The organism is Pseudomonas sp. BF-R-01, from assembly GCF_019946615.1.
GTDB lineage: Bacteria > Pseudomonadota > Gammaproteobacteria > Pseudomonadales > Pseudomonadaceae > Aquipseudomonas > Aquipseudomonas migulae.
This window is the reverse complement of the sequence record NZ_JAGYFX010000029.1, coordinates 1-57671: the sequence shown is the minus strand read 5'-3', so window position 1 is coordinate 57671 and position 57671 is coordinate 1. Positions and strand designations below refer to the sequence as shown.

Genomic DNA, 57671 nt, shown 5'->3' with positions numbered 1-57671 from the left:
CAACAAAAAGCTGCTGCACGGTTCAGAAGCGCCGACCAAATGGGCCGATCTTAAAAACGGTAAATACAAAGTATCCATCGGTGACGTGAGCACCGCTGCTCAGGCCGCCAACGGCGTTCTGGCGGCTGCACTTGCCAACGGCGGCGACGAGAAAAACCTCCAGCCTGCCCTGGCGCTGTTCGCTGACATTGCCAAGCAAGGCCGCCTGTCCATGGCCAACCCGACGATTGCCACCATGGAAAAGGGTGAAATCGAGGTCGGCGTGGTCTGGGACTTCAACGGTCTGAGCTACAAGGCCAAGATGGCCAATCCGGATGACTACGTGGTGTTGATCCCCTCCGATGGTTCGGTGATTTCCGGTTACACCACCATCATCAACAAATACGCCAAGAACCCGAACGCCGCCAAACTGGCTCGTGAATACATCTTCAGCGATGCCGGTCAGATCAACCTGGCCAAGGGTAACGCCCGTCCGATCCGTGCCGAGCACCTGACCCTGCCAGCTGAAGTCCAGGCCAAACTGCTGCCGAACGAGCAGTACAAAAAGGTCACGCCGATCAAAGACGCGGATGCGTGGGAAAAAACTTCCAAGGCTCTGCCGCAGAAGTGGAACGAAGAAGTCATCGTCGAGATGAAGTAATGCTTCATTTGTAGGAGCGAGGCTTGCCCGCGAAGAGGGACTTTAATTCAACAGTTATGTTGACTGAAAGTACGCTTTCGCGAGCAAGCTTCGCTCCTACAGGTTTCTACGATATTTCCAGTCTCCCGGAGTCCCGCCCCTATGAAGCACAACGTCATCCTTGTCGTGCTCGACGGCCTCAATTACGAGGTTGCGCGCCACGCCATGGGGCACCTGCAGGCTTACGTCGGCGCAGGACGCGCGGCACTCTACAAACTGGAGTGCGAACTGCCGGCCCTGTCCCGTCCGCTGTATGAATGCATCCTGACCGGCGTCACGCCGATCGATAGCGGTATCGTTCACAACAACGTTTCGCGCCTGTCCAACCAACGCAGCATTTATCACTACGCCAGCGAAGCGGGCCTGAAAACCGCTGCTGCGGCTTATCACTGGGTCAGTGAGTTGTACAACCGTTCGCCGTTCGTGGCCGCCCGGGACCGTCACACCGACGCCCCCGAATTGCCAATCCAGCACGGGCACTTTTACTGGAACGATCACTACCCGGACTCGCACCTGTTCGCCGACGCAGAACACCTGCGCCTGCGTCACGCACCGAATTTTCTCCTGGTGCACCCCATGAACATCGACGACGCCGGGCACAAGCACGGCCTCGACACCGCGCAATACCGCAACAGCGCCCGCTCGGCGGACATTATTCTCGCCGACTACCTGCAAGGCTGGCTCGACGCCGGTTACCAGGTGCTGGTGACCGCCGACCACGGCATGAACAACGACCGCTCCCACAACGGCCTGCTGCCGGAGGAACGCGAAGTGCCACTGTTCGTGCTCGGTGACGCCTTCAGCTTCAACGCCGGCGCCGAACCGAAACAGACAGACATCTGCGGCACCGTCTGCGAACTGCTGGGCGTGGCCCACGACAAACCAGTGTGCCGGGAGCTGCTCAAGTGAATGCCATGACTCGCGGCAAATGGCTGGCGGCCTTGTGCCTCGTGCCCTTCGCACTGTTTTTTATCGTGTTCGAGATCGCCCCGCTCATCTGGGTGATGATCAACAGCCTGCAATCGGAAGAGTTCGGTTGGGGCCTGGCCAACTTCACCAAGATCTTCAATTCGAAGTTCTATTTGCAGGCGATCCAGTACAGCCTCGAGATCAGTTTCTGGTCCAGCGTGTTCGGGATCATCATCGCGGTGCTCGGCGCTTATTCCCTGCGTCGTGTCGACTCGAAGCTGCGTAACTTCGTCAACGCCTTCGCCAACATGACCAGCAACTTTGCCGGCGTGCCTTTGGCCTTCGCGTTCATCATCCTGCTGGGTTTCAACGGCAGCATCACCATCATGCTCAAGCAGGCCGGGATCATTCAGGATTTCAACCTGTACTCGAAAACCGGGCTGATCATTCTCTACACGTATTTCCAGATCCCCCTCGGTGTGCTGCTGCTCTACCCGGCCTTCGACGCCCTGCGCGAAGACTGGCGTGAATCTGCCGCGCTGCTGGGCGCCAACGGCTGGCAGTTCTGGCGACACATCGGTTTGCCGGTGCTGACGCCGGCACTGCTCGGCACCTTCGTGATCCTGCTGGCCAACGCCCTCGGCGCCTACGCCACGGTTTACGCACTGACCACCGGCAACTTCAACGTGCTGCCGATCCGTATTGCGGCGATGGTCTCCGGTGACATTTCCCTGGACCCGAACCTCGCCAGTGCGCTGGCCGTGGTGCTGGTGGCGTTGATGACCCTGGTCACCATCGTGCATCAGCTGCTGTTGAAGAGGAGCTACCATGTCTCGCGCTGAATTGGGCCCCGTCGGTATCTATCACCGCGTCGTGGTTTACCTGCTGTTTGCCATTCTGTTGCTGCCACTGGTTGGCACGCTGATCTACTCGATTGCCAGCAGTTGGTCGGCGACCATTCTGCCCAGCGGCTTCACCGTCAAATGGTATGTGCAGCTGTGGAGCGATCCGCGATTCCTGAGTGCTTTTGGCCAATCGCTGCTGGTCTGCATCGGAGCGCTGATCCTGTCGGTGGTGCTGATCCTGCCACTGCTGTTCGTGGTGCATTACCACTTCCCGAAACTCGATGCGCTGATGAACATCCTGATCCTGCTGCCCTTCGCGGTGCCGCCGGTGGTGTCGTCGGTGGGGCTGTTGCAGCTTTACGGTTCAGGGCCGTTCGCGATGGTCGGCACGCCGTGGATTCTGATCGGATGCTACTTCACCGTGGCGCTGCCGTTCATGTACCGAGCGATCACCAACAACCTGCAAGCGATCAACCTGCGCGACCTGATGGACGCCGCCCAACTGCTCGGTGCCAGCACTTTTCAGGCGGCATTCCTGGTGGTGCTGCCGAACCTGCGCAAAGGTCTGATGGTCGCGTTGCTGCTGTCGTTCTCGTTCCTGTTCGGTGAGTTCGTGTTCGCCAACATCCTCGTCGGCACCCGCTACGAAACCCTGCAGGTCTACCTCAACAACATGCGTAACAGCAGCGGCCACTTCACCAGTGCGCTGGTGATTTCCTACTTCTTCTTCGTACTGGTTCTGACCTGGGCGGCCAATATCTTGAACAAGGACAAAAGCGAATGAGCTATGTCAGCGTCCAACATCTGCAGAAAAACTATGCAGGCACCACCGTATTCAGCGACATCAACTGCGAAATCCAGAAGGGCGAATTCGTCACCCTGCTCGGCCCGTCCGGTTGCGGCAAATCCACGCTGCTACGCTGCATCGCCGGGCTGACCTCGGTAGATGGCGGCAAGATCTTGCTGGATGGTGTGGACATCGTGCCGCTGAGCCCGCAGAAACGCGGGATCGGCATGGTGTTCCAGAGCTACGCCCTGTTCCCCAACATGACCGTGGAGCAAAACGTCGCTTTCGGTTTGCGCATGCAGAAGGTCAACAGCGACGACAGCCAAAAGCGCGTTGCCGAAGTGCTGAAACTGGTGGAGCTCAACGATTTCGCCGCCCGTTATCCGCACCAACTGTCCGGCGGTCAATGCCAGCGCGTCGCCCTCGCCCGCTCATTGGTGACCCGTCCACGCCTGTTGCTGCTGGACGAACCGCTGTCGGCCCTTGATGCGCGGATTCGCAAGCATTTGCGCGAACAGATCCGTCAGATCCAGCGCGAGCTGGGCCTGACCACGATCTTCGTCACACACGATCAGGAAGAAGCGCTGACCATGTCTGACCGGATTTTCCTGATGAATCAGGGAAAGATCGTACAGAGCGGCGACGCCGAAACCCTCTACACCGCGCCGGTGGATGTGTTCGCTGCCGGCTTCATCGGCAACTACAACCTGCTCGACGCCGACAACGCCTCGAAATTGCTGCAACGACCGATTACGCATCGCATCGCGATTCGCCCGGAAGCCATCGAACTGAGCCTGAACGGCGAACTTGACGCACAAGTGCGCAGCCACAGCCTGCTGGGCAACGTGATTCGCTACCGGATCGAGGCCCGGGGCGTGGAATTGGTGGTGGATGTGCTCAACCGCTCGGCGGCCGATCTGCACCCCGATGGTCAGCGTCTGGCGCTTTCCATCGATCCGACGGCCCTGTGTGAGGTAGCCTGATGACTTTGCTGATGTTGAAGAGAGAACTGCACTGATGGCCCTGGCAATTTTTGATTTGGACGAAACCCTGATCCACGGCGACTGCGCCACCCTCTGGAGCGAACAGATGGGCCGGCTGGGCTGGGTCGATCCCGAGTCGTTCATGCGTCAGAACAACGAACTGATGGACGCTTACAGCCACGGCAAGTTGCGCATGGAGGAGTACATGGCCTTCAGCCTCGAACCGATGATCGGGCGCACACCCGAAGAGGTCGACCACTTGGTCGGGCCGTGGGTGGAAGACTTCATCGAACCGATCATCTTCAGCGACGCAACCAAAGCCATCGCCGCCCATCGCAAGGCCGGTGACCGGATACTGGTGATTTCGGCGTCGGGTACACACCTGGTCAGGCCGATTGCCGACCGTTTGGGCATCGACGAGATTCTGGGCATCGAGCTGGAAGTGTTGCATGGGGTCTATAGCGGCAACACCGTCGGTACGCTGACCTACCGCGAAGGCAAGATCACCCGATTGCTGGAATGGCTGGATGCGGAAGAGGAAAACCTGGAGGGCGCGAGTTTCTATTCCGACTCACGTAACGATTTGCCGCTGTTGCTGAAGGTAGATTTCCCACACGTGGTGAACCCTGATCCGGTATTGCTCGAGCACGCCGAAAAAGCCGGCTGGCCGATCCACCTCTGGAAATAACGCAAAACCCTGTAGGAGCGAGGCTTGCCCGCGAAAACGGTGTATCAGTCAACACAAGTGTTGAATGTAATTACGCCTTCGCGGGCAAGCCTCGCTCCTACAGGGCTCGGTGTTGTCAGACGAGGCTTTCGTCGATCACCAACACCAACTTCCCCGCCACCTTGTTCGTCGCCAACTCGGCAAATGCCGCTTCGGCATCCTTGATCGGGAAGGTCTTCGCCAACTGCGGGCTCAATCGCCCTTCGGCAAACAACGGCCAGACATGCTGGCGTAAATCACTGAACAAATCCGCCTTGAACTGATCGTCACGGCTGCGCAAGGTCGAACCCAGCAACTGCACGCGTTTGGCTAGCACCTGCGCCAGATCCAGTTTTGCCTCACGGCCGCCCATCAGGCCAATCAGCACCCAACGGCCATCAAGAGCCATCAGCTTGAGGTTCAGCGCGGCGTAGTTGCCGCCGACCGGGTCGAGAATCACATCGAACGGCCCCAGGTCGCTCAAGCTGTCCAGATCGTCGGTGCGCACCACGCCACCCTGTGCACCCAGCGCTTCGCAATAGGCCAGACGCTCGGCAGAACCGACGCTGACCCAGCACGGGTTGCCAAACGCCTTGCACAGCTGAATGGCAGCTGAACCGATTCCACTTGCTCCGGCGTGAAGAAGAACTTTCTCACCCGGTTTGAGCGCAGCCAATTGAAACAAATTCAGCCAGACGGTCGCATAGACTTCGGGTAGCGCTGCCGCCTCGGCCAGGGACAATCCTTCGGGGACCGGCAGCACATGCCGTCCGTCGACAACCACCTCTTCGGCCATCCCGCCCCCGGCCAGCAAGGCGCAGACCCGATCACCGACCTGCCAGGACGAGCCCGGGCCGACCTCACTGATCACCCCGGAACACTCAAGACCCAGTACCTGACTGGCCCCCGGCGGTGGCGGATAAAGGCCCGCCTTCTGTAACAAATCGGCGCGATTGAGGCCCGCTGCCGCCACGCGAATGCGAACTTGCCCTACATCGCATGTAGGACCGGGCTCTTCAACCCACTCCACTTGACCGTCAACGCCTTGCAATGCTTTCACAGTGCCTCCATAGTGAGTCTGGACTGAGCCCGAAGCTGTAGCGCCGGGCTTTTTGCATTATGCGACCGGCCCTTGTGGTACCGGCGACTTCAAAGACGGCCTAATATGCGTTATCAATTGTCCCCGCGTCGAATCAGCATGAAGCATCTGTTCCCCAGCACCGCCCTCGCCCTATTTATTGGTATCGGCCTGATGCCGATGTCGAGCAATACGTTCGCAGCCAATAGCTGGGACAAGCTTCAGCCAGATCGTGACGAAGTGATCGCCAGTCTGAATGTCGTCGAGTTGCTCAAGCGTCACCACTACAGCAAGCCGCCGCTCGATGACGCGCGCTCCGTGATCATCTACGACAGCTACCTCAAGCTGCTGGACCCGTCGCGCAGCTACTTCATGGCCAGCGACATTGCCGAATTCGACAAGTGGAAAACCCAGTTCGACGACTTCCTCAAAAGCGGCGACCTCAACGCCGGGTTCACCATCTACAAGCGCTACCTGGACCGCGTAAAAGCGCGTCTGGACTTTGCCCTTGCGGAGCTGAACAAGGGCGTCGACAAGATCGACTTCACCGCCAAGGAAACCTTGCTGATCGATCGCAAGGACGCGCCTTGGCTCAAGTCCACCGCAGAGCTCGACGACCTGTGGCGCAAACGCGTCAAGGACGAAGTGCTGCGGATGAAGATTGCTGGCAAAGAGCCCAAGCAGATTCAGGAAACGCTGACCAAGCGTTACAAGAATCAGCTCTCGCGCCTGGACCAGACCCGTCCGGAAGACATCTTCCAGGCGTACATCAACACCTTCGCCATGTCCTACGACCCGCACACCAACTATCTGTCGCCGGATAACGCGGAAAACTTCGACATCAACATGAGCCTGTCCCTCGAAGGCATCGGCGCTGTGTTGCAGAGCGACAACGACCAGGTGAAAGTCGTGCGTCTGGTGCCGGCTGGCCCTGCCGACAAGACCAAGCAGGTCGCACCGGCCGACAAGATCATCGGCGTTGCCCAGGGCAACAAAGAGATGGTCGACGTGGTCGGCTGGCGCCTGGACGAAGTGGTCAAGCTGATCCGTGGTCCGAAAGGTACCGTGGTGCGCCTGGAAGTGATTCCGGCCAGCAATGCGCCGAACGACCAGACCTCCAAGATCGTGCCGATCACCCGCGAAGCGGTGAAGCTTGAAGACCAGGCCGTGAAGAAGTCAGTCCTCAACCTGAAACAGGATGGCAAGGACTACAAGCTCGGCGTCATCGAGATTCCGGCCTTCTACCTCGACTTCAAGGCTTTCCGTGCCGGCGATCCGGACTACAAGAGCACCACTCGCGACGTCAAGAAACTGCTGACCGAGTTGCAGAAAGAGAAAGTCGACGGCGTGGTCATCGACCTGCGCAACAACGGCGGCGGCTCCTTGCAGGAAGCCACCGAGCTGACCAGCCTGTTCATCGACAAAGGTCCGACCGTGCTCGTGCGTAACGCCGATGGCCGGGTCGATGTACTCGAAGATGAAAACCCGGGCGCCTTCTACAAAGGCCCGATGGCGTTGCTGGTCAACCGCCTGTCCGCCTCGGCTTCGGAGATTTTCGCCGGCGCGATGCAGGACTACCACCGCGCACTGATCATTGGCGGCCAGACCTTCGGCAAAGGCACCGTGCAGACCATTCAGCCGCTGAACCATGGCGAACTGAAACTGACCCTGGCCAAGTTCTACCGGGTTTCCGGCCAGAGCACCCAGCATCAGGGCGTACTGCCGGACATCGATTACCCGTCGATCATCGACACCAAGGAAATCGGCGAGAGCGCCCTGCCGGAAGCCATGCCGTGGGACACCATCCGCGCGGCCATCAAGCCTGCGGTCGACCCGTTCAAGCCATACATTTCGCAGCTCAAATCCGAGCATGACGTACGTTCGGCCAAAGACGCGGAGTTCGTGTTCATCCGCGACAAACTGGCCCTGGCGCAGAAGCTGATGTCGGAAAAAACCGTCAGCCTCAATGAAGCCGAGCGTCGTGCCCAACACGCGGATATCGAAGCCAAGCAGCTTGCGATGGAAAACATCCGTCGCAAGGCCAAGGGCGAAGAGCCGCTCAAAGAGCTGAAGAAAGAAGACGAAGATGTCGCTGCGGCCGAGCCGGACAAGGTCAAACCAGAAGACGATGCCTACCTGAGCGAAACGGGTCGGATTCTGCTGGACTACCTGAAACTCAACACCGCGGTTGCCAAACACTAAGTTGTTACAAGCACGATGATGGCAATTTAATGCTGACGCCCCCTTAGCGTCATCAAACAGTCATCATTCTGTCGTGAAATACGGGACTGAGAGCTTTGGCTCTCAGTCCTTTTTTTTTCGCCAGAGACCGCCATGACCACTACCGAACAGCTGAGTGCGTTGAGTTCAATATTGACTCAAAGCGGTTTGCACAGCCTGTTCCAGCCAATCATTTCGCTCTCTGAACGACAGATCATCGGTTATGAAGCCCTCAGCCGTGGCCCCTCCAACAGCCCGCTGCACTCGCCCATCGCCTTGTTTGCCGTCGCCCGCCAGGCCGGTCGTTTGAACGAGCTGGAAATTGCCTGCCGCGAGAGCGCTTGCCGGCGCTTTAATGAGCAGCAACTGCCGGGCAAACTCTTTCTCAACGTGTCGCCGGAATCGCTGCTCGAAGCGGCTCACCAACCGGGTCGGACCCTGCAACTGCTGCAGGATTTCGGCATACCGCCCAGCCAGGTGGTCATCGAACTGACGGAACAGACGCCTACCGACGATTTCCAGCTGCTGCAAAACGCGCTGCATCACTATCGGGCGATGGGCTTTTCCATTGCGCTGGATGATTTGGGTGCCGGTTATTCGAGCCTGCGCCTGTGGTCCGAGCTGCGGCCGGACTATGTGAAGATCGATCGGCACTTCATCGACGGCATCCATCAGGATGCGCTCAAGCGTGAATTTGTCGGCTCCATCATGCAAATCGCCAAAGCCTCGCGGGCGCAGGTGATTGCTGAAGGTATCGAGCTGCCGGAGGAGCTCGCGGTGTTGACCGATATGGGTGTCGATCTGGTCCAGGGTTACTTGCTCTGCCGCCCTCAAGAACACCCGCCAAGGGAAGCGCGAAACCTGATGCCCAAACAGGACAGCTCTGCGGTGGCGCTGAACGACGAAGGCAGTGACCTCAGTGCTCTTTTGATCGATCAGCCAGCGGTCGCGCGGGGTACGCCGACTGCCACGGTGCTGGAAGCCTTCCGCCGCCAGGCCAACCTGAACTCACTGGCGGTGCTCGATGAGCAAGGCCACCCTTGCGGCATCGTCCATCGGCATTCGCTGTCGGACGCCCTGCTCAAACCCTTTGCCACCGACCTCTTTGCCCGCAAGCCCATCAGCCGGTTGATGAACGACGACTTTCTCGCCGTCGAGATGAGCCAGTCGCTGCAACAAGTCAGCCGCCTGATCACCAGCCGCGCCCGGCAGCGCATCGAGGAAGACTTCATCATCACCCTCAACGGCGGCTACCTGGGACTGGGTCGGGTCATCGACGTACTGAAGCTGATTACTGAACTGAAGATCCAGCAAGCCCGTTACGCCAACCCACTGACCCTGCTGCCGGGTAACGTGCCGATCCAGCAATGCCTGACGCGCCTGCTGCAACAACAAAGGGAATCAGTGATCTGCTACGTGGACATCGACAGTTTCAAACCCTTCAACGACATCTACGGCTACGGACGCGGGGACGAAGTCCTGCTGTGCCTGGCGCAATGTCTGAATGATCGCGTCGACCCGTCCCGCGACTTTGTCGGCCATATCGGCGGTGATGATTTTTTGCTGGTGCTCGGGCCGGAAGACTGGCGCAAACGCTTGAACCAGTTGCTCGATGATTTCCAGAGCCAATGCCGGCGCTTCTACCGCAGCGAACACCTGGAAGCCGGCTGCTTCATCGCCCCGAATCGCCAGGGCGTGCGCCAGGAATTTCCGTTGTTATCGCTGTCGATCGGCGTGGTGCATTTGCATCCACAGGCCTGTGGACAACTCGATGCGAGCCAGTTGGCGGAGATGGCGTCGCAGGCTAAACACCACGCGAAGAATGTGCCGGGGTATAGCGTGCATGTGATTGATAGTCTGACGGCGCCCAAGCGAGAGGATGAATTGCTGGTTGGGCAGCGGTGATGGGGCTGACGCCTTCGCGGGCAAGCCTCGCTCCTACGGGATGGGTGTCGTTATTAACGTTCACATCCCGTAGGAGCGAGGCTTGCCCGCGAAGGCGTCGGATCAGCCACTAATTATCCAAAGGACCGCGAGCAGCCAACTCTTTCAATTTGATCTCAGCCAACGGATGTCCGGCCTTGGCAGCCATCGCCCAAAACCGGGCGGCCTCATCCGGATCCGGTGCCTTGCTCGCCGTCCCGGCCAGACTGATCACCCCCACCTGATACGCCGCCTTGCCATCCCCCGCCAACGCCGCCAGGCGCAGCAAGCGGACACCTTCCTCACGAGCCCCAAGGCCCACGCCGCGAAAGGCCAGAATGTGGCCATAGAAGCTTTGAGCGTCGACATCGCCCAGGTTCGCCATGCGTGCAAGCTGGCCTTCAAGCCAACTCCAGCCGCGTGGCTGACGCACAAACCACGACCAGTGAAACAACCGGCGAGCCAGCCAGTAACCGGCCCGCGCCTTGAGCTTGAAAAACACTCAGGCTTCCGCCGATTCGGGGTACTCGTATTCGAACACTCGCACCACTTCCGAGGCATGCCACGAGGCGGCGGCGACACCATCGGACGGCCCGGAGAAACGCCCCAGGCGCTCGACGCATTCGAAGAAACCGGTGCGCGGCAGGCGACTGGCGCCCTGGCTGATTACCAACGAGCTGCGCAGCGGCTGCTCGGCCTTGGCGTCCAGTGCGGCCAGGTGCTCAAGGGCCGCGGTCAAGGTTTGCATGGCCGGCGTCGGCAATTGCAGGCGCTCAAGCAACGCGCGGTAGGTCAGCAAATGACGCTGGCGGCGCGCCTGATCCAGCTCGCCCAGCAATCCGTCCCAATGTTGACGACTGATGCGTACGCTCACGATTCTTCCCTCCACCCTGGCACCGTCAATTCCCAGGCCAGGCTGCGGCGAATTGCAGCGTCGGGTTGACGCTCGCCACTTTCGATCAAGGCCAGATAGGACGGGCTGATGCCTACCGTGCGGGCCAGCGCCTCAATGGCGATGCCCTTCCCTTCGCGCAAACTGCGTAGTTGATCCAGACCCGGAAGAATCTGGTCTGGCGTGGCCGCGCGATGCACAGGGGCCTCGCGCGGCGGTTGTTGATCGATGCCTGCTGCTTTGAGTAGAGCCTGATACTGAGCCCACGGAACAACCGCATACTCGGGCTCGCCTTCGCGTGTGATTATCTGAATATCCATGACTTCCCCGTAGGACAACGACACTTAGCGAGTCGGCGCTTTTCCTTAGAAGTGTAATCCTAACAGCGGCCAAGGTCGCGGGGGTATGAATATAGGGATGATCCTGAATCGACTCAGGTTTTTTTCGGGCCCTGCAGTTGAAGTTGTTCCAGGGTATCGGGCAAGCGCTCGACCACCGCGAGCTTCTCTGGCACCTGGCGATTGCGCCAGGCGCGGAAGGCGTTGAGCTCGTCGTCGAGAACCTTCATCAGCCAGGCGAGCACGGCGATGTCATCGAACATGCCGAACACCGGAATGAAATCCGGAATCGCATCCACCGGGCTCAGGAAATACATCAAGCCTGCCACCACCGAGATCAGCGCTTTAGGGCTGATGGCCCGGTATTCACCGCGCCAGTAAGCCAGGCACAACGCCTGCAACAAGCGCAGGTCGTCTTTGAGCTTGCCCAAACGGTTGCCCTGGCTGGCACCTTTGCTGGCTACCGCGAACAATAACGTCGGCAAACGCCCACGAGCGAGCAGACGTCCGGCCAGTGGCAGGAAACGAGCGAAATTCCAGGGTGCTTTCATCATTCCTCCCGCTGAAATGTTATCCACACAAATTGTGGATAACCTTGTGAACAGAGCTGCATTTCACGGCTGAAAGCCCCGTTTCATAAGGGCTCAACTCAGATCGGGCGTTTTTTACTCACATAAAAAAACCCAAGATTTCATTGACTTGGCGCTCCGCCGCGGCTAGCGCAGGCGCTCTCAATGGCTATGACTCCAGCCTGAAACATCCGTTCGCTTTGTTTACCCTTGCCGGACGCCAGATGCAACAACGCCCCGCATAAGCGAGGCGTTGTTGTCAGGACAAACGCTAATTACTTGGCAGCGTCGTCTTGTTTTGCCGGATCCTTGATCGCCAGCAGTTCCAGGTCGAATACCAGCACCGAGTTGGCTGGAATCGCCGGGCTTGGGCTTTGGGCACCGTAAGCCAGCTCGCTAGGGATGAACAGTTTGTACTTCTCGCCAACGTGCATCAGTTGCAGGCCTTCGACCCAACCCGGAATCACGCCGCTGACCGGCAGATCGATCGGGCTGCCACGCTCCACGGAGCTGTCGAACACGGTGCCGTTGGTCAGGGTGCCGGTGTAGTGAACAGTCACCACGTCGGTCGGCTTAGGCTGTGCGCCATCAGCTTTCTTGACCACTTCGTACTGCAGGCCCGAAGCCGTGGTGGTGACACCGGCTTTCTTGGCGTTGTCTTCGAGGAATTTCTTGCCGGCGGCTGCCGACTCTTCACTCATTTTGGCCATACGTTCTTCAGCACGCTTCTGCAGTGCTGCGAAGGCTTCGACCAACTCGTCATCCTTCAGTTTCTGTTCTTTCTTGCCGATGGCATCTTCAATGCCCTGGGCAACGGCTTTGGAGTCCAGATCATCCATGCCTTCCTGAGCCAGGCTCTTGCCCATGTTCAGGCCAATCCCGTAGGAAGCTTTTTGCGCCGGGGTTTTCAGCTCTACGCTGGTCTGCGAGTCGCAACCCGCAAGTACCAGGCTAACCAGGGCCACCGCCGCCGCCAACCGATGCTGTTTCATGCTATTTCCTTGTTCATGCGCCTAAAGGGCAATCGAGTAAAGCCGCGAGCTTATCAGGCGGCCACGACCAATGGCTACCGGCATGAGAGCAGGAAACTTCTGATAAGTTCAGGTGTTTTAACGCATTTCCGGAATCGGATGATGAAGCTTCTGTCATCTTCGCCCCACAGGGACGACTGCTTCGTCCCACAACAACTGAAGTAATGGCCACTTGCCCCACGATTGCAGCTGAGGCATAAGAGAGCGACAACTCGACAAGGATGTTTAACTTGCGCCTCTTTTATCGCTTTCTGATTCTGATCGTTGCACTGCTGGGCCTCGCCCTCGCCGTGATTCTGTATTACGTCGCCAACCCGAAACTGCCGAACTGGTCGCCAGCACAACAAGTGCATTACCTGGAGCAGTGGAGCGCGGCCGACCGCCAGACCTACTACTTCACGCCCCAGGGCACTCAGGTCAAAGGCTTGCGCTACGAGTGGTTCAACGCGCTCGAGCTGCCCTTTTCGCAACAGCGATTCGCCAGTCCGGAGTACCTTGCGCGCTTCGGTTTCCTGGTCGATCCCGGCCAGAAAGCCACGCCGAACAACCCCGGCAACCTGCCCGTGGGTTTCGCCCGCCATCAAAACCCCGGCAGCCAGGAACAGTTTCTGGACATCACCTGCGCCGCCTGCCACACCGGCGAATTGCGCTTCAACGGTCAGGCCATCCGCATCGATGGCGGTTCGGCGCAACACGTCTTGCCGTCCAGCGTTCCGACACTGCGCGGTGGCAGTTTCGGACAAGCTCTGGTCGCCAGTCTGACGTCGACTTACTACAACCCGTGGAAATTCGAACGTTTCGCTCGCAACGTGCTGGGCCAGGAATACGACGCCCGGCATCAACAGCTGCGCAAAGACTTCAAAACCTCTCTCGATACGTTCTTGAAAGTAGCCTGGAACGACACCCATCGAGGGCTCTACCCGACCGAGGAAGGCCCTGGCCGCACCGACGCGTTCGGGCGCATTGCCAACGCCAGTTTCGGCGACGCGATCTCACCGGCCAACTACCGGGTGGCCAATGCGCCGGTCGACTACCCGCAACTGTGGGACATGTGGACATTCGACTGGGTGCAGTGGAACGGTTCGGCGCAGCAACCGATGGCCCGTAACATCGGTGAGGCGTTGGGCGTAGGCGCCACGCTGAATTTCTTCGACAGCAACGGGCAGCCACTCAAGGGCGACTACCGATATCCGTCCAGCGTGCGGGTGCGCGATTTGCACCTGATCGAAGAAACCCTGCAACGACTCAAACCGCCTGCCTGGCCGGAAGAGCTGCTGGGCGCTGTCGACAAGCCTTTGGCCGCCAAAGGTCGCGCACTGTTCACCGAGAACTGCGCGGGCTGCCACGTTCCGCGGACGATCCAGGAAGACGAGCGCTGGGTGCAGCAGTTGCACATGCTGCCCGTCGACGTCATCGGCACTGATCCGACAGCGGCAAACAACATCGCCAATCACCGTTTCGACCTGACTGCGCTGCAATGGGACCCGACGGAGCTGGCACAGATGGACGTGAAGCTGCACCCGACCCCCGAGGAGCCGCTGGACCTGAGCCAGCTTTCGGTGGCCAAGGGGCTGGCCTACGTCACGGCGTTCGTCGAGGACCGGGCTTACCGGGAGGCCAAGGTCACAGCGGCAGAAAAGCCTCGGCTCGATGGCTTCGGCCTGCCGATCGGCGTTCGTGAAAAAGTCGCCTACAAGGCTCGGCCGCTGTCAGGCGTCTGGGCGACCGCTCCGTTCCTGCACAACGGCTCGGTACCAAGCATTTATCAATTGCTCTCGCCTCAGGACGAACGCGCGGCCACCTTCTATAAAGGCACGTTCGAGTACGACCCGAAACACCTGGGCTATCGCACCGAAGCCTTCACCAATGGCTTCCTGTTCGATACGCGCATTACCGGTAACCACAACAGCGGCCATGAATTCCGCGCGGGTAAACACGGCAACGGGGTGATTGGCCGACTGCTGCAACCCGAGGAACGCTTTGCGTTGATGGAGTACCTGAAAGTGCTGGGCGGCCCGCTGGAGGCGCAATTGCCATGATCATGACCACCTTCAAGAAGGATTTGCCGCTGTTTGCCCGGTTCTGGTTGTGGCTGGGCCGCCTGCTCGGCAAAACCCTGCTGGTTTTGCTGTGCATCGGCTTGCTTGGCTGGGCGCTGGCCACTGCCTGGTTTGCCTGGCAGCACCGTGGACCGGTCTCGGCACTGGAGCAGATTCCGGATGGCGAAGCCGCCATGACCCAGGACGTGATCCAGACCGCCGTGCGGATTGTCGATCAACACCGTGAAAGCACCCGCTATCTGCGTGATGCCCATGCCAAGGCCCATGGCTGTGTAAAGGCTGAGGTGCAGGTGTTGCCGGATCTGGCGACAGAGTTGCGTCAAGGTGTGTTCAGTGAGCCGGGCAAGACCTGGCAAGCGACGATGCGCCTGTCCAACGGCAATGCCTACCCGCAATTCGACAGCATCCGCGATGCGCGGGGCATGGCGATCAAACTGCTCGATGTGCCAGGCAAGCAACTGCTCAGCGATCAACAGCGTCGCGGCGAACAGGACTTCGTGATGTTCAGCCATCCGAACTTCTTTGTCAGCGATGTCGCCGAATATCGTCAGAATGTCGCCGCCCAGGCGGACGGCAAGAAGGTGATGGCGTTCTTTCCGGGCTGGGACCCGCGCACCTGGCAGGTCCGTCATCTGTTTATTGCCTTGGCGACGCTTTCTCCGCCACCACCGAGCCCGACCCAGACGACGTATTTTTCGGTTTCGCCCTACAAATTCGGCGAGGCCAATGCCAAGTTTCGGGTCATGCCCGACCCAACGAACTGCCCGACCTATGCCCTGCCCGCGCAAAACCAGAAGTTGCCGAACTTTCTGCGCAATGCGCTGAACCAGCAACTGTCGACCGATCGGGTGCCTGCCTGCTTTGTCCTGCAGATCCAGCGGCAAGATGCAGGCAAGTACATGCCGATCGAAGACACCAGCGTTGAATGGAAGGAAAGCGACGCGCCTTTCCAGACAGTGGCGCGGATCAACGTGCCCGCCCAGGACTTCGACACGCCAGCGTTGAACCTGCAATGCGACAACCAGTCGTTCAATCCATGGTTTGGTGTTGAGGCCCATCGCCCGATTGGCGGCATCAACCGCTTGCGCAAAGCCGTTTACGAGGCGGTCAGCGATTACCGACACAGCCGAAACGCCGAACAGTAGGCGGGCACAAACGAAAAAAGCGACCCGAAGGTCGCTTTTTTAATGGAAGTCGGCATAAAGCCAAACTCCAGACAGCAAAAAGCCCGCTTAAAGCGGGCTTTTTCCGTGGTGACCTGGCGTTCAGTGTTCCAGGTTACCGAATATGGCGCAGCGGACGGGACTCGAACCCGCGACCCCCGGCGTGACAGGCCGGTATTCTAACCGACTGAACTACCGCTGCGCGTAGCGTTGAAAGTAAATGGTGGGTGATGACGGGATCGAACCGCCGACATTCTGCTTGTAAGGCAGACGCTCTCCCAGCTGAGCTAATCACCCTTTACCTTCGTTGCGGGGCGCATTGTGCCACAGATTTTCATAACGTGTTGATTTAATTGATAAATAATTCAAAAAAATCTGAAAACCGGTGAAACGACGCATCCAGCAGGAACTTCAGGCAGAAAAAAACCCGCGTTAGCGGGCTTTTCCGTGGTGACCTGGCGTTCAGCGTTCCAGGTTACCGAATATGGCGCAGCGGACGGGACTCGAACCCGCGACCCCCGGCGTGACAGGCCGGTATTCTAACCGACTGAACTACCGCTGCGCGTAACACTTGAAGCGAATGGTGGGTGATGACGGGATCGAACCGCCGACATTCTGCTTGTAAGGCAGACGCTCTCCCAGCTGAGCTAATCACCCTTCACTTTCGGTGTGGCGCGCATTCTACGGAGCGACCTCACCTCTGGCAAGCACTTTTTTAAATAATTTTTTCAGGCCTTCCAAAGGCTTAGAGAAGGGTTGGCCTATGGCGCCACGAAGAGAATAATGCCCCACTTTGTATAAAGGAGAGACTCGCCCCATGTGGTTCAAAAACCTGCTTATCTATCGCCTGACCCAAGATCTGCCTTTTGATGCCGAGGCGTTGGAAACTGCACTGGCCACCAAACTGGCGCGTTCATGTGCAAGCCAGGAGTTGACCACCTACGGTTTCGTCGCGCCTTTCGGCAAGGGCGAAGATGCACCACTGGTGCACGTCAGCGGCGACTTCCTGCTGATCTCCGCCCGTAAGGAAGAACGCATCCTGCCGGGCAGCGTCGTGCGTGACGCCGTTAAGGAAAAGGTCGAAGAGATCGAAGCCGAACAAATGCGCAAGGTCTACAAAAAGGAACGCGATCAGATCAAGGATGAAATCATCCAGGCCTTCCTGCCGCGTGCCTTTATCCGTCGTTCGTCGACCTTCGCTGCGATCGCGCCGAAACAGGGCCTGATTCTGGTCAACTCGGCCAGCCCGAAACGTGCCGAAGACCTGCTGTCGACCCTGCGTGAAGTGATCGGCACCCTGCCGGTACGTCCGCTGACCGTGAAAATGTCCCCGACCGCCACCATGACTGAATGGGTCACCACCCAGAAAGCCGCGGATGACTTCTTTGTGCTGGACGAGTGCGAGCTGCGCGACACCCACGAAGACGGCGGCATCGTGCGCTGCAAGCGTCAGGACCTGACCAGCGAAGAAATCCAGTTGCACCTGAGCACCGGCAAAGTGGTCACTCAGCTGTCGCTGGCCTGGCAGGACAAACTGTCCTTCGTCCTTGACGACAAGATGGTGGTCAAGCGCCTGAAGTTCGAAGACCTGCTGCAGGATCAGGCGGAACAGGACGGCGGCGAAGAAGCCCTCGGCCAGTTGGACGCCAGTTTCACCCTGATGATGCTGACGTTCGGCGACTTCCTCCCGGCGCTGGTTGAAGCGTTGGGCGGTGAAGAGACGCCGCAGGGAATCTAAAGCCTGGTGATTTTCCACTGTGGGAGCGGGCTTGCTCGCGAAAGCGGTTTTACATCCAACACATGTGTTGGTTGAAACACCGCTTTCGCGAGCAAGCCCGCTCCCACATTTGTTTTGCAGTGCTACTTAAAATAAGGATCAGGCCATGCGTGCACTGGCTGCATTGAGTCGCTTTGTCGGCAACACCTTCGCTTACTGGGTTCTGATTTTCGCCGTCGTGGCTTTCCTGCAACCGGCATGGTTCCTCGGCCTGAAAGGCGCGATCGTGCCGCTCCTGGGCCTGGTGATGTTCGGTATGGGCCTGACCCTCAAGCTCGAAGACTTCGCCGAAGTCGCTCGCCATCCGTGGCGCGTGGCGCTGGGCGTGGTTGCACATTTCGTGATCATGCCCGGTGTGGCGTGGTTGCTCTGCCAGGTGTTCCATCTGCCGCCGGAAATCGCCGTCGGAGTCATCCTGGTCGGTTGCTGCCCAAGCGGCACCTCATCAAACGTCATGACCTGGCTGGCCCGTGGCGACCTGGCGCTGTCGGTGGCCATCGCCGCCGTCACCACCCTCCTCGCTCCACTGCTGACGCCCGCGCTGATCTGGCTGCTCGCCTCGGCCTGGTTGCCGGTGTCCTTCATGGAATTGTTCTGGTCGATCCTGCAAGTGGTGCTGCTGCCGATCGTGCTCGGCGTGGTCGCTCAGCGCGTGCTCGGTGATCGGGTTCGCCACGCGGTGGACGTATTGCCGCTGGTTTCCGTTGTCAGCATCGTGATCATCGTTACGGCTGTCGTCGCGGCCAGCCAGGCAAAGATCGCCGAGTCCGGCCTGCTGATCATGGCCGTGGTGATGCTGCACAACAGCTTCGGCTATCTGCTGGGGTACTTCACCGGACGGCTGTTCAAGTTGCCACTGGCCCAGCGTAAATCCCTGGCGCTGGAGGTTGGCATGCAGAACTCCGGTTTGGGCGCCGCGCTGGCCAGTGCGCATTTCTCGCCGCTGGCGGCGGTGCCGAGCGCGTTGTTCAGTGTGTGGCACAACATTTCCGGGGCGTTGCTCTCGACGTATTTCCGCCGGATGAGCGAGAAAGAAGATCGGGAAACCGCAGCTCGGCAAGTGACCGAGTAAGCGGAAAACTTGATCCCCGGGTTAATGATGGGCACCATACTGCGCAACGCGAGGACGACCTCGCGGCTCGATCGAGTCATTAATCTGGGGACGACCCCGTCAATCGATGGAGGTCTCTCATGTCCTGGATCATTCTGTTTTTCGCCGGCCTGTTCGAAGTGGGCTGGGCTGTCGGCCTGAAATACACCGACGGTTTCAGCCGTCCTCTCCCTACTGCGTTGACGATTGCCGCGATGGCCATCAGCCTTGGCCTGCTTGGGCTGGCGATGAAGGAATTGCCCCTGGGCACTGCCTATGCGATCTGGACCGGCGTGGGTGCCGTCGGCACGGTCATCGCCGGGATCATCCTGTTTGGTGAATCGATGGCGCTGTTCAGGCTGGCCAGCGTGACCTTGATCATTGCCGGGCTGATCGGACTGAAAGTCAGCGCCTGACGGCTTGCGGCCAATACGACAAAGCCCGCCCCTCTATCGATAGAGGGCGCGGGCTTTTTCAATGGTGAGTCCAACCGATCAGCTTTCGGCCAATGCCATGCGCCCACGCGCGACCGGAGCCTTTTCCACATGCTCAAGCTGGATGCACCGTTCCAGGAACAGGTACATGTAGTCGTAGCTTTTGCACACGGCCTCGCGCAATTGGGCCTGCAGTGACTTGCTCGGGTTCAGCCCCGCCAGCGTGCAGATGATTTCCAGCGCTTCCCACGGATGGGCATCATCGTACTGGGCATGCATCTTCAGCCACTTCATGGCTCGCTTGCGATCCTCTTCGGGGAACGATGCCGCGTAGACGCCATTGGAACAGACCAGCGCCGACCACTCGCCGGTCGCGCCTTCAATGGCGTAGTTGGTGGCGGCAATGGCAACGATCAGCGAGTCCGCCGAACTGGTGTGCCAGCACCAATGACTCAAGGCGTGAAGTTCAGGGGCCACCTTTTGCGCCTGCAGTTCTTCCAGGCTGACACCGTGAGCACGGCTCCAGTGCACCCAGTAATCGGCATGGTTCAATTCCACACGAATGTTGCGCATCAACCATCGTCGCGCCATGTCCTCGCCGGGATGGCGGGCAAAACGGGTCTTGGTGAGGTTCTGTGCCATATACAACGCGAATTGCTCAACCACGGGCCAACCACCAATAAGGTAGTTGCGCATGGTCTTTGCGCTGAGTTTGTTATCTCGCATGCGCCTGTACAATTCGTGTTCGACAACCCGGCGTTTACTCTCGCTGCAGTCCTGGATCAGTTGCTGAGCCCAGGCGGGATAACTTGCAGCTTCCATGAGGGGTCCGGTTCTGTTGAATGTATCGATCACTGTCGGGTTCCTTTTGATTGTGATTGTAAGGATCAGCAAGAGATTTCAACGGAACGTGCCAGGCGCCTTGAACAACAACGGCTGAGGCCTGGCAGGACGACTTTGTAAACTATCGCAGGTAAACAAATGCGGGCGCTCAATCACATACCCTTGAGCGTAATCCACCCCGATTTCCAGCAATGCCTGTTCAATCTGGGGTGTTTCAACAAACTCGGCAATCGTACGCTTACCCATTACATGGCCGATGTGATTGATCACTTCGACCATGGCGCGGTTAATCGGGTCGTCCAGCATATCCTTTACGAAACTCCCGTCGATCTTCAGGAAGTCTACAGGCAAATGTTTCAAGTAGGCGAATGAGGACATACCGGCGCAAAAGTCATCCAACGAAAAGTGGCAACCTAAGCCTTTGAGTTCATTAATAAATCTAATTGCACTTCCAAGATTGGAAATAGCGCTGGTTTCAGTAATTTCAAAACAAATCATTTCAGGCGGTATGGAATAAGTAATGAACTGTTGACGCAGGAAGTCCAGGAACGCCTCATCTCCTATAGTTGTGCCTGACAGATTAATCGCACACATCGCCAACGGCCCTTTGTGTTTCTCCGATATACATTGGGCAATGATCTTGAAAACATTCTGTACAACCCAACGATCAAGCGAAGTCATCAACCCATAACGTTCCGCCGCCGGAATAAAACTGTCGGGCAATATCATGCGCCCGGCTTCGTCATGCAGGCGCAACAGGATTTCGATATGCCCGCCGCCTGTTTCGACATGACCCAAGGCTGCGATTTCCTGGGCATACAGACAAAAGCGGTCCTCTTCCAGCGCCATGTGCAAGCGCTGCACCCAAGCCATTTCGCCAAAGCGCAGGGACAATTCCGAGTCATCGGCGTGATAGACCTGAACCCGGTTGCGGCCCTTTTCCTTGGCCATGTAACAGGCCATATCGGCGGCGCGCAGCGACGTTTCGAGGGTGGTCGGGTGCTGATTGATGTGTACCAGGCCGATGCTCACGGTGGTCACGAACGGCCGGCCTTTCCAGACGAAGTGCAGGTTCTGCACGGTCTGGCGCAGGCCCTCGGCGATTTTCTCCGCGGCTTCCGGTGCGCAACTCTCCAGCAGGATGCCGAATTCGTCGCCGCCCAGGCGGGCCAGGGTATCGCCTTCGCGCAAGCCCGATTGCAGCAACGCGCAGATGTGCCGCAACAACTCGTCCCCCGCCGCGTGGCCGCACGTGTCGTTGACCAGCTTGAACTGGTCCAGATCGAGAAACATCAAGGCATGACGCCCCGGATGTCGCGTCAGGTTGTGCAGCACCTGTTCCAGGCGATATTCGAATTCGCGGCGATTGGCCAGCCCGGTCAGGGCGTCATGGGTCGCCTGCCAGGACAAATTGGCAATGTATTGCCGCTCCTGGGTCATGTCGTGCAACACCAGCACGGTGCCGCTGACCTTGCCGGCATTGCGGATCGGCGCACCGACCAGTGTGACCGAAACCGTGCTGCCATCCAGCCGTTGAATCAATTTGGAATGCTCGCTGCCACCACTGAGCTGACCGCTCAGGATGTGCTCGATCAACGTAAAGCCGTCGGCCTGGGCATTCTCGTCCAGCAGATTGAACAGCGCGGCCAGGGGCAAGCCTGTCGCCTGCTCGGCCTTCCAGTGCGTCAACGCCTCGGCGGCCGGGTTCATGTAGGCAATCGCGCCGTCGACATTGGTGGTGATCACAGCATCGCCAATCGATTGCAGGGTGATCTGCGCGCGCTCCTTCTCCAACTGCAAGGCGTCGGCGAACGCATGGCGCTGCTTGAGCAATTTGTGCGTGCGCATCAGGGCCAGGACAATCAAGCCCAGGGCGGTGGCGAGGTTCGTCAACAGCAGCAGGCGCAGAATCACCCGCGAGCCTTCACCCAGGGCATCGCTGAAGGCCTTCGCCGCCGGCGTCACTTCATCGTTGATCGCAAATATCTGATCTTTCCAGCGCTGGATATCGCCATTGGTGGCCTGACGGGAGGTGATGCGCTGATGCATTTCCCGAGCAACATTATCAAGGCGCAGCAGATACGCATCCCCTACCGTCCAGAGGTCGATGGCTTTCTCAAGGTAAGAGAAGTGGCGGAAATTGAGGTACAGCCAGATCAGGCTGGAGACGTCATCCGGATGGTTGCCCCCCTTGAGGATCGCCTGGCGTGCCGCTTCGATGTTCGGCGGCTGATGGTCCAGCGCCAAACGTAACTCGTGGCCCCCTTGAGGCACGGCGATGGCGTTCTGGTATTTGAGGAATATCGTCTCGTCGCGACTGTCCGCGTAGAGATTCAGGTAATAGATGGCGTCTTTCTGGCCCTTGGACCAGAGGCTTTCGCCGGCAACATAGCCGCGCACCGCCGACAAAACATACAGGCTGAAACCGCCCAACAGCGCCTGAAATAGCACGACAGCGATAAATGGCCAGACAATGCCCAGCAACCGTGGCGTTCCGAGAGTCCGCGTTTGATTCATGAGGTCCCTTGTTTTAGCACTGCCAGATCATCATCCAACGTGATCGCTACAGCTAGACTAGGGTGCGTTCTCGATCCCGGCAAGCGAGAAGCCCTTTCTATGGGCAAGTGCCGGTAAATAACGGTTTTCAGTGAGAGGCGGACACACCTCGCGACACAGTTCCAGGAGAAAAGCCGCCATCACCTAACTATGTACCACTCTCTCCTGTTTGTTTTCGCTTGAAATCGGCCAACGACGCCATCGCACCAGAGCGATGCGCAGATCAACCGATAATCAAGAGAAGCAATTACATGCAATCGAACACTTCAAACCCACCTTCACCCTCCGAGGCTGAGTTACATGCAGGCCAACTGGAGGATTACGAACTTCTGCTCGCGGCCTTGCGCGAAACACCGGTAAACATTCTATGGCCCGTCTTGCCACTAAAACCTTATTCACCACTCACCAAGGTGAGCGCAGATGGATTAAAAGCGTTGTGGCAAGTGCTGCGCGATCGGGATTACATCGATATGTGCACAAAACTTGAAATAAAGCACGGCGATCTGTCCGTTGCGTTCAAGGAGGGCAAGTATGTCTATCAGGCCTGGAAGAACACAGGACATAAAGTCACGTTGGAGTTGACCGAGCACGCCAAATGGCAGCCGCTGAAACTGCGGATTGAGCGGGCAGCAGCATTACTGGGCGGAGTGTTGAATTCAAACCGCACCATTGGCTTAGAAAGAATGTGCGTCTTTTACGGTATTGCATTGACGTCGAGAAACCCGCAAATAGTTCAGGTCACGATAAAGGTCGTTCAGGACAGGATCGCCGCCCATCGTTTGAGACTGGAGGACGAGTTTGAAGCCCTTGATCTGAAGTCCCCTCCCACAGAAAAGGACCTGGAAACGTTCGCGACTATCCAACAAGCATTTCCTGGCACTCCAGTCGATACGCAGTTACTCCATAGCGGCCAGGTCCGCGGCGAAATAGTCGATGCGGTTAATCAATTTCTGCCGGAGAGCGTTACTTCACCGCTGGCGTACCTTGCCAAGGACGTTCTTTCTACTGCAACGATTGAACAAGTGCGCGCGACGCCGAGTGTATACCTCGAAAAAATCCTGCAGAGCGCGGAGGCTCAAAAACTAGGAAACACCTTACTGACGACAATGGATTGGTACGGAGGAAAAACCGGTGAAGAGACTTCGCCTTACATCCGCACCAGACTGATAGCCAATGCGCTGCAGTATTGGCTTTGTGCACAGACCCTGGATTCCAGCGATTTGATCGCCGGGTACAACTGGCGAAGTCGTTCGAACTGGGGAAAGAGCTACCAGGCAATCCGCGAGGCATTTGAATCCCATTTACTCACGTCAAAACTCGCATCGTCGGAAAAAGAGGCAGTGGTCATTTCGCGATTGTTTTTGTCCCGGTTCCCATTTGAGTTTCGTGTCCGGGACATTCCGGCAGATCTTGCTTACCGGAGCACGGCTGTCTGGGTCAACTTCCTCAACGGAGTCAATTTCGTCAAATCCGTCTCCCCCGAATTGCTGGACAGACTGAGCTTCCAGCAGTTGGTCAACTTGCCCATGCACAGGGCCGAAGTGGCAACCACGGAAGAATTGAACCTCCTCAGTCTCACCAGGCTGCTTCCGACCCTGGATTGGGCTGTCACCCAGGGTTTCGTTTCGCAAAAAGACCTCAAGGATTACACGCAAGCCGACATCGAACGAGCCTGCTCCGAACTGGAAAAACACTCGAACGAGGTCAATCAAGCGGTTATCCGAATCAATGAAGAGCCACCCAAACGGCTGGCCATCGCCAAGGCTGAAATACAAACGCTGTTCGGAAGCGAAGCCTTCAATACCGATGGACGCAAACTGGCCAGGCATGACGAGTTGGCTTCGATCGGCTTTCGCGACCCGCCGCCACTCAGGGGTAAGGAATACAAGTACTACTCGTTCACCGATGTCTTGGCGTCCGGCATGTTCGACGATCAGAAAAAATGGTTTGTGACTGAGGCTGACGGCGAGACCTTGAGCAAACAATGGATCAGGATGGACAAGGATCGGTATGTCAAAACCGAAGCGCCATGGCCTGTTCCCGGCATCAACTGGGAAGGCCGCCTTCGGCCAGTCCTGTCACCGTTTACCAAAATCCCCGATGTCCCTGCGCTGTTTGACGATGCGTTCAAGCGGCATCTGGAAACGATCACGACGGCCTACCAGACATTGATCAGAACGCTGTTAACCTCACTCCCCTATGCCGACCGCCTGGCGCTGGAGGTGGGTGAAGTCAAGATTTACAGCCTGCGCAAAGAAACCCGCAAAGTCGCCGCCAAAGACGAAACGCCCGAAATTACGTTGCCGCTCAGAGCGCGCAACGGCGTAATCCTGCAAGCGACTCAAACAAACGAGCCCATCGGGGACGAAGCCGCCGTTTCCGTCAGCACTTTTTACGAACTTCTCCCGAAAGCCGGGGTAATACGTCGCCTCGAAAATTTTGATGCGACGTTGTTGATTCCCCGGATCGGGGCGATGGCAACCACCTCCAATGGGGCCTATGTCGATGTCATCCGCGACAGGCATTTACCCTTCGACTGGGATGCGCATTCGAACGGCACCCTGCCCAAGGCAACGGCCTTCTGCGAGGCCATCATCGATCAGCTGCCACCAGCCTTCAGCGCAAGTTCCGAGATCACGGAGCATCATCAACGCGCCCCATTGACCCTGTCGTCCAGCCGCTCACTGGCGATCAGCCGACACATTGCGACCGAACTCCTGTTCGTTGACCCGCAAGCGTTGCGCACCTTTGCGAAGGGTCAGACCAGGTTTGAACTCGAAGAAGCTCAACGTAGAAAGATATTCAAGATCGCCAAGTTGTTTGTACCGTTCTGGGGCCCTGTCGAAGACGTGATGTCAGGCGATAAGAATCGCATCGCCCTGGGAATAGTCGGCCTGTTTTTCGATGTAATTTCGTTCGTGATCCCCATTGGCAAATTCGCCACGGGTTCGATCAGACTGATCAGTAACGCGGGCCAACTGGCCACACGCGCAACGCTCCCTTCATTTTCAACGCTGACAAAAACGCTGCTGGTATCGACACTGCGAGCGTTGAATCCGCTTGAGATTATTCCCGCGCTGCTCAAAGGCTTGGGCAAATCGGTGCGATACATTTATAAAACCGTCACGTTCGAATTTAACGAACTCGTGGGGAAAATCCGCTACTACGAGTACGTGCGCAGCTTGCCTCAGTTGAGTGATGCCGGACGCTGGAAGCCTGCAACGCTGGGAGATCAGCTAGCCAGCATCAAAGGCATAGATGATGTGCCAATTCACAACATCGGCACCTCTGGCAAGACCGACTTGCGCCTGATCGATCCATTGTCCTCCAAGCCCTATGGCCCGTCGTTGACCACCCGCGCCAGTGACTTCTCTCCCGGGCAATCGCACTACAGCACCCTGGAAAGCCGCAACCAGCAATCGGTTGTGGAGCTAGCCAAGACACGCCACGTACGAGAAGTGCTTGAAGTGGACGGCCGAACCACGCTGTTCATCGATGACGTGCCGTACCGGCTGGAGGGTGACACGCTACGCCGTGCAGACTTGATTGACGCGAGTGATTCGCTGAAGTCGATACCTTGCCGACCGAGACGCGCCCCGGGAGCAGATGTGTGCACGACTCGCTATGTGACGCGAGACCCGGCCCCGACACCCGCGGTTGGCGCCTTCGATGAAACCAAGGGATGGGCCACCTGGTTTGGCGACAGCATTTACACACCAGGCACTGCGGGCGCCCCCCTGACGAAGGTTTCGTTGGCCACTCACACAACACTCGACGCGACGATGGAATTCCGCAAAGGCATTTACGGGCGTGTCAAAGTCAACGTGACCGAAAAAGGTGTGACCGATACCTTCCACTCCGGAGCCGTCATCGTGGACTCCGTAGACGGTTCGAAACGGTATGTTTTCACACGTCTTGATGCGGGGGATTTTTACGTTGCCGAACTGGCAAAAGGGCAAAGCCTGCGTAACGCACTGACTTTCAAGCAAGCGTCAACCTTGCCCGCCGAACTGCGGCGCGAGTTGATGGTGGTGTACACCGGCTCGTTGAATGCCAACAACATGGCGAGGATTTACGGTGTGACTCTCGTTGAGCGCGCCATGAGAGCGATGGACAACATCGCCATACCTATCGGCGGCCATGCCAATCCGCCCGATACACTCAGGCTGATCAAGGTCGATACCAGCCCCGGCGAAGCCGTGCTGTTCGATCACTCGACCCGAATGATCGTCAGGCACTCCACCGATGGCGCAACGACCTGGTCAGCGTCCAGGAATGCTCCGGAAAGTGTCCGTGAAACGACAGCGCAAGTATTCAATACACTGTTTCAGAGAACCGTTATCACCCTGGAATCGTCGGTTCGGGATGGGCCCAAGGCGTTGAGAATCGATGGCGTCATGTTGGAACTACAGCAACGCATCAGCGCCATTCATAACAGTGAATTGGGCAAACTGCGCAATGTTGCATTCGCTGAAATCAAGACAAGACAGGGCATTCGGGAGGTTTATGTCAGCGTTTCCGGCAGGCAGGGTGACACCGCTTACCTGCCATTGTTTGAGAGAAACAGAGGCTCGAAAGAGGTGATCGACGAAGGTACGAGTTACTTCAACATCGATCACGGTGCTAACTTCCCACAGACATCGCTGAACGTCTCCGCTTCTGGCAAGTTGCGAGCGATTCCGCACACGATCGACAACATCGAGACGTATACGCCCGCACTCACCCAACGCCCTACTTCACTGGACACCGAGAGCAAACTCATCAGCGTCATACGCCAGAAATATCCGGACTCTCAGGAGCTTGAGTCCATCACGATAGCCACCACCATGGCCCCCTGCGACTCGTGTTCAATCGTCATGAAGCAATTCGGTTATGACGGCAATCCCGAGGCGTTGAATGTGATCTGGAAGTAGTCGCGCAGCACTGATCAGTGCTGCTGCAAATGCCCGTACAGCTTGGCGTACAAACCACCCTCGGCAATCAATTGCTGATGGTCGCCATCCTCGGCAATTTGCCCGCCATCGAATACCAGCACCCGGTCGGCCTGCTTCACGGCGGACAATCGGTGCGCAATGATCAGCGTGGTGCGGTGGCTCAAGAACCGCGCCAACGCCTGGTGCAGGTTGTATTCGGTGGCGGCATCCAGCGCTGAAGTGGCCTCGTCGAGGATCACCACTTTCGGTTCGGCCAGCACCATCCGTGCAATCGCCAGGCGCTGGCGCTGACCACCTGACAAGCGCACGCCGGAACGCCCGACGATACTGTCCAGGCCATTGGGCAATTCCCGAACCGTGTTGTGCAGCTGCGCAATTTCCAGCGCCTGCCAGCAGGCTTCGTCACTGCGCTCACGGCCCATGGTCAGGTTGGCACGGATGGTGTCGTTGAACAGCGCCGGATGTTGCAGGACCACCGCTACGTTTTCACGCACCGTTTCCAGGCCGATGTCCTGCTGGGTCGAACCGCCGAAGCGAATGGTTCCGGCCAGAGGCGTGTAAAGGCCCAGCAGCAATTGCACCAACGTACTTTTGCCGCCGCCGCTGGCGCCGACAATCGCGACTTTTTCACCGGGAGCGATGGACAGGTTCATCTGGTTCAACACCAGTTCGTCACCGTAACCGAAACTCAATCCCTGGACTTCGATACCCACGGTTTCGCGACCGTTGAACGGGTCGACACCGCCTGGGTATTCAGGCTCATCGGCCCTTGCCAACAACTCATTGATTCGGGACAGCGCACCACCGGCGGCGTAATAGGCGTATTGCAGATTCAGCAGTTGTTCCACCGGACCGATCATGAACCACAAGTAACTGAACACCGCGAGCATCTGGCCGATGGACAGGTCGGAAAACAACACGGTGAGCATCGCCGCGGCGCGGAAAATATCGATACCGAACTGGAACAGCAAACCGCTGGCCCGGTTCGAGGCATCGGTTTTCCACTGGGAGTTCACCGCGTAATCGCGCACTTCCCGCGCACGTTGGCCGAGGCGCCCGAGGAAAAAACCCTGACGGTTGCCGGCGCGCACTTCCTGGATGGCATCGAGGGTTTCGGTCAACGCTTGAGTGAATCGCGAGGTGCTGTCGTTCTCGAGTTTCTTCAGGTGCTTGACCCGCTTGCCCAGCAGCACCGTGGCATAGATAACCAGCGGGTTGAACAGCATGATCAGCAGCGCCAGCTTCCAGTGCATCCAGATCAGGATGCTCGCGGTGCCGATCAGGGTCAGCATGGCCACGAGGAAACGGCTGAGGGTTTCGCCGACGAATTTGTCCACCGTGTCCAGGTCAGTAACCAGGTGCGTGGTCACCGTGCCGCTGCCCAGGCTTTCGTATTCACCCAGCGAGATGCGCTTGAGGCGCTCGATCAGCCGCAGGCGGATGCGGTACACGATGTCTTTGGCCAGTGCCGCGAACAACTTGGCCTGCACCACGTTGAACAACAAGGCACCGCAGCGCAGCAACAAGGTCACCAGCAGCATCAGGCCGATGTACCCCGCCGCTTTCTGCCAGCCTTCGGGCAGTGCGTGGTTCATGACTTTCAGCGCGGCGTCGCCATGGCCCAGCAGCACTTCGTCCACCAGCAAGGGCAAGAGCAAGGGAATCGGCACGCTGCACAACGTCGCCAGCACGGCCACGCCGTTGGCGATCCACAGGGATTTCTTGTGATGCAGGGCCAGGCGGCGGATTTCCGCCCAGCTCAGACGGTCGACACGTGCAGCGGTGGGGGCGTCGTCGGGCAGATCATGCACAGGCAGCGCGCTCCAGCCAGCGGCCGAGCAGCGGTGACAATACGCTGAGAGGCTGATAGCCATTGGTCAACAACGCCAATTGACCATCACGCTCTGCCAGCAAGGTGGGGAAACCGGCGATGCCGAGGTCCTGCACCCAAGTGAAATCGGCCGCAGTCGCGGCATGTTGATCGGCGCGATCGAACGCGGCTGCGAACTCGATGCGCGGCAAACCGGCTTGCTCCGCCAATTCCACCAGCACACTGGCGTGGGTGACATCGCGCCCTTCTGCGTAAAACGCATGCTGGATCAGACCAAGCAGTTTCCACGCGCAATCCGGCGCCAGGCTGCGCGCCGTCACCAACGCCCGACAGGCCGGCTCGGTGTCGTACACAAAGCCGTCGGGCAATGCGCCTTCGATTTTGAACGGTTGACCGGTGGCCTCGGTGACCGCCTGCCAATGTTCAAGAATGTAGCGCCGGGTGGTCGGCTCCAACGCTGAACCACTGCCGGTGCGCAAACCGCCCACAATCAAATGCACGTCCACACCCGCCGCCTGCGCCTGCTCGACCAACGCATTGGCCACCGGCGCAAAGCCCCAGCACCAGGAACACATCGGGTCCATCACATAGAGCAGGCGGCGTGCAGACATGGTTCAAGCCTCGGAAGGGGTTTGCTTGTAGTTGTAGCCGATCGGGTGCGGCATGTTGCGAGCCTTGGCCAGTTCGATCTGCTTCTGCCGATCGATGGCACTGCGCCGGGTCTTCTCGCTCAGCTTATCCCAGCAATGCGGGCAGCTGATGCCGGCCACATAGTGCTCGGACGCGCGGTCTTCAACACTAACCGGTGTACGACAGGCGTGACATTGATCGTAGTCACCTTCACTGAGGTCATGACGAACGGTCACGCGGTTATCGAACACGAAGCAGTCGCCCTGCCATTTGGTTTCTTCCTGCGGCACCTCTTCGAGGTACTTCAGAATGCCACCCTTGAGGTGGTAAACCTCATCGAAACCCTGGCTGAGCATGTAGCTCGAAGCCTTTTCACAACGAATGCCGCCGGTGCAGAACATCGCGACTTTCTTGTGCACGGCCGGGTCGAAGTTGGCTTTGATGTAGTCGGGGAATTCGCGAAAACTGGTGGTTTTCGGATCGATGGCGCCTTCGAAGGTGCCGATCGAGACTTCGTAATCGTTGCGGGTGTCGATCAACAGTACTTCCGGATCGCTGATCAGCGCGTTCCAGTTCTCTGGATCAACGTAGGTGCCGACCTTTTTGTTCGGGTCCACGCCTTCGACGCCGAGGGTGACGATTTCTTTCTTGAGTTTGACTTTGGTGCGATAGAACGGCTGATCATCGCAGTACGACTCTTTGTGGTCGATGTCGTCCATGCGCGGGTCGTTCTTGAGCCAGGCCATCAGCCCGTCGATGCCTTCACGGCTGCCGGACACGGTGCCGTTGATGCCTTCTTCGGCGATCAGCAGCGTGCCTTTGATGCCGTTGTCGACCATGGCCTGCAGCAGCGGCTCGCGCAGGTCGACGTAGTTTTCCAGGGTGACGAACTTATACAGTGCCGCCACGACAATCTGTTGTGTCATGGGTGATTCTCCAGGTGGCTACCCTCGTAAGGGGTGAACCGGATGCGAAAAAAAACGCGCCGGGTAAGCGGCGCGTTGCGGATTCTAGCAAAAATAAACGCTCCTCTGTAGGAGCCGGCTTGCCGGCGATGGCAATCTCGAGGACGCCATCGCCGGCGAGCCGGCTCCTACAAGGGGCGGGACATCAATGCGAGCCGCCAGCACAGGTCGGCGAGGCCGGAGCCGTGTCGATCTGTGCCCATTCCTCAGGCGTGTAGGTATGCAGCGCCAACGCATGGAACTCGCCCATCAGCTCGCCGAGCGTGCCGTAGACTTTCTGGTGACGCTTGACGCGGTTGAGCCCTTCGAACTGCTGGCTGACCACCACGGCCTTGTAATGGGTCTGCAACCCACGACTGTGCATATGGCTTTCATCCAGCACTTGCAGGTGCTCGGGCTGTAACAGGCCCAGCGTCGATTCGATGCGTTGTTGCATGGTCATACCGAACTCCGCTTAAGGCTTTTTCTTGGCAGCAGGTGCAGCGGCGTTAGCCTTAGGGTCCAGCTCGTTGGTCATGTCAGCCAACAGCTTGTTGACCACTGGCACGGCGCTTTCGAGCTTGGCCTGGGTCATCTGGGCCGATTGCTGGGTCAGCTGCGGCATTTTTTCCAGGACTTTCTTGCCCAGTGGCGACTGGTAGAACGCGACCAGGTCTTTCAGCTCGGATTCGCTGAAGTTGGAGGTGTACAGCTTGACCATGTCCGGCTTCAGCTTGTTCCAGCCAATGGCTTGGTCCAGAGCGGCGTTGGCTTTGGCCTGGTAGGTTTCCAGCAAGGCTTTTTTCGATTCAGGGGCTTTGGTCTGTTCAAAGCGCTGAGCGAACATTTGCTGCACTTGCATGTACACCGGAGTGCCCAATTTGTCAGCGTGCGCCAGGGTCAGGAAAGCTTCGGCACTGGCGTTGTGGCTGGCGGTATCGGCAAAAACAGGGCCGCTGGCGCAAACCAGTGCAACCGCGGTACAGATGGCACGAAGACGAGTCATCGAGTTTCCTTTTCTAGCAGGCGAGGTAAAACCCCAAGGGCGTCCATTCTGCGCCTAAAAAAGTGTGTCGCTCAACCCCAAGCCTTGTCGTGCCTGAATTAGAGGGGTTGAATGGTCAAAATACTGACCGATGGAACCACGGCCGGCGATCACGGCCTAAACTGCGCTATCAGACTGACAGGAGTGTGCATGATGAGCCGTATCGAAACCGACAGCCTTGGCCAGGTGGAAGTGCCGGATGAGGCCTACTGGGGCGCTCAGACGCAACGCTCGCTGATTAACTTCGCCATCGGCAACGAGCGCATGCCGCTGGCGGTGCTGCATGGGCTGGCGCTGATCAAGAAAGCCGCGGCGCGGGTCAATGACCGCAACGGCGACCTGCCCGCCGACATCGCCCGGCTGATCGAACAGGCCGCCGACGAAGTGCTCGACGGCAAACACGACGACCAGTTCCCGCTGGTGGTCTGGCAGACCGGCAGCGGCACCCAGAGCAACATGAATGTCAACGAAGTGATCGCCGGGCGTGCCAACGAACTGGCCGGCAACCCGCGCGGCGGCAAGGTGCCGGTGCACCCCAACGATCACGTCAACCGCTCGCAGAGCTCCAACGACTGCTTCCCCACCGCGATGCACATCGCCGCCGCGCAGGCAGTGCAGAACCATTTGCTGCCGGCGATCAGCGAACTGTCGGGCGGTCTGGCCGAGCTGTCCGCGCGGTACATGAAGCTGGTGAAGACCGGCCGCACCCACATGATGGATGCGACGCCGATCACCTTCGGCCAGGAACTCTCAGCGTTCATCGCGCAACTGGATTACGCCGAACGGGCGATCCGCAGCGCCCTGCCCGATGTGTGTGAACTGGCCCAAGGTGGCACCGCCGTCGGCACCGGGCTGAATTCGCCGCACGGTTTTGGCGAAGCGATTGCCTCCGAGCTGGCTGCGCTCTCGGGCCTGCCGTTTGTCACCGCACCGAACAAATTCGCCGCATTGGCAGGGCATGAACCGCTGACCACGCTGTCCGGCGCGCTGAAAACCCTCGCCGTGACCCTGATGAAAATCGCCAACGACCTGCGCTTGCTGGGTTCCGGGCCACGTGCCGGTTTCGCCGAAGTGAAATTGCCGGCCAACGAACCCGGCAGTTCGATCATGCCCGGCAAGGTCAACCCGACTCAGTGCGAAGCCCTGTCGATGCTCGCATGCCAGGTGTTGGGCAACGACGTGGCCATCGGCTTCGCCGCGAGTCAGGGGCATCTGCAACTGAACGTGTTCAAACCGGTGATCATCCACAACCTGCTGCAATCGATCCGTTTGCTGGGCGATGGCTGCAGCAACTTCCAGCAGCATTGCATCGCCGGCCTAGAACCGGATGCCGAGAAAATGGCCGAGCATCTGGAGCGTGGGTTGATGCTGGTGACGGCGCTGAACCCGCATATCGGTTACGACAAGTCGGCGGAAATTGCCAAGAAGGCCTATGCCGAAGGGCTGACGTTGCGGGAGGCGGCGTTGCAGTTGGGGTATCTGACCGATGAACAGTTTGATGCGTGGGTAAGGCCGGAGAATATGCTGGAGGCTGGGGCCAAGGGCTGAGTATTGCGGTGACTGTTAGTCAGTCTTCGCGGGCAAGTCGGATCGCCGCCCGCTCGCTCCTACAAGGTTTGTGTCGATCACTATATCTGTGAACGACACAAAACCTGTAGGAGCGAGGCTTGCCCGCGAAGAACGATAACGCGGTCTAACTGGCCGCCATCCGAACCTTCCGCGCCTTGAGCCCCGCAATCAACGAAGGCCCCAACGCCACCAGCGCCGACCCCAGCACCACCAGCACCGCCCCGCCATACCCCAGGCCATTGATCGTTTCGGCATGCACATACTCCGGCCACAACCAGGCCGCCATGGCCACCGCCGCGAACGTCACCAACGGCGTGATCGCCAGCGTCGCACTCACCCGCGAGGCTTCCCAGTGCGCCAGCGCTTCGGCAAATGCGCCATACGCAATCAGGGTGTTCATGCAGCAGGCCAGCAACAGCCAGCCTTGCAGCGGATTCAGTTGCAGCGCTTCCAGCGGGTGCACCCACGGTGTCAGCAACAACCCGCAGAACAGGTAAATCACCATCATCACCTGCAACGAATTCCACACCGTCAGCAACTGCTTCTGCCCCAGGGCATAGAACGTCCAGACCGTGGACGCCAACAACACCAGCAGCACACCCGCCGTGTAGTCGCTCAGCGAGGTGAACAACTCAACCAGACGCTGGTTGAAAAACAGTCCGAAACCAATCAGCAACACCAGCAGGCCAATCCCCTGCCCCACGCTGAAGCGTTCCTTGAACACAAACAGGCTGGCGATCAGCAACATGATCGGGCCCATCTGCACCACCAATTGCGCCGTGCCAGGGCTGAGCAGATTCAAGCCCATCAAGTACAGGATGTAGTTGCCCACCAGACCGAGCACCGCCATCACCACCAGCCAGCCACCGCGCGGGCCGAGCACTTTGCGGCTCGGCAGGCGTCGGGTCGCTGCCAGATAAATGAACAGGCAGCCGCCGGACACCATCAGGCGAAACCAGGTCACCGTGACCGGGTCCATCACCAGCAGCACTTGCTTGAGTTTGATCGGCAGGATTCCCCACAAAAATGCAGTCAACAAGGCCAGGAACAGACCATAAACCCAGCGCCCCGATGAAATGTGCATGCGTACCTCAAAGCCAGATGGCAAGAGCCGTCATTCTAGGCTCAGCGGTGCCTGGTACACAGGGACAGTTGTCTGCCGGACGCAAATGAAACTGTGCGGGTCGCAGCAATAAATTGGCGATGTGCCGCTGATCGGCTGGCCAGGCGTTGCAAGTGGTTCATGCATAAGCTCATTGGATCCGCCAACAGCAGCCCCCTTCAGGAGACCGCCATGTACGGCATGCGCGCCCAGGACAACGCCCCCGCCGTGCACTTTCGCAGTGACCGGATGTGTCGGGTGAATGGAGAGTTGTATTTCAGCACCCGGGAAAACACCCTGGAGGGGCCGTTTGAAAACCCGGAGGCGGCTGCGCGGGAGATTGCGGCTTACATCGCGCGGATGCAGCTTTTGAGCGCCTGTCGATAGACCGAGGCGCTGCCTTCGCGGGCAAGCCCGCTCCCACAAGGTTTTGTGGCGATCACATAATTTGTGAATACCCCAGAACATTGTGGGAGCGGGCTTGCTCGCGAAGGCGATGTAACATTCGCCACAAACGTTATGCGCTTAACGCACCGCTTCAAACAACCCGGTAGCGCCCATCCCGCCACCCACGCACATGGTGACGATGCCGTACCGCAGATTACGTCGCTGCAACTCCCGTACAAGATGCCCTACCTGACGCGACCCGGTCATGCCGAACGGGTGACCGATGGAAATCGAGCCGCCATTGACGTTGTACTTCTCGTTATCGATCCCCAGCCGGTTGCGGCTGTACAGGCATTGCGAGGCGAACGCTTCGTTGAGTTCCCACAGGTCAATGTCGGCCACCTGCAAACCCTTGGCCTTGAGCAGCTTCGGCACCGAAAATACCGGGCCGATGCCCATTTCATCCGGTTCGCAACCCGCCACGGTGAAACCACGGAAGAACGCCTTCGGCTTCAACCCCAGTTCCAGCGCTTTTTCCAGGCTCATCACCAGGGTCATGGACGCACCGTCGGACAGCTGCGACGAGTTGCCCGCCGTCACCGAACCGTCTTCGGCAAACACCGGCTTCAACCCTGCCAGACTTTCCAGGGTCGTGTCCGGACGGTTGCAGTCATCGCGATCAACGACGCCATCGAGGATCTGCACCTGCCCGGTGGCCTTGTCTTCAACCCGATACTTCACCGCCATTGGCACGATTTCGTCGTCGAACAACCCGGCGGCCTGCGCCTGAGCGGTGCGCTGCTGACTTTGCAGGGCGTACAGATCCTGTTCTTCGCGGCTGACGTTGTAACGACGCGCAACGATTTCGGCGGTCTGGCCCATGGGGAAGTAGATGCCCGGCACCTGTTCTTTCAGCAGCGGGTTGATCAGGTTGTCGGTGTTGACGCTTTTCATGGTCAGGCTGATGGATTCGACGCCACCGGCGACGATGATGTCGCTGCAGCCCGAAGCGATCTGGTTGGCAGCGATGGCAATCGCCTGCAAGCCCGAGGAGCAGAAACGGTTGAGGGTCATGCCGGCGGTGCCGGTGCCCAGGCGCGACAGCACCGCGACGTTGCGACCGATGTTGTAGCCTTGGGCGCCTTCGTTGGAGCCGGCGCCGACGATGCAATCCTCGACGCTGGCCGGGTCGATGCCCGAGCGCGCCAGCAGTGCATTGACGCAGTGGGCCGCCATGTCGTCCGGACGGGTCTGGTTGAACTTGCCGCGAAAGGACTTGGCCAGGCCGGTCCGCACGCTGTCGACGATCACCACTTCACGCATGGCATACCTCATTATTGTTGTCGGTTGAGAGTGGATCGAGCATAAGTCCAGCCGTGACCGGTCGCGACAATCATTCACCCCGCGTATGCGTCACCATCGGTTCAAGTCTTGGGCTTTTTCAGTTTCTTTTCATGCTTGTCGGACTTTTCGAATGCTGCTTCCAGCGCCTGGTTGAGCGTGCGCAAAACCTTGACCCGGGCCCAGCGCTTGTCGTTGGCTTCCACCAGCGTCCAGGGGGAAATTTCGGTGCTGGTACGGTCGACCATGTCGCCGACCGCGGCGCGATAGGCCTCCCACTTATCCCGGTTGCGCCAGTCATCTTCGGTAATTTTGAAGCGCTTGAAGGGGATCTGTTCGCGCTCTTCGAAGCGCTCCAGTTGTGTCTGTTTGTCGATGGCCAGCCAGAACTTGACCACGATCACTCCGGCATCGGCGATCTGCTCTTCGAAGTCGTTGATCTCACCGTAGGCGCGCAGCCAGTCGGCCGGGCTGCAAAAGCCTTCGATACGCTCCACCAGCACCCGGCCATACCAGGAACGGTCGAACACGGTGAATTTGGCCCGTGCCGGAATATGTCGCCAGAATCGCCACAGGTACGGATGCGCCCGCTCTTCTTCGGTGGGCGCAGCAATCGGCACGATGCTGTATTGCCGAGGATCGAGCGCGGCGGCCACCCGGCGGATCGCCCCGCCCTTGCCGGCCGCGTCGTTGCCTTCGAACACGGCGATCAAGGCGTGCCGGCGCATGCGTTTGTCACGCATCAAACCGGAAAAACGCGCCTGCTCGGTGATCAGTTGTTCTTCGTAGTCTTCCTTTTCCAGGTGCTGGTTCAGGTCGAGGCTGTCGAGCAGGTTCACCAGATCGACACTGCTGGCCAATGGCGCGGCGCTGACTTTATCCGGGTGAATCTTCGGCCTTTTCAACGCGCCTTGCAGGCCTTCAAGCAGAATCTTGCCGACCGCCAGGCTCCGATAGCGCGGGTCCATCCCGGCGATCACATGCCACGGCGCATAGTCGCGGCTGGTGCGGCGCAGAATGCGTTCGCCATACTTGACGAACTTGTCGTAAGTCTCCGATTGCTGCCAGTCCAGCGGGCTGATGCGCCAGCTGTGCAGCGGGTCGTCGGCCAGGGCCTTGAGGCGGTCCTTCATTTGCTTCTTGGAAAGGTGGAACCAGAACTTGAAGATCAACGCGCCTTCGTCACACAACATCTTTTCCAGGCGTTCGGCACCGTTGATGCTCTGATCGAACCGGGGTTCCTTGATCACGCCATGAACCCGGGCCTGCAACATCTGGCTGTACCAGTTACCAAAGAAGATGCCCATGCGGCCCTTGGCCGGAAGCATCCGCCAGTAGCGCCAGGCCGGTGGTCGCGCCAGTTCTTCGTCGGTCTGCTGATCGAACGTGCGGACCTCGATCAGGCGCGGGTCCATCCACTCGTTGAGCAGCTTCACGGTCTCGCCCTTGCCGGCACCTTCGATGCCGTTGATCAAAATGATCACCGGAAAGCGTTTTTGCTGCTGAAGTTCGAACTGCGCCTCGAGCAACGCTTCACGCAGCGCCGGCACTTCGGCTTCATAGGTTTCTTTGTCGATGACGTGACCGATTTCAGCAGATTCGAACATGGGGCGGCTCCTTCCAGGATTGAACAAGACTAGCGGATTGACCTCCCCTGCGTGGGAGAAATCCCATTTTCACTGCCTGGCCAGATCCGGACGTTGCCATGGATCAAGCAGCGACTCGGCGATCGGCTAGAATGGTCGCCTTGCCGTTGCCGAGCCTGCCATGAAACCTGTACTGCCCCACGCCCAGCTCGACTGGGACGACCAAGGTCTCCCGCGCTCGCGGGTGTTCGATGATGTGTATTTTTCCAACCTGTCCGGGCTGGACGAAACCCGTTACGTCTTCCTCGAACAGAACGCGTTGCGTGAGCGTTTCGCGGCATTGCCGGTGGACGGGAAACTGGTGATTGGCGAGACAGGTTTTGGTACCGGGTTGAATTTCCTGTGCGCCTGGCAGTTGTTCGAACAGCACGCGGTGGCCGGTGCGCGGTTGCATTTTGTCAGTGTCGAAAAGTACCCGCTGAGCCTGCCCGACCTGCAGCGGGCGCTCGCCTTGTGGCCGGAGCTCAAGCCGTTTGCCGATCAACTGTTGGCGCAATACGTGGCGATCCATCAAGGTTTCCAGCGCCTGATCCTGGACCACGGACGCATCACCCTGACGCTGCTGATCGGCGATGCGCTGGAACAGTTGCCACAGCTGGACGCGCAGATCGATGCCTGGTTTCTCGACGGTTTCGCCCCGGCGAAAAACCCCGACATGTGGACCGCCGAACTGTTTGTCGAGCTGGCCCGACTCGCGGCGCCCGGCTCGACGATCAGCACCTTCACCAGCACCGGTTGGGTACGTCGTCTGTTGAATGCCGCAGGCTTCAAGATGAAACGCACGCCCGGCATCGGCCACAAATGGGAAATCCTGCGCGGGGTGTTTCTCGGTTGGCCGGAGGAAGTCACGAAGCCCGTCATGGTAAAACCGTGGTTTGCGCGTCCGGCCCCCCTGACCGGCGAACGTCGTGCTCTGGTGATCGGCGCCGGCCTCGCCGGTTGCGCGACAGCCGCCAGCCTCGCTGCGCGGGGTTGGCAAGTCAGTCTGCTGGAGCGTCACGGCGCACTGGCGCAGGAAGCCTCGGGCAATCCTCAAGGGGTTTTGTACCTCAAGCTTTCCGCCCATGGCACCGCGTTGTCACAATTGATCGTCAGCGGGTTCGGCCACACCCGCCGCTTGCTTGAGCAGTTGCATCGAGGTCTCGACTGGGACGATTGCGGCGTACTGCAACTGGCCTTCAATGCCAAGGAAGCGGAGCGTCAGGCGCAATTGGCCGCAGCGTTTCCCGAGGACTTGCTGCACACGCTCGATCAAGCGCAGGCCGAAATCCGCGCCGGCATCGCGCTGCAATCGGGTGGCCTGTTCTACCCCGAAGGCGGCTGGGTGCACCCGCCCGCCCTGTGCCAATGGCAAGCGGCGCACCCGAACATACAGATCCTGACCCATCACGATGTGCTGGAGTTGCGCCGAGCACACGGACACTGGCAAGCCCTGGATGGCGAAACCGTGCTGGCCGATGCCCCGGTAGTGATACTGGCCGGCGCCGCCGAGATCAAGCGCTTCACTTACAGCAGCGAGCTGCCGCTCAAACGCATTCGTGGACAAATCACTCGCCTGCCACAGACCTCTGAAAGCGAGGTACTGGGCACCGTCGTCTGCGCCGAAGGTTATGTCGCGCCAGCTCGTTTGGGTGAACACACCCTGGGCGCCAGTTTCGATTTCAACTCCGATGACCTGACCCCAACCGCTGCCGAACATGCAGGCAATCTGCAAATGCTTGAGGAAATTTCGGTAGACCTGGTCGCTCGGCTCGGCGCAAATGCTTTGCAGCCTGAAGCACTTGAAGGCCGGGCGGCGTTTCGCTGCACCAGCCCGGATTACTTGCCGATTGTCGGCCCACTGGCCGACGGTCAGGCGTTCGCCGACGCCTACAGCGCCTTGAGCAAGGATGCCCGGCAAACCCCGGACATCCCTTGCCCATGGCTGGACGGTTTGTATGTCAACAGCGGCCACGGTTCCCGAGGGTTGATCACCGCGCCGTTGTCAGGCGAATTGCTCGCCGCGTGGCTGGATAACGAACCGCTGCCATTACCAAGAGCCGTGGCCGAGGCGTGTCATCCGAACCGCTTCGCCTTGCGCCGATTGATTCGAGGCAAATGAGGCACCTGGTTGCCGGGCATACGAGGTTTTGTACTTAAAGCCTTGGCACGCACCCAGCACCTTTATTACTTATCGATCTAAAACTCCCACGATCCCACCGGGTCAGTTTCTGAGTACCTGCCCTTTGGGCGCGGTATCGATTGACCCTCCCCAACGGAAAAACCGGTAAGGACTTTATGTGCGGATTAGCTGGCGAGTTACGCTTTGATCATCAACCTGCAGACCTTGCAGCCATTGAACGAATCACTCATCACCTGGCGCCTCGCGGCCCTGACGCGTGGGGCTTTCACAGCCAGGGGCCGATTGCCCTTGGCCATCGTCGCCTGAAAATCATGGACCTGTCGGACGGCTCGGCGCAGCCGATGATCGACCATCAACTGGGCCTGTCCCTGGCCTTCAACGGCGCGATCTACAACTTCCCCGAACTGCGTACCGAACTTGAATCCCTCGGTTACGCCTTCTATTCCGGCGGCGACACCGAAGTGCTGCTCAAGGGCTACCACGCCTGGGGCGAAGCGCTGTTGCCCAAGCTCAACGGCATGTTTGCCTTCGCCATCTGGGAGCGTGACGCCAAGCGCCTGTTCATCGCCCGTGACCGTCTCGGCGTGAAGCCGCTGTACCTGTCGCGCACCGGCCAGCGCCTGCGCTTTGCCTCGGCATTGCCCGCGTTGCTCAAGGGCGGCGATATCAACCCGATCCTCGATCCGGTGGCGCTCAATCATTATCTGAACTTCCACGCGGTGGTCCCGGCGCCGCGCACCTTGCTGGCCGGCATCGAAAAGCTGCCGCCCGCCACCTGGATGCGCATCGAAGCGGACGGCACCACCGAGCAGAAAACCTGGTGGACCCTGCCCTACGGCCCACACGAGGATGAGAAAAATCTGACCCTCGAAGACTGGCGCGACCGCGTACTCGACAGCACCCGCGATGCGGTGGCGATTCGTCAACGGGCAGCGGTGGACGTCGGCGTGTTGCTGTCGGGCGGTGTCGATTCGAGCATGCTCGTCGGTCTGTTGCGGGAGGTCGGCGTAGAAAACCTGTCGACCTTCTCCATCGGTTTCCAGGATGCCGGCGGCGAGCGCGGTGACGAGTTCCAGTATTCGGATCTGATCGCCAGGCATTACGGCACCCAACATCATCAACTGCGCATCGACGAAAAAGAGATCATCGAGCAACTGCCCGCCGCCTTCCGCGCGATGAGCGAGCCGATGGTCAGCCATGACTGCATCGCGTTCTATCTGTTGTCCCGCGAAGTGGCCAAGCATTGCAAAGTGGTGCAAAGCGGCCAGGGGGCGGACGAATTGTTCGCCGGTTATCACTGGTATCCGCAGGTCGATGGCGCAGCCGATCCCTACGCGGCGTATCGCGAAGCGTTTTTCGACCGCAGTTACGACGACTACGCTGCCACCGTTCAGCCGAAATGGCTGACCGCGAATGACGCCGCCGGCGACTTCGTGAAGGAACATTTCGCACAGCCCGGTGCCGATGCGGCGGTGGACAAAGCCTTGCGTCTGGACAGCACGGTGATGCTGGTGGATGACCCGGTCAAACGCGTCGACAACATGACCATGGCCTGGGGCCTGGAAGCGCGCACGCCGTTTCTCGACTATCGCCTGGTGGAATTGTCAGCCCGGGTGCCGGGCAAATTCAAACTGCCGGACGGCGGCAAACAAGTGCTGAAAGAAGCGGCGCGACTGGTGATTCCGAGCGAAGTCATCGACCGTAAAAAGGGTTACTTCCCGGTGCCGGGTCTCAAGCATTTGCAGGGCGACACGCTGAACTGGGTGCGCGAATTGCTGCTGGACCCGAGCCAGGATCGTGGCCTGTTCAACCCGGCGATGCTCGACCGTTTGCTGACCGATCCACAAGGCCAGTTGACCCCGTTGCGCGGCTCGAAGCTGTGGCAATTGGCGGCGCTGAACCTGTGGCTCAGTGAACAAGGAATCTGATCGATGAAACCTCACGCCACGGCGTACAGCCAACGCTTGTTGCGCGGTCAGGCGCCCTCCTACGAACGCTTGCAGGCGCGTCTGGCTGAAGACGGCAGTGAACTCGGTACCGCGCCGATTGCCGTGCATTGCGGCTGGGGCCGGTTGTTGATCGGCCATACGTTCCCCGACCCGGCGAGCCTCGCCCAAGAGTTGCTCAATGAGCAACCGGGCGAACGGGATATCGCCCTCTATGTCGCCGCGCCCCAGCAAGTGCTGGGGCTGGAGCCGGCCCAGTTGTTTCTCGATCCATCTGACACCTTGCGCTTGTGGTTCAGCGATTACCGGCAGGCGACCCGTGTGTTCCGCGGCTTTCGCATTCGTCGTGCGCAAGGCGATGCCGACTGGCAGGCGATCAATCAGTTGTATCAGGCGCGTGGCATGTTGCCGATCGACGCCCGTCTGCTGACCCCGCGTCATCTGGGCGGCCCGGTGTACTGGCTGGCCGAGGACGAGGACAGCGGCGCGGTCATCGGCAGTGTCATGGGCCTCAATCATCACAAGGCGTTCAACGATCCGGAAAACGGCAGCAGCCTCTGGTGCCTGGCAGTCGATCCGCACTGTTCGCGGCCCGGCGTCGGTGAAGTGCTGGTACGGCATTTGATCGAACACTTCATGAGCCGTGGCTTGAGTTACCTGGACCTGTCCGTACTGCACGACAATCGCCAGGCGAAAAGTCTTTATGCCAAGCTCGGTTTTCGCAACCTGTCGACCTTTGCGATCAAGCGCAAGAACGGCATTAACCAACCGTTGTTTCTCGGCCCCGGTCCTGAAGCCGAGTTCAACCCCTACGCGCGGATCATTGTCGAGGAAGCCCATCGTCGCGGCATCGATGTGCAGGTCGATGATGCCGAGGCCGGGATGTTTACCCTCAGCCACGGCGGACGGCGGGTACGTTGCCGCGAGTCGCTGAGTGACCTGACCAGCGCCATCAGCATGAGCCTGTGCCAGGACAAAAGCCTGACGCACAAAGTGTTGAAGGCGGCCGGTCTGAATCTGCCGAGCCAGCAACTGGCGGGCAACGCCGATGACAACCTGGCGTTTCTCGACGAACACGAGCGGGTGGTGGTCAAGCCGCTGGATGGCGAACAGGGTCAAGGGGTGGCGGTGGATCTGCGGACCATCGAAGACGTCCAGCAAGCCATCGAATCAGCCCGTCAGTTCGACAGCCGCGTGCTGCTGGAAAGCTTTCACGAAGGCCTCGACCTGCGGATTCTGGTGATCGGGTTTGAGGTGGTGGCGGCGGCGATTCGCCGGCCGGCCGAAGTGGTGGGCGACGGGCAGCATTCCATCGGTGCGCTGATTGACGCCCAGAGTCGGCGTCGGCAGGCGGCCACCAGCGGTGAAAGCAAAATCCCGCTGGACCACGAGACCGAACGCACGTTGCAGGCAGCGGGTTACGACTACAGCAGCATTCTGCCGGCGGGTGAACATTTGTTCGTACGGCGTACGGCGAATCTTCATACCGGCGGTGTGCTTGAAGATGTCACGGCGATCCTGCATCCCACGCTGGCGGAGGCCGCCGTCCGCGCGGCGCGGGCGCTGGATATTCCGATGGTCGGGCTCGACCTGATGGTGCCGGCGGCGGATCAGGCGCAATACGTGTTTATCGAGGCCAATGAACGCGCCGGCCTGGCCAACCATGAGCCGCAGCCGACGGCCGAGCGGTTTGTGGATCTGTTGTTTCCGCATAGTCAGCCGGCGGTCTCTTAGTGATGTGGTGCCTGGGTTGGCGCCTTCGCGGGCAAGCCTCGCTCCTACAGGTTTTGCGTCGTTTGGAATATCGCGCACGACGCTATTCCCTGTAGGAGCGAGGCTTGCCCGCGAAGACGGCCTCACAGACACCGCAAATTACCCTCATCGAAACCATCGATGCGCTCAACTCATCAGGAGTTTCCATGACCCATAAAATCCCGGAACCCGACCTCAACTACCTGCAAAAAGTCCTCCTGGAAATGCTCGCCATTCCGAGCCCGACCGGTTTCACCGACACCATCGTGCGTTACGTCGCCGAGCGGCTTGAAGAGCTGGGCATTCCTTTCGAGATGACTCGCCGCGGCACCATCCGCGCCACGCTTAAAGGTAAGAAAAACAGCCCCGACCGCGCCGTTTCCGCCCACCTCGACACCATCGGCGCCGCCGTTCGCGCAGTGAAAGACAACGGTCGCCTGACTCTGGCGCCAGTCGGCTGCTGGTCCAGTCGTTTTGCCGAAGGCAGCCGCGTCAGCCTGTTTACCGACAACGGCGTTATCCGTGGCAGCGTGTTGCCGTTGATGGCGTCCGGGCATGCGTTCAACACGGCGGTGGACGAGATGCCGATCAGCTGGGATCACATCGAACTGCGCCTCGACGCGTATTGCGCGACCCGCGCCGATTGCGATTCCCTGGGGATCAGCGTCGGCGATTTCGTCGCGTTCGACCCGTTGCCGGAATTCACCGAAAGCGGCCACATCAGCGCCCGTCACCTCGACGACAAGGCCGGCGTTGCCGCGCTGCTGGCGGCACTTAAAGCGATCGTCGACAGTGGCGAAGAACTGATGATCGACTGCCATCCGCTGTTCACCATCACCGAGGAAACCGGCAGCGGTGCAGCGGCGGCGTTACCGTGGGACGTCAGCGAATTCGTCGGCATCGACATCGCACCGGTCGCGCCCGGCCAGCACTCCAGCGAACATGCGGTCAGCGTGGCGATGCAGGATTCCGGCGGGCCTTATGACTATCACTTGTCGCGGCACTTGCTGCGACTGGCCAGCGACAACGAGTTGCCGGTGCGCCGCGACTTGTTTCGCTACTACTTCAGCGATGCACATTCGGCGGTCACCGCCGGCCATGACATTCGTACCGCCCTGCTCGCCTTCGGATGCGACGCGACTCACGGCTACGAACGCACCCACATCGACAGCCTCGCGGCGCTCAGTCGCCTGCTCGGCGCCTACATCCTCAGCCCGCCGGTGTTTGCCAGCGATGCGCAACCGGCCAAGGGTTCGCTGGACCGCTTCAGTCATCAGATTGAACATGACACGCAGATGGAAAGCGATACGCGGGTGCCTTCGGTGGATAGCCTGGTGGGGCAGCGGTCGGATAGCTGATCCGGAATTTTCATTGCCTGGGCTGACGCCTTCGCGGGCAAGCCTCGCTCCTACAGGTTTCGCGTTGATCACATTACTTCGGATCGACGCAAAGTCTGTAGGAGCGAGGCTTGCCCGCGAAGGCGTCAGCCCAAGCAACACATCAGGTCCAGACTAGCCGCCACCCATCATTCGCCGTAGCATCGCGCCATTGTTTAGCCGAGGTGCCTATGCTGATTCCCCACGACCAACTTGAAGTCGACACCCTGACCCGCCTGATCGAGGATTTCGTGACCCGTGACGGCACCGACAACGGCGATGACACGCCGCTGGAAACCCGCGTATTGCGTGTTCGCCAGGCCCTGACCAAAGGTCAGGCGCTGATTGTCTTCGACCCGGAAAGCGAGCAATGCCAGTTGATGCTCAAGCACGACGTGCCCAAGCATCTGTTCGACTGACGCCTTCATCGCCCTTTGGTTTTTGCCAGTTTGACCTGGATGCGTTTGTAGACTTCGGCACGGTGCACATTGACGCTTTGCGGCGCGTCGACGCCGAAGCGCACCGTGTTGCCGTTGACGGCGACAATACGCACCGAAATGTCGTCACCGATGGAAATCATTTCGCCCACAACGCGGCTGAGTACAAGCATGGCATTCGTCCTTCAGGGTTATCGAACCCTGAAGATGCCCGGCACGCGGCGGGCCTTCAATGCGACGAGGGCAAAACAGTCCCGCCCTACAGCGCAAGGCGAACACCTCTTAAGGAAACGTCTTACAAACCGAGGCTTTGCTTCAGGCAGCGGAAAAACGCGGGCCAAACAGGATGACGCTTGCGCCGATCACACACAGCGCCACGCCGATCCAGTCAGAGCCGAGCGGGCGAATCCGTTCGACCACGGCCAGCCAGCCAATCGACGCAATGATGTAGATGCCACCGTAGGCGGCATAAGCCCGCCCCGCGTAGCTCGCCTCGACACGGGTCAGCAGCAGCGCGAACAAGGTCAGGCTGAGCAGCGCCGGCACCACCCACCAGACGCTTTTGCCTTGGCGCAACCACATCCAGAAGGCAAAGCAGCCGGCGATTTCGAACAGCGCGGCGAGAAAAAACCACAGGTAATTGAGCATGCGAACGTCTCGCGAGGATGACCGATGGCGGCCACCCTAACGGCGACGTTGTGCGCGGGCAAGTTCAGCCTGCAGTCTGTTTGGCCTTGGCGCGCATTTTATCGGCCATGAGGGTCATTTCGTCGTAGAGCAGTTGCGGGTTCTTCTGCTTCAGCGCCCAGGCCATACGGCCCTGTTCGTGGGGCAGGATCATGAATTCGCCGGCGGCGACGTGCTGATAGATGTAGTCGGCAATGTCGGCCGCACTAATCGGCGAACTTTCCAGCAACTTGCCAACCTGCGCTTTCATGGCGGGTGTCGGACCACGGAAAGAGTCCAGCAGGTTGGTCTGGAAGAACGACGGGCACACCACATGCACGCCAACTTCCTGGTGCGCCAGTTCGATCAGCAGGCTTTCGGACAACGCCACCACACCGGCCTTGGCCACGTTGTAGTTACTCATCGCCGGGCCTTGCATCAGGGCGGCCATCGACGCGATGTTGATGATCTTGCCTTTGCTTTTTTCCAGCAGCGGCAAGAACGCCTTGCAACCCTTGACCACGCCCATCAGGTTGATCGCGATCTGCCAGTCCCAGTCTTCCAGGGACAGTTCGCTGAAGAACCCGCCCGAGGCAACTCCGGCGTTGTTGACGATGACATCGATGCCGCCGAGCTTGACTTCACAGGCTTGGGCGAACGCAGTCAACTGACTGTAATCGCGCACGTCGCAACGCTGGATAAAGCCATCGCCGCCGGCTTCGCGAACCAGTTTCAGGGTTTCCTGCAGACCGGGTTCGCTGACATCCGACAAAGCCAGTTGCCAGCCTTCACGTGCCCAGCGCAGCGCGATTTCGCGACCCAGGCCCGAGCCCGCGCCAGTGATCATCATGCGATTTTGCATAGCAAACAGCCTTGTTGTTCCGGGGAAGATGCGTCGAGTGTAGCGAAGGACCTTGCGCGACCCACGCTCCATCAGATTGCTGAATGGCGCGAGCAAACCGTGAGCGCGCCTGTATCAACCAGGCCCCTGAAAACGAAATAAGCCTTTCTTCGAAAAACATTAAAAAAACTTGGAATTTTCTTTCAAGTGCACCAGTCGGAATTTACAAGCAGCTCGGGTTTATTGCAGTCCAGCTGACAATTAACACCAGGCAATTTCAGAACACTTCCGACAAGGAAATAGACATGGGCACAATACTAATCATTATTCTGATCCTCCTGCTGGTAGGTGGTCTGCCGGTCTTCCCTCATTCCAGAAGTTGGGGTTATGGCCCGTCGGGTATCATCGGCGTGGTGTTGGTGGTGCTGTTGATTTTGCTGTTACTCGGCAAGATATAAAGATCTGACAGGCAAAAAAAAGAGGCCCTTGAAGGGCCTCTTTTTTATTGCATCAACAGTCAGTCCGGCTTGCCGTCAACGACACCGGCGGTGTTGTCGATCAGGCTCTTGGTCGCCGTTTGCAGGAATGCTTCGAGCTTGAGTTTCAGCTCGGCAGTGCGAGGTGCATTCGGTACGATCTCGGCGTGTGGTGTCGCGCCCAGTTCGTACTGATACATCTTCGGCTCCATTTCCTTTTCTTTCGGCAAGACCAGAATCTGATCCGCCGTGACAATGGCCGTGGTCTGTTCGCTGCCCGACGGTTTGATCACGCCAAAACCGGTGTCGCCTTCCGGCAGGTCGAGCAGGTCACGCCCCCAGCACTGATGACGCACTTCGCCACCGATGCGACCCATGATGGTCGGTACGATGTCGATTTGAGTGCCTACCGTGTGGTCAAGTTTGCCGAATTTGTCCTGGATGCCCGGTGCGATCATCAGCATCGGCACGTTGAAACGGCCCAGGTCCATTTCGGTGATCTGGCGCTCGTTGCCGAAACCGTGGTCACCGACGATAACAAACAGGGTTTCCTTGAAGTAAGGCTCCTTGCGGGCCTTTTCAAAGAACTGACCGAGCGCCCAGTCCGCGTAACGCATGGCGGTCAAATGCTCGTTCAGGCTGCCACGATCGGTCACGCGCTCGACCGGCAATGGCGTCGGCAAGGCGTATGGCGTGTGGTTGGACAGGGTCTGCAGCAAGGCATAGAACGGCTTGCCGTTTTCCCGTGCCTTGAGCTCGACCAGACCACGGTCGAACATGTCCTGGTCGGACACACCCCAGGTTGGATCGGAGAACACCGGGTTGACGAAGTCGTTACGACCAATGAAGTTGGTCATGCCCTGGCTGCTGAAGAAACCCGACTGGTTATCCCAGGCGAAGTCGCCGTTATAGACGTACACGTCGTCATAGTCGCGGGCGCTGAGCAATTGCGGGAGGCCGGACAGTTTGTGGCTGCCTTCCGGGGTCTGCATCAGGTATTCGAAACCCGGCAGGTTCGGGAAGCAGGCCATGGTGGCGAACATACCCTGGTGGGTGTGGGTGCCGTTGGAGAAGAAGCGGTCAAACAGCAGGCCTTCCTTCGACAGCTTGTCGAGGTACGGCGTGATGTTGCCCGGTGCACCGAGGGCACCGACCGAGTGACCGGCCATGCTTTCCATCAGGATCACGACGACGTTCTTGATCGGCAGAGTCTTGTCGGCCGGCGGCGTGTAATCGCGACGCACTGCCGCGGTCTCGGCATCCACCAGTTTGTCGTTCGGCATCACCAGCATGTCACGCACGATTTGCTGAGCTTGCGGCTGCGGCAGCGTGGCTTTCCAGATGTTGTCGCGATCTTCGGACATCCGGCTCTTGGCCGCCGCGACCAGCGACAATGTGCCGTTGAGGCCCAACTGGTTGGCGAAGTTGGAGTCGGTGGTGTAGACGTCACCCCAACGCAGTGGCGGGCCTTGGCGCAGAGTGCCGCGAGCCGCGACCACGCAGACCAGCAGGCACACCACGAACACGACAATGCGCGCGTACCACGGGGCGATCTGGCGCGTTCCGATGCTGCCGCCGCTGAATGGACCGCGAGGACGGGTCGCGCGGTCGGCGCCCTTGAACGCCAGGGTCAGGATCAACGTGCCCACGGCCCAGGCCAGCAGGTAGCGAACCACCGGGAATCCGTACCAGAGCATGCTCATTACGGTTTTCGGGTCTTCCTTCACGTACTGGAAAACCAGGCCGTTGAGGCGCTGGTGGAACTCGCGATAGAAGTCCATTTCCATCAGGCCGAGGAACAGCGCGATGCTCGAAGCGATGGTCAGCCAGAAACGGAAGAACCCGCGGGCCGCCATGGCCCGGGCGCTGAACAGCGCCAGCAACAGCGGAATGCTGAGGTAGACCACCAGGCGCAGGTCGAAGCGCAGGCCGTTGGCGAACGCTTCGAAGAAGGTCGAGGCCGGGGTGTCGAGGATCATCTCGCGGTTGTAGACCAGCAGCGCGACGCGCAGCAGGCTGAACATGACCATCATGACCAGGGCACACAGCAGCGTGTAGGCCAGATGCGATTTGACGGTCGGTTGCAGCAGGCGACTAGAAGCTCGCTGCTGACTCAGGGCGTCCGGGATTGCCATGTCGTTTTAGGACCCATTGGAAGTTGAAGTTTCAAAATTACAGCTGCGCCCTGCCCTCTGTTGGCCAGTTCTCGGCCCCGGGGTTTGCGCGGTGCGCAAATGTTGCACGATCAACCGCGGCATTGCCATTGATTACTGATCTGCACGGCTGGCGCGGGCGAATTGTCTTGGAGGCTTTGTGAAAATTTTGTGTAGTGCATATTCGGAAACACAATAAAGTCTTTCAGAGTCCATAAGTTGGGTGTGGGCATATCCGTTTCTTCGGTCACGGCGGCTTATGGTTTCGCCCTTACGGCGAGTCACTTTGGAAAAGCCCCAAAGTAACCAAAGGGCTCTTGCCCCTTTCGTTCGGTGCCTCGCTGTGGCTCGGCATGCCCTCGCTCCGGTCCTGCTCCGTGGGCCCGCCGCCATCGGCCATCCATGGCCGGGGGCGGCTAACCCGGCATCCATGCCGGGTTGCCCACTACGCAGAACCTCCACTCGGCCTCTCGAGGGGGCGACTACCGCCACAGCCGCCGAGGCGGCCTGAAAGCCGACCTGGCTCCTCAGTCGTGTGCACTCTCCCGCACTGTGGTGGCTGCACTAGTCTTGGATGTTTGCACATTCCCTCTGTAGGAGCCGGCTTGCTGGCGATAGCGGTGGATCAGTCATCTGTTTATTGACTGGACAGACGCCATCGCCAGCAAGCTGGCTCCTACAGGGGAAATGCATAGGTGTCAGGATGAATACGATCAACTGTAGGAGCCGGCTCGCCGGCGATAGCGGTGGGTCAGTCAACCTGTTTATTGACTGGACGGACGCCATCGCCAGCAAGCTGGCTCCTACAGGGGAAATGCATAGTTGTCTGGATGAATACGAGCAACTGTAGGAGCCGGCTCGCCGGCGATAGCAGTGGATCAGTCACCTGTTTATTGATTGAACGGACGCCATCGCCAGCAAGCTGGCTCCTACAGGGGAAATGCATAGGTGTCTGGATGAATACGATCAACTGTAGGAGCCGGCTTGCCGGCGATAGCGGTGGGTCAGTCAACCTGTTTATTGACTGGACGGACGCCATCGCCAGCAAGCCGGCTCCTACAGGGGAAATGCATAGGTGTCTGGATGAATACGAGCAACTGTAGGAGCCGGCTTGGCGGCGATAGCGGTGGGTCAGTCACCTGTTTATTGATTGGACGGACGCCATCGCCAGCAAGCTGGCTCCTACAGGGGAAATGCATAGGTGTCTGGATGAATACGATCAACTGTAGGAGCCGGCTCGCCGGCGATAGCAGTGGATCAGTCACCTGTTTATTGATTGAACGGACGCCATCGCCAGCAAGCTGGCTCCTACAGGGGAAATGCATAGGTGTCTGGATGAATACGATCAACTGTAGGAGCCGGCTTGGCGGCGATAGCGGTGGGTCAGTCACCTGTTTATTGACTGGACGGACGCCATCGCCAGCAAGCCGGCTCCTACAGGGGAAATGCATAGGTGTCTGGATGAATACGATCAACTGTGGGAGCCGGCTTGCCGGCGATAGCGGTGGGTCAGTCACCTGTTTATTGACTGGACGGACGCCATCGCCAGCAAGCTGGCTCCTACAGGGGAAATGCATAGGTGTCTGGATGAATACGAGCAACTGTAGGAGCCGGCTTGGCGGCGATAGCGGTGGGTCAGTCAACCTGTTTATTGAATGGACGGACGCCATCGCCAGCAAGCCGGCTCCAACAGGGAATCGCGTACGCTTTTGATTTCCACCACTCATCAGGTCGAGCGTTAGCTCGCCTTCCGCTTTTGATCTGAGCGCCCCTCGAGAGGCCGAGCGCAGGTTCTGCGCAGTGGGCAACCCGGCATGGATGCCGGGTTAGCCGCCCCCGGCCATGGATGGCCGATGGCGGCGGGCCCACGGAGCAGGACCGGAGCGAGGGCATGCCGAGCCACAGCGAGGCACCGAACGAAAGGGGCAAGAGCGCTTTGGTTACTTTCGCGCTTTTCGAAAGTGACTCGCTGTAAAAGCGAAACCATAAGCCGCCATGACCACAGCAACGGATATGCACACCAATCAAACAAACCCGCAAAAAAAAGCCCCGATCAAATCAGGGCTTTTTATAGAAAGAAACGAAGCGATTACTTCTCGGCACGCTCTTTCAGGGCCTTCAAGGTATTGAACGGCGCATCAACCACAAACTTGTTGGCAATCATCGAAGGCACGCTACCACCCGGCTCAGTGTGAACCTGATAGGTCACTTCAATCTGGTCACCCTTGGGCACGAACTTCCAGAACCCATCAACCTTGGCAACCCGCACAAAACCCTTTTCCTCAGGAATATACTTCGGCACACCCTCAAGCTTACGGGTCAGACTGCCATCGGCGCCTACAGTAGTCGTGATATGCAGCACCGAATCACGCGCAGTCACCGGCCATGGGGTATTGAACTGGGTGTAGGTCCAGCTCTGATCGCCTTCATGCTTGAGCAGCTTCTGCTGCTTGCATTCGTGAATCCACGAGCAGGCGCCCGCCACGTCTTCCTGGAGTGCGCGCAATTTGGCCATGGTGGTTTTCATCAGGGTAACGCCCTGATAAGCCTTGTAGTCAGAGCCGGCCACTTCACTCAAGGACACCTTGATGCCGTCTTCATTCTTGGCCACCTTCCAGTCTTCGGCCTGTGCGGTGGCAGTCGCCAGCAAAACCGTCAAACCACACAGCACAGCCATACGATGCAGCGAACCCATAATCTTATTCCTTATTGTTGAAGTTCCGTTCGTTGACACATCACGCCGCCGTCATCTGCTCCCACCAGCCCAGCAATCTGATCGCTTCGTCACTGCTGCTTCCGCAAACTTCGACGTCGGCTTCAAACGCCGAACACACGGCCGGACGTTCCGGTTGGCCGAAAATACTGCACAGGTTTTCGGCAGAGAGTTGAACGCAACGTTCTCCGGCGGCTTTGCCATTGGGCATACCGGGAATCGGAGAACTGATGGAAGGGGCAATGCAACAGGCGCCACAGCCTTCACGGCATTTCATGACGACGAGCTCCTCGCGACGGGTGATGTGTTAAAGGACGGGGCACAGAGTAACCGCTAAAACAGTTGTTTTAAATTACCTGTCGCCGGGTTTTTACGCTCAAACCAGCGTGACTGACCAGTCTCCGACAAAGCGTCTGGCCTGCGGGTCACGCCGAGGAAGGATTTACTGCTTGAACTCCAATTCCAGCGCCGCGCCCTCGACTTCCCGACGCTCTTCGTTACGCAGTTGCAACTTCATTTCGTTGCTGATCAGTCGTCCGTTGAGCTGGAACGGAGAGCTGCCAGCCTTCTCACCGAACATTTGCGGCAACACGGCGTCGTGCCGGGGCAATGGAACTGTACCGACCGGCTTAAACTCTTCGGCCATTTCCTCAGGCAAGCTCAAATCCAGGTCAGCCGAAGGCAGTTTGGTTTTCACCACTTCACTGGCCGGTTTCGATTTGGAGGCAATGGGTGAACGTTTTTTCTGCGTAGCCGCTTTCTTTTTGACCGGCGTGGCTTTTTTTGCCGGTGCCGGTTTTTTCGATGTCGCGCTGGCGGCCGGTTTTTCCTGAACGGGAGCCGCCAGGACGCCTTCCGAATTGAAGGTTATCAACAGGCAGATCGACAACCAGGCGGCAGGAAAAATCGGTTTCATGGATCCAACGGGGAACGGCGCTATCGGCAGAGGGCCATATGCTCGCTCGTTGGACGCGACATGACAAGCTCGGGCAGGAATTACCCGCCCGCCCGTCATATTCCGCCGGCCATCTCCTGGCAAAGCTGGGTAGCCAGCATGCCCAGGGTCATCAACGCACGCTCGGCTTCGCGATTCCAGGGAATGCCGCAGTTGAGCCGAATGCAGTGATTGAACTGCTCGGTGTTACTGAAAATCAGCCCCGGTGCGATGCTGATGCCTTGCTGCAACGCGCGCACATGAAGTTCTTGTGTATTGACCCGCCCCGGCAGACTCACCCACAGAATGAAGCCGCCGGTCGGCCGGGTCATCTGCGTGCCTTCCGGGAAATACTGCTGCACCGCGAGCTGGAAAGCGCTGAGATTTTTGCGGTACTCCTGACGGATGTAGCGCAAATGCCGGTCGTAACCGCCATTTTCCAGATACGCCGCGATCCCCATCTGCGTAACGCTGCAAGCCGAATGCGTGCTGAAGGTCTGCAAGCGCTGGATTTCCTGCTGGTACTTGCCGGCAATCATCCAGCCAATCCGCACACCCGGAGACAGGGTCTTGGAGAAGCTTGAGCAGTAGATCACCCGATCCAGCCGGTCGTAGGCCTTGAGTGCCTTGGTGCGGCCCTGCTCGAACATCAGTTCGCCGTAGATATCGTCTTCGACCACCTGAATATCGAAATCCGAGGCCAGGCGCAGCAGTTGTTTCTGCCGCTCTTCGGGCATGGTGCCGCCCAGCGGATTGCTCAGGCGCGTGGTCAGCACCAGCGCTTTGATCGACCACTGATTCGCTGCCAGTTGCAAGGCTTCCAGGCTCATGCCGGTGGCCGGATCGCTGGGGATCTCGATGACTTTCAGGCCCAGCAGATCGGCCAGTTGCAGCAACCCGTAGTAGGTTGGCGACTCGGCGGCGATCAAGTCGCCCGGCCGGGTCAGCACGCGCAGGGACATCTGCAAGGCATCGACGCAGCCGTGGGTGATTACCACTTCCGACGGATCGACCACCACGCCGGCATCGCGCATGCGAATCGCCACTTGCCGTCGCAACGGTTCAAAACCGGGGCTGAACATGTAACTGAATGCCCGTGGGCTATGGAATCGGGTGACTTTGGCCAACTGCTGATGCAGCGCCCGCACTGGCAGGTAATCGACGCTCGGCACCGCCGCGCCCAAGGGAAACACGCCCTCGCGACGGGATTCGACCAACACTTGTTGAATGATGCTGCTGCGGGTGACCAGGCCGGGACGTTCGACCCGGGCGATGTCCGGTGTCGGCGCAGTCAGGGCCGGCGTCTGGTGCACGTAGTAACCCGACTGCGGCCGGGCACGGATCAGCCCTTGATCTTCGAGATTGGCATACGCCTGCAACACCGTCGCGTGGCTGACATTGAGCTGCGAACTCATCTTGCGCACCGAAGGCACGCGCTCCCCCGGCTGATAGACCCCACGACGGATGTCTTCGGCCAGTTGTTGAGCAATACGTTGGTAGAGCAAGAGATTGGTCATGACGCAGCACTCGATTTCACGGGCATTTTATTCTTGTGTGAAACAATACCGGAACAGTTTAGAAGTGTACGGGGACAGTTGCCACAATAGTCGACGGTACAGTGCAGTGTCAGCAAAATCTGTACTGCTTTGCGAGGCAATTCGCAGACACAAAAAAACCCGGCGCTGTCTGGCAGCCCGGGTTTGTAGGAGCCGGCTTGCTGCGGGCGGCGTTCCGACGATGGCATCACTTCGGTTCGTCTGAAACACCGCGGTGATGCCATCGCCAGCAAGCCGGCTCCTACAGAGTATGTGGTTTCAATCGGAATCTGCTATTACCGGGCAGCGCCGAGCAGGCCTTTTTCGTCGGAGAACACAATTTCCACCCGACGGTTCTGCGCCCGGCCCCGTTCCGAGGCGTTCGCGTCTACCGGGTATTCGTCGCCATAACCTTCGACCTTAATGCGTTTTTCGTCGATGCCCAGGTCCGTCAACACGTCCGCCACCGATTGCGCACGGTCACGGGACAGTTTGAGGTTTTCCTGCTTGCCGCCGGTGCTGTCGGCGTAGCCTTCGATGCGCACGACGCGCTTGGGATTGAGCTGCAGGAATTGCACGATCTTCAACACCACGCGGTTCGCCGAGTTTTTCAGCTCCGCTTCGCCGGTGTCGAACAACACGTCGCCGAGGGTCATCACCAGGCCACGGTCAGTCTGGGTCGTGGCCAGCGCAACAATCTGCTCTTCAAGCCACTTGCCCTGCTGCTGCACGCTCAGCAATTTGGATTCGCGCAGGGCCAGTTGCAGGCGCTGACGCTCCAGTTCGAGCTTCGCCGCGCGCTCTTCGTTGAGTACCTGATTGGTGTGCTCCCGAGCGATTTCGCTGTAGCGCCGGCTCAGGTAGGCGTAATGCAGCACGTCGGACCCGCTGCCCCAGTAGCTGGACAGTCGATCGGCACGGGCCAGGGATTCACCGGCACGGATCACGTCTTTCGGCGCGATTCGCAGCACGTTGGAATCTTCTTTCACCTTCTGAAAGTCGGCACCCGCTTCTTGCAACGCGGCTTCACTGTGCTGACCGGCGCAGCCATAGAGACTCGCACAGCCCACGAGGATCAAGCCGCCGATAGCTTTGGACGTGAGGTTCATTGTGCGTCCCCCACTTGCTTGCGCAATCGAGTGATGCGGGTGTTGAGAAGATCCAGCTTCTCTTCACTTTTGAGCGTCAGGACCTTGGCTTCGGCCAGCCGCGCGTCAAGTTCGGCCTGTTCGGCGCGCATGCGTGCATGTTTGTAAGACTGATCGGCCATATCACCTTGGGCACGGGCGAATTTATCTTCGGCCAGTTTCATTTCAGGCACGTCGTCCGCGGTGGCCCCCACGGCTTTGGCTTGCACGAGCACCTGTTCGGTCAGGCGTATCTGTTCATTCGGCGCCGGATCGGCTGCACAACCCGCCAGAGCCAGAACGGCCAGGGCAGCGAAAAGAGGTCGAATACTCACTAAAAATCCCTACTGTTTTGGGGTACTGGCGGGTGGTTGCTGTGGCTGCTGTTGCTGCGCTTTCCAGCGCTCGATATTGCGTTGCAGCACGGCTTCCGTCAGTCCGGACGCGGGCAATTCTGTCATCTTTTTGGCCAGCTGTCCGCGCAACCACGGATCGTTGCAGGCAGAGTTATGGGAAACCGCGAGGAACAGGCCGGGTTTGTCGACCGGCTGCGGGCGCGCGACGAGGTCATTGGCCATGCTCAGGGCCTGTGCGGCTGCCATGCCCGAATAGCGTCCGGCGAGGACAAATTCCACTTCCCCCAACAGCAATTTCTGAAGGGCCTGGGTCAGGTTGGGGGTGCGTACGAGGGTCAATTGCTGCTCGGCAAACGTACCGAATTCCGGGGTCATTCGAGACTTTTCCGACAACGCGCCGGGATGACCGTGAAGGTCCTGCGCCTGGTTGTAGACCAGTGGCGAGTCTTTTCGGGTCCAGACCAGGTAATCGTTTTCCAGCAACGGCGGATGGATGTAATCCAGGGTTTCCAGCTCACTGACCGTCAACGGCGCGTCGGCCAGCATGTCCATGCGCCCACTGCGCACTTCCTCCAGCGCCTGGGCGCGTTTGCCGGCATAGAGCATCTCGACCTTGATGCCCAGCTGCCCTGCTACTTGTTGCAGCAGGTCGGCGCTGGCACCGATCAGGTGCTTGGGGTTTTGCGGGTCTTGCCACAGATACGGCGGCGCATCCGGGCTGCCGGTGACCACCAGTCGCTCACACTTGCCCGCTGCGATGGACAGCGTCGGCAACAGCGTCAGACCCAGCAGCAATGACCAACCGAACACTCGATGCAGATCCATACTCAAACCCCGTTATATCCCCTGTAGGAGCGAGCCTGCTCGCGATGGACGTTAACGATGACGCGCCCGCTCCGGGTAACCGCGGTGCCTCCAAGTCCAT

51 protein-coding genes and 4 tRNA genes (1 of these 55 running past the window's edge) are annotated in these 57671 nt (G+C 59.0%); 24 read left to right on the top strand and 31 right to left on the bottom strand.

Annotated elements, in window-relative coordinates; all coding sequences use genetic code 11:
• From KGB27_RS13430 to KGB27_RS13405, 6 genes are all read left to right on the top strand, one after another.
• Positions 1–640 carry the 3' portion of an ABC transporter substrate-binding protein gene (locus tag KGB27_RS13430; RefSeq protein ID WP_008044353.1) on the top strand. Its footprint begins 425 nt before the window's first position, so 640 of the gene's 1065 nt are visible here — the last part of the coding sequence; its start codon lies off the left edge, out of view; it ends in the stop codon at positions 638–640.
• Between the two features lie 141 nt (positions 641–781).
• A complete protein-coding gene (locus KGB27_RS13425; protein ID WP_192227872.1) occupies positions 782–1588 on the top strand; it encodes an alkaline phosphatase family protein in 807 nt (268 codons plus the stop codon).
• A 5-nt stretch (positions 1589–1593) separates the two neighbouring features.
• The gene (locus tag KGB27_RS13420) at positions 1594–2430 is read left to right on the top strand and encodes an ABC transporter permease (RefSeq protein ID WP_162130714.1); all 837 of its coding nucleotides are present in this window, start codon (positions 1594–1596) and stop codon (positions 2428–2430) included.
• On the top strand, positions 2417–3217 hold the full coding sequence (locus KGB27_RS13415; protein WP_008030379.1) for an ABC transporter permease: 801 nt from the start codon (positions 2417–2419) through the stop codon (positions 3215–3217). The genes KGB27_RS13420 and KGB27_RS13415 overlap by 14 nt, the downstream gene beginning before the upstream one ends.
• Positions 3214–4203 carry an ABC transporter ATP-binding protein gene (locus tag KGB27_RS13410; protein ID WP_008030381.1) on the top strand — a complete coding sequence of 330 codons (990 nt, stop codon included), beginning with the start codon at positions 3214–3216 and terminating at the stop codon, positions 4201–4203. The genes KGB27_RS13415 and KGB27_RS13410 overlap by 4 nt, the downstream gene beginning before the upstream one ends.
• 34 nt (positions 4204–4237) lie before the next feature.
• Entirely contained in the window at positions 4238–4891 is a 654-nt protein-coding gene (locus KGB27_RS13405; RefSeq protein ID WP_008040903.1) for an HAD family hydrolase, read from the top strand.
• Positions 4892–5006: 115 nt separating this feature from the next.
• Here the strand turns inward: KGB27_RS13405 and KGB27_RS13400 are convergent, their stop codons facing one another.
• Entirely contained in the window at positions 5007–5969 is a 963-nt protein-coding gene (locus KGB27_RS13400) for a zinc-binding dehydrogenase (RefSeq protein ID WP_207285748.1), read from the bottom strand.
• 138 nt (positions 5970–6107) lie between these two features.
• Here KGB27_RS13400 and KGB27_RS13395 point away from each other — a divergent pair, with 138 nt between their 5' ends.
• Both KGB27_RS13395 and KGB27_RS13390 read left to right on the top strand, forming a co-directional pair.
• A complete protein-coding gene (locus tag KGB27_RS13395; RefSeq protein ID WP_008040905.1) occupies positions 6108–8189 on the top strand; it encodes a carboxy terminal-processing peptidase in 2082 nt (693 codons plus the stop codon).
• Between the two features lie 132 nt (positions 8190–8321).
• The gene (locus tag KGB27_RS13390; protein WP_008040906.1) at positions 8322–10112 is read left to right on the top strand and encodes a bifunctional diguanylate cyclase/phosphodiesterase; all 1791 of its coding nucleotides are present in this window, start codon (positions 8322–8324) and stop codon (positions 10110–10112) included.
• Positions 10113–10221: 109 nt separating this feature from the next.
• On the opposite strand, the gene KGB27_RS13385 is transcribed toward KGB27_RS13390, so the two are convergent.
• The 5 genes from KGB27_RS13385 to KGB27_RS13365 form a co-directional block, all read right to left on the bottom strand.
• Complete coding sequence (locus tag KGB27_RS13385) at positions 10222–10632, bottom strand: sel1 repeat family protein (RefSeq protein WP_008040907.1); 411 nt, start codon at positions 10630–10632, stop codon at positions 10222–10224.
• Positions 10633–11004 (bottom strand): hypothetical protein, encoded by a 372-nt coding sequence (locus KGB27_RS13380; RefSeq protein ID WP_003223109.1) that lies wholly within the window; start codon positions 11002–11004, stop codon positions 10633–10635.
• A complete protein-coding gene (locus KGB27_RS13375) occupies positions 11001–11342 on the bottom strand; it encodes a helix-turn-helix domain-containing protein (protein ID WP_207285747.1) in 342 nt (113 codons plus the stop codon). Before KGB27_RS13375 ends, KGB27_RS13380 begins: the two co-directional genes overlap by 4 nt.
• A gap of 113 nt (positions 11343–11455) precedes the next feature.
• Positions 11456–11911: a YkvA family protein gene (locus KGB27_RS13370; protein WP_192227878.1), complete on the bottom strand. Its 456-nt coding sequence runs from the start codon at positions 11909–11911 to the stop codon at positions 11456–11458.
• Between the two features lie 293 nt (positions 11912–12204).
• Positions 12205–12921 carry an FKBP-type peptidyl-prolyl cis-trans isomerase gene (locus KGB27_RS13365; RefSeq protein WP_008040911.1) on the bottom strand — a complete coding sequence of 239 codons (717 nt, stop codon included), beginning with the start codon at positions 12919–12921 and terminating at the stop codon, positions 12205–12207.
• A 269-nt stretch (positions 12922–13190) separates the two neighbouring features.
• On the opposite strand from KGB27_RS13365, the gene KGB27_RS13360 reads away from it, so the two are divergent.
• Together KGB27_RS13360 and KGB27_RS13355 are read left to right on the top strand one after the other, a co-directional pair.
• The gene (locus KGB27_RS13360; protein WP_223554814.1) at positions 13191–14999 is read left to right on the top strand and encodes a di-heme-cytochrome C peroxidase; all 1809 of its coding nucleotides are present in this window, start codon (positions 13191–13193) and stop codon (positions 14997–14999) included.
• Entirely contained in the window at positions 14996–16165 is a 1170-nt protein-coding gene (locus KGB27_RS13355; RefSeq protein WP_008040913.1) for a catalase family protein, read from the top strand. The genes KGB27_RS13360 and KGB27_RS13355 overlap by 4 nt, the downstream gene beginning before the upstream one ends.
• A gap of 143 nt (positions 16166–16308) precedes the next feature.
• On the opposite strand, the gene KGB27_RS13350 is transcribed toward KGB27_RS13355, so the two are convergent.
• From KGB27_RS13350 to KGB27_RS13335, 4 genes are all read right to left on the bottom strand, one after another.
• Positions 16309–16385 (bottom strand) — tRNA-Asp (locus KGB27_RS13350).
• Positions 16386–16404: 19 nt separating this feature from the next.
• Positions 16405–16480 (bottom strand) — tRNA-Val (locus KGB27_RS13345).
• A 188-nt stretch (positions 16481–16668) separates the two neighbouring features.
• A tRNA-Asp gene (locus KGB27_RS13340) sits at positions 16669–16745 on the bottom strand.
• Positions 16746–16764: 19 nt separating this feature from the next.
• Positions 16765–16840: transfer RNA gene (locus tag KGB27_RS13335), tRNA-Val, on the bottom strand.
• A 160-nt stretch (positions 16841–17000) separates the two neighbouring features.
• Here KGB27_RS13335 and rdgC point away from each other — a divergent pair.
• The 3 genes from rdgC to sugE all read left to right on the top strand — a co-directional run bounded on the left by rdgC (position 17001) and on the right by sugE (position 19466).
• Complete coding sequence (gene rdgC, locus KGB27_RS13330) at positions 17001–17921, top strand: recombination-associated protein RdgC (protein WP_008035659.1); 921 nt, start codon at positions 17001–17003, stop codon at positions 17919–17921.
• Positions 17922–18066: 145 nt separating this feature from the next.
• Positions 18067–19032: a bile acid:sodium symporter family protein gene (locus KGB27_RS13325; RefSeq protein ID WP_008035661.1), complete on the top strand. Its 966-nt coding sequence runs from the start codon at positions 18067–18069 to the stop codon at positions 19030–19032.
• A gap of 119 nt (positions 19033–19151) precedes the next feature.
• Positions 19152–19466 carry a quaternary ammonium compound efflux SMR transporter SugE gene (gene sugE, locus KGB27_RS13320; protein WP_008035664.1) on the top strand — a complete coding sequence of 105 codons (315 nt, stop codon included), beginning with the start codon at positions 19152–19154 and terminating at the stop codon, positions 19464–19466.
• Positions 19467–19544: 78 nt separating this feature from the next.
• Here sugE and KGB27_RS13315 read toward each other — a convergent pair whose 3' ends face one another.
• A complete protein-coding gene (locus KGB27_RS13315; RefSeq protein ID WP_008040915.1) occupies positions 19545–20306 on the bottom strand; it encodes a TenA family transcriptional regulator in 762 nt (253 codons plus the stop codon).
• A 78-nt stretch (positions 20307–20384) separates the two neighbouring features.
• A complete protein-coding gene (locus KGB27_RS13310; RefSeq protein ID WP_223554812.1) occupies positions 20385–22844 on the bottom strand; it encodes an EAL domain-containing protein in 2460 nt (819 codons plus the stop codon).
• 290 nt (positions 22845–23134) lie between these two features.
• Here KGB27_RS13310 and KGB27_RS13305 point away from each other — a divergent pair, with 290 nt between their 5' ends.
• Complete coding sequence (locus tag KGB27_RS13305) at positions 23135–27796, top strand: deaminase domain-containing protein (protein WP_223554810.1); 4662 nt, start codon at positions 23135–23137, stop codon at positions 27794–27796.
• Between the two features lie 14 nt (positions 27797–27810).
• On the opposite strand, the gene KGB27_RS13300 is transcribed toward KGB27_RS13305, so the two are convergent.
• The 5 genes from KGB27_RS13300 to KGB27_RS13280 form a co-directional block, all read right to left on the bottom strand.
• Entirely contained in the window at positions 27811–29628 is a 1818-nt protein-coding gene (locus KGB27_RS13300) for an ABC transporter ATP-binding protein (RefSeq protein ID WP_008040921.1), read from the bottom strand.
• A complete protein-coding gene (locus KGB27_RS13295) occupies positions 29621–30259 on the bottom strand; it encodes a DsbA family protein (RefSeq protein ID WP_008035678.1) in 639 nt (212 codons plus the stop codon). Before KGB27_RS13295 ends, KGB27_RS13300 begins: the two co-directional genes overlap by 8 nt.
• 3 nt (positions 30260–30262) lie before the next feature.
• A complete protein-coding gene (locus KGB27_RS13290) occupies positions 30263–31204 on the bottom strand; it encodes a rhodanese-related sulfurtransferase (RefSeq protein ID WP_008035679.1) in 942 nt (313 codons plus the stop codon).
• Between the two features lie 184 nt (positions 31205–31388).
• On the bottom strand, positions 31389–31685 hold the full coding sequence (locus tag KGB27_RS13285; protein WP_008035680.1) for a BolA family protein: 297 nt from the start codon (positions 31683–31685) through the stop codon (positions 31389–31391).
• Positions 31686–31697: 12 nt separating this feature from the next.
• Complete coding sequence (locus KGB27_RS13280) at positions 31698–32228, bottom strand: DUF2059 domain-containing protein (RefSeq protein WP_008035681.1); 531 nt, start codon at positions 32226–32228, stop codon at positions 31698–31700.
• A gap of 192 nt (positions 32229–32420) precedes the next feature.
• Between KGB27_RS13280 and KGB27_RS13275 the strand changes: the two genes are divergently transcribed.
• Positions 32421–33815 (top strand): class II fumarate hydratase, encoded by a 1395-nt coding sequence (locus KGB27_RS13275; RefSeq protein ID WP_223554807.1) that lies wholly within the window; start codon positions 32421–32423, stop codon positions 33813–33815.
• Positions 33816–33960: 145 nt separating this feature from the next.
• Here the strand turns inward: KGB27_RS13275 and KGB27_RS13270 are convergent, their stop codons facing one another.
• Complete coding sequence (locus KGB27_RS13270) at positions 33961–34920, bottom strand: DMT family transporter (RefSeq protein WP_008035685.1); 960 nt, start codon at positions 34918–34920, stop codon at positions 33961–33963.
• Between the two features lie 210 nt (positions 34921–35130).
• Here KGB27_RS13270 and KGB27_RS13265 point away from each other — a divergent pair, with 210 nt between their 5' ends.
• Positions 35131–35325, top strand: coding sequence for a DUF6316 family protein (locus tag KGB27_RS13265; protein ID WP_008040923.1), 195 nt, complete (start codon positions 35131–35133; stop codon positions 35323–35325).
• A gap of 138 nt (positions 35326–35463) precedes the next feature.
• On the opposite strand, the gene KGB27_RS13260 is transcribed toward KGB27_RS13265, so the two are convergent.
• Positions 35464–36648 carry a thiolase family protein gene (locus KGB27_RS13260; RefSeq protein ID WP_192227884.1) on the bottom strand — a complete coding sequence of 395 codons (1185 nt, stop codon included), beginning with the start codon at positions 36646–36648 and terminating at the stop codon, positions 35464–35466.
• A gap of 101 nt (positions 36649–36749) precedes the next feature.
• Complete coding sequence (pap, locus tag KGB27_RS13255; protein WP_008035689.1) at positions 36750–38273, bottom strand: polyphosphate:AMP phosphotransferase; 1524 nt, start codon at positions 38271–38273, stop codon at positions 36750–36752.
• 160 nt (positions 38274–38433) lie between these two features.
• Between pap and mnmC the strand changes: the two genes are divergently transcribed.
• The 5 genes from mnmC (at position 38434) to KGB27_RS13230 (ending at position 45927) form a co-directional block, all read left to right on the top strand.
• On the top strand, positions 38434–40413 hold the full coding sequence (mnmC, locus tag KGB27_RS13250; protein ID WP_223554805.1) for a bifunctional tRNA (5-methylaminomethyl-2-thiouridine)(34)-methyltransferase MnmD/FAD-dependent 5-carboxymethylaminomethyl-2-thiouridine(34) oxidoreductase MnmC: 1980 nt from the start codon (positions 38434–38436) through the stop codon (positions 40411–40413).
• 176 nt (positions 40414–40589) lie between these two features.
• Positions 40590–42362: an N-acetylglutaminylglutamine amidotransferase gene (locus KGB27_RS13245; protein WP_223554803.1), complete on the top strand. Its 1773-nt coding sequence runs from the start codon at positions 40590–40592 to the stop codon at positions 42360–42362.
• Between the two features lie 3 nt (positions 42363–42365).
• Positions 42366–44114, top strand: a complete 1749-nt coding sequence (gene ngg, locus KGB27_RS13240) for an N-acetylglutaminylglutamine synthetase (protein ID WP_223434633.1) — start codon at positions 42366–42368, stop codon at positions 44112–44114.
• A 185-nt stretch (positions 44115–44299) separates the two neighbouring features.
• On the top strand, positions 44300–45490 hold the full coding sequence (locus KGB27_RS13235) for an osmoprotectant NAGGN system M42 family peptidase (RefSeq protein ID WP_192227889.1): 1191 nt from the start codon (positions 44300–44302) through the stop codon (positions 45488–45490).
• A 209-nt stretch (positions 45491–45699) separates the two neighbouring features.
• Positions 45700–45927 (top strand): YheU family protein, encoded by a 228-nt coding sequence (locus KGB27_RS13230; protein WP_003199186.1) that lies wholly within the window; start codon positions 45700–45702, stop codon positions 45925–45927.
• Between the two features lie 5 nt (positions 45928–45932).
• Here the strand turns inward: KGB27_RS13230 and csrA are convergent, their stop codons facing one another.
• The 3 genes from csrA to KGB27_RS13215 all read right to left on the bottom strand — a co-directional run bounded on the left by csrA (position 45933) and on the right by KGB27_RS13215 (position 47473).
• Positions 45933–46118, bottom strand: coding sequence for a carbon storage regulator CsrA (gene csrA, locus KGB27_RS13225; RefSeq protein ID WP_008034548.1), 186 nt, complete (start codon positions 46116–46118; stop codon positions 45933–45935).
• Positions 46119–46260: 142 nt separating this feature from the next.
• Complete coding sequence (locus tag KGB27_RS13220) at positions 46261–46593, bottom strand: YnfA family protein (protein WP_008034549.1); 333 nt, start codon at positions 46591–46593, stop codon at positions 46261–46263.
• 64 nt (positions 46594–46657) lie between these two features.
• Positions 46658–47473 (bottom strand): SDR family oxidoreductase, encoded by an 816-nt coding sequence (locus KGB27_RS13215; protein WP_008034550.1) that lies wholly within the window; start codon positions 47471–47473, stop codon positions 46658–46660.
• Between the two features lie 278 nt (positions 47474–47751).
• On the opposite strand from KGB27_RS13215, the gene KGB27_RS13210 reads away from it, so the two are divergent.
• Positions 47752–47910: a DUF3309 family protein gene (locus tag KGB27_RS13210; protein WP_174602692.1), complete on the top strand. Its 159-nt coding sequence runs from the start codon at positions 47752–47754 to the stop codon at positions 47908–47910.
• A 59-nt stretch (positions 47911–47969) separates the two neighbouring features.
• Here the strand turns inward: KGB27_RS13210 and KGB27_RS13205 are convergent, their stop codons facing one another.
• Positions 47970–50063, bottom strand: a complete 2094-nt coding sequence (locus KGB27_RS13205) for an LTA synthase family protein (RefSeq protein ID WP_192420936.1) — start codon at positions 50061–50063, stop codon at positions 47970–47972.
• Between the two features lie 721 nt (positions 50064–50784).
• Between KGB27_RS13205 and KGB27_RS13200 the strand changes: the two genes are divergently transcribed.
• Positions 50785–50931, top strand: coding sequence for a hypothetical protein (locus tag KGB27_RS13200; protein ID WP_223554801.1), 147 nt, complete (start codon positions 50785–50787; stop codon positions 50929–50931).
• 106 nt (positions 50932–51037) lie between these two features.
• Positions 51038–51184 carry a hypothetical protein gene (locus tag KGB27_RS13195; RefSeq protein WP_223554799.1) on the top strand — a complete coding sequence of 49 codons (147 nt, stop codon included), beginning with the start codon at positions 51038–51040 and terminating at the stop codon, positions 51182–51184.
• A gap of 986 nt (positions 51185–52170) precedes the next feature.
• On the opposite strand, the gene KGB27_RS13190 is transcribed toward KGB27_RS13195, so the two are convergent.
• From KGB27_RS13190 to KGB27_RS13160, 7 genes are all read right to left on the bottom strand, one after another.
• The gene (locus KGB27_RS13190; RefSeq protein WP_008040859.1) at positions 52171–52776 is read right to left on the bottom strand and encodes an START domain-containing protein; all 606 of its coding nucleotides are present in this window, start codon (positions 52774–52776) and stop codon (positions 52171–52173) included.
• Between the two features lie 40 nt (positions 52777–52816).
• The gene (locus KGB27_RS13185) at positions 52817–53071 is read right to left on the bottom strand and encodes a YkgJ family cysteine cluster protein (RefSeq protein ID WP_207286298.1); all 255 of its coding nucleotides are present in this window, start codon (positions 53069–53071) and stop codon (positions 52817–52819) included.
• Positions 53072–53236: 165 nt separating this feature from the next.
• Complete coding sequence (locus tag KGB27_RS13180) at positions 53237–53710, bottom strand: translation initiation factor 2 (protein WP_207286297.1); 474 nt, start codon at positions 53708–53710, stop codon at positions 53237–53239.
• 95 nt (positions 53711–53805) lie between these two features.
• Complete coding sequence (locus KGB27_RS13175) at positions 53806–55245, bottom strand: PLP-dependent aminotransferase family protein (RefSeq protein ID WP_207286296.1); 1440 nt, start codon at positions 55243–55245, stop codon at positions 53806–53808.
• Positions 55246–55559: 314 nt separating this feature from the next.
• On the bottom strand, positions 55560–56372 hold the full coding sequence (locus tag KGB27_RS13170; protein ID WP_008040863.1) for an OmpA family protein: 813 nt from the start codon (positions 56370–56372) through the stop codon (positions 55560–55562).
• Positions 56369–56725 (bottom strand): DUF4398 domain-containing protein, encoded by a 357-nt coding sequence (locus KGB27_RS13165; protein ID WP_008040864.1) that lies wholly within the window; start codon positions 56723–56725, stop codon positions 56369–56371. Before KGB27_RS13165 ends, KGB27_RS13170 begins: the two co-directional genes overlap by 4 nt.
• Positions 56726–56734: 9 nt before the next feature.
• Positions 56735–57571 (bottom strand): substrate-binding periplasmic protein, encoded by an 837-nt coding sequence (locus tag KGB27_RS13160; protein WP_223415218.1) that lies wholly within the window; start codon positions 57569–57571, stop codon positions 56735–56737.
• Positions 57572–57671: the final 100 nt, after the last annotated feature.

Coding starts and splice junctions, on each gene's coding strand:
- KGB27_RS13425 (WP_192227872.1), top strand. CDS start 782: ATGAAGCACAACGTCATCCTTGTCGTGCTCGACGGCCTCAATTACGAG.
- KGB27_RS13420 (WP_162130714.1), top strand. CDS start 1,594: ATGACTCGCGGCAAATGGCTGGCGGCCTTGTGCCTCGTGCCCTTCGCA.
- KGB27_RS13415 (WP_008030379.1), top strand. CDS start 2,417: ATGTCTCGCGCTGAATTGGGCCCCGTCGGTATCTATCACCGCGTCGTG.
- KGB27_RS13410 (WP_008030381.1), top strand. CDS start 3,214: ATGAGCTATGTCAGCGTCCAACATCTGCAGAAAAACTATGCAGGCACC.
- KGB27_RS13405 (WP_008040903.1), top strand. CDS start 4,238: ATGGCCCTGGCAATTTTTGATTTGGACGAAACCCTGATCCACGGCGAC.
- KGB27_RS13395 (WP_008040905.1), top strand. CDS start 6,108: ATGAAGCATCTGTTCCCCAGCACCGCCCTCGCCCTATTTATTGGTATC.
- KGB27_RS13390 (WP_008040906.1), top strand. CDS start 8,322: ATGACCACTACCGAACAGCTGAGTGCGTTGAGTTCAATATTGACTCAA.
- KGB27_RS13375 (WP_207285747.1), bottom strand. CDS start 11,342: ATGGATATTCAGATAATCACACGCGAAGGCGAGCCCGAGTATGCGGTT.
- KGB27_RS13370 (WP_192227878.1), bottom strand. CDS start 11,911: ATGAAAGCACCCTGGAATTTCGCTCGTTTCCTGCCACTGGCCGGACGT.
- KGB27_RS13365 (WP_008040911.1), bottom strand. CDS start 12,921: ATGAAACAGCATCGGTTGGCGGCGGCGGTGGCCCTGGTTAGCCTGGTA.
- KGB27_RS13355 (WP_008040913.1), top strand. CDS start 14,996: ATGATCATGACCACCTTCAAGAAGGATTTGCCGCTGTTTGCCCGGTTC.
- rdgC (WP_008035659.1), top strand. CDS start 17,001: ATGTGGTTCAAAAACCTGCTTATCTATCGCCTGACCCAAGATCTGCCT.
- KGB27_RS13325 (WP_008035661.1), top strand. CDS start 18,067: ATGCGTGCACTGGCTGCATTGAGTCGCTTTGTCGGCAACACCTTCGCT.
- sugE (WP_008035664.1), top strand. CDS start 19,152: ATGTCCTGGATCATTCTGTTTTTCGCCGGCCTGTTCGAAGTGGGCTGG.
- KGB27_RS13315 (WP_008040915.1), bottom strand. CDS start 20,306: ATGGAAGCTGCAAGTTATCCCGCCTGGGCTCAGCAACTGATCCAGGAC.
- KGB27_RS13310 (WP_223554812.1), bottom strand. CDS start 22,844: ATGAATCAAACGCGGACTCTCGGAACGCCACGGTTGCTGGGCATTGTC.
- KGB27_RS13305 (WP_223554810.1), top strand. CDS start 23,135: ATGCAATCGAACACTTCAAACCCACCTTCACCCTCCGAGGCTGAGTTA.
- KGB27_RS13295 (WP_008035678.1), bottom strand. CDS start 30,259: ATGTCTGCACGCCGCCTGCTCTATGTGATGGACCCGATGTGTTCCTGG.
- KGB27_RS13290 (WP_008035679.1), bottom strand. CDS start 31,204: ATGACACAACAGATTGTCGTGGCGGCACTGTATAAGTTCGTCACCCTG.
- KGB27_RS13285 (WP_008035680.1), bottom strand. CDS start 31,685: ATGACCATGCAACAACGCATCGAATCGACGCTGGGCCTGTTACAGCCC.
- KGB27_RS13280 (WP_008035681.1), bottom strand. CDS start 32,228: ATGACTCGTCTTCGTGCCATCTGTACCGCGGTTGCACTGGTTTGCGCC.
- KGB27_RS13275 (WP_223554807.1), top strand. CDS start 32,421: ATGAGCCGTATCGAAACCGACAGCCTTGGCCAGGTGGAAGTGCCGGAT.
- KGB27_RS13270 (WP_008035685.1), bottom strand. CDS start 34,920: ATGCACATTTCATCGGGGCGCTGGGTTTATGGTCTGTTCCTGGCCTTG.
- KGB27_RS13265 (WP_008040923.1), top strand. CDS start 35,131: ATGTACGGCATGCGCGCCCAGGACAACGCCCCCGCCGTGCACTTTCGC.
- KGB27_RS13260 (WP_192227884.1), bottom strand. CDS start 36,648: ATGCGTGAAGTGGTGATCGTCGACAGCGTGCGGACCGGCCTGGCCAAG.
- pap (WP_008035689.1), bottom strand. CDS start 38,273: ATGTTCGAATCTGCTGAAATCGGTCACGTCATCGACAAAGAAACCTAT.
- mnmC (WP_223554805.1), top strand. CDS start 38,434: ATGAAACCTGTACTGCCCCACGCCCAGCTCGACTGGGACGACCAAGGT.
- KGB27_RS13245 (WP_223554803.1), top strand. CDS start 40,590: ATGTGCGGATTAGCTGGCGAGTTACGCTTTGATCATCAACCTGCAGAC.
- ngg (WP_223434633.1), top strand. CDS start 42,366: ATGAAACCTCACGCCACGGCGTACAGCCAACGCTTGTTGCGCGGTCAG.
- KGB27_RS13235 (WP_192227889.1), top strand. CDS start 44,300: ATGACCCATAAAATCCCGGAACCCGACCTCAACTACCTGCAAAAAGTC.
- KGB27_RS13230 (WP_003199186.1), top strand. CDS start 45,700: ATGCTGATTCCCCACGACCAACTTGAAGTCGACACCCTGACCCGCCTG.
- csrA (WP_008034548.1), bottom strand. CDS start 46,118: ATGCTTGTACTCAGCCGCGTTGTGGGCGAAATGATTTCCATCGGTGAC.
- KGB27_RS13220 (WP_008034549.1), bottom strand. CDS start 46,593: ATGCTCAATTACCTGTGGTTTTTTCTCGCCGCGCTGTTCGAAATCGCC.
- KGB27_RS13215 (WP_008034550.1), bottom strand. CDS start 47,473: ATGCAAAATCGCATGATGATCACTGGCGCGGGCTCGGGCCTGGGTCGC.
- KGB27_RS13205 (WP_192420936.1), bottom strand. CDS start 50,063: ATGGCAATCCCGGACGCCCTGAGTCAGCAGCGAGCTTCTAGTCGCCTG.
- KGB27_RS13200 (WP_223554801.1), top strand. CDS start 50,785: ATGAATACGATCAACTGTAGGAGCCGGCTCGCCGGCGATAGCGGTGGG.
- KGB27_RS13195 (WP_223554799.1), top strand. CDS start 51,038: ATGAATACGATCAACTGTAGGAGCCGGCTTGCCGGCGATAGCGGTGGG.
- KGB27_RS13190 (WP_008040859.1), bottom strand. CDS start 52,776: ATGGGTTCGCTGCATCGTATGGCTGTGCTGTGTGGTTTGACGGTTTTG.
- KGB27_RS13185 (WP_207286298.1), bottom strand. CDS start 53,071: ATGAAATGCCGTGAAGGCTGTGGCGCCTGTTGCATTGCCCCTTCCATC.
- KGB27_RS13180 (WP_207286297.1), bottom strand. CDS start 53,710: ATGAAACCGATTTTTCCTGCCGCCTGGTTGTCGATCTGCCTGTTGATA.
- KGB27_RS13175 (WP_207286296.1), bottom strand. CDS start 55,245: ATGACCAATCTCTTGCTCTACCAACGTATTGCTCAACAACTGGCCGAA.
- KGB27_RS13170 (WP_008040863.1), bottom strand. CDS start 56,372: ATGAACCTCACGTCCAAAGCTATCGGCGGCTTGATCCTCGTGGGCTGT.
- KGB27_RS13160 (WP_223415218.1), bottom strand. CDS start 57,571: ATGGATCTGCATCGAGTGTTCGGTTGGTCATTGCTGCTGGGTCTGACG.